The 57,395-nt window shown below is 54.1% G+C and carries 53 protein-coding genes (2 of these 53 only partly in view); 23 read left to right on the top strand and 30 right to left on the bottom strand.

What is annotated here, in order from left to right; translation table 11 throughout:
- Positions 1-156: the 3' end of a hypothetical protein gene (locus tag H8B13_RS13660; RefSeq protein ID WP_187311357.1), read on the top strand. 480 nt of this gene lie to the left of the window's left edge; only the last 156 of its 636 coding nucleotides appear in the window; its start codon lies off the left edge, out of view; the stop codon is at positions 154-156.
- Positions 157-293: 137 nt separating this feature from the next.
- The gene (locus H8B13_RS13655; RefSeq protein ID WP_187311356.1) at positions 294-1,160 is read left to right on the top strand and encodes a bifunctional transcriptional activator/DNA repair enzyme AdaA; all 867 of its coding nucleotides are present in this window, start codon (positions 294-296) and stop codon (positions 1,158-1,160) included.
- Between the two features lie 197 nt (positions 1,161-1,357).
- Here H8B13_RS13655 and H8B13_RS13650 read toward each other — a convergent pair whose 3' ends face one another.
- Together H8B13_RS13650 and H8B13_RS13645 are read right to left on the bottom strand one after the other, a co-directional pair.
- Positions 1,358-2,335, bottom strand: a complete 978-nt coding sequence (locus H8B13_RS13650; RefSeq protein ID WP_187311355.1) for an acyl-ACP desaturase — start codon at positions 2,333-2,335, stop codon at positions 1,358-1,360.
- A gap of 105 nt (positions 2,336-2,440) precedes the next feature.
- Positions 2,441-4,084, bottom strand: a complete 1,644-nt coding sequence (locus H8B13_RS13645; protein WP_187311354.1) for a hypothetical protein — start codon at positions 4,082-4,084, stop codon at positions 2,441-2,443.
- 41 nt (positions 4,085-4,125) lie between these two features.
- Between H8B13_RS13645 and H8B13_RS13640 the strand changes: the two genes are divergently transcribed.
- Positions 4,126-5,850 carry an ArnT family glycosyltransferase gene (locus tag H8B13_RS13640; protein ID WP_187311353.1) on the top strand — a complete coding sequence of 575 codons (1,725 nt, stop codon included), beginning with the start codon at positions 4,126-4,128 and terminating at the stop codon, positions 5,848-5,850.
- Positions 5,851-6,259: 409 nt separating this feature from the next.
- Here the strand turns inward: H8B13_RS13640 and H8B13_RS13635 are convergent, their stop codons facing one another.
- Positions 6,260-7,069, bottom strand: coding sequence for a phytanoyl-CoA dioxygenase family protein (locus H8B13_RS13635; protein WP_187311352.1), 810 nt, complete (start codon positions 7,067-7,069; stop codon positions 6,260-6,262).
- A 170-nt stretch (positions 7,070-7,239) separates the two neighbouring features.
- Between H8B13_RS13635 and H8B13_RS13630 the strand changes: the two genes are divergently transcribed.
- Positions 7,240-8,886: an ArnT family glycosyltransferase gene (locus tag H8B13_RS13630; protein ID WP_187311351.1), complete on the top strand. Its 1,647-nt coding sequence runs from the start codon at positions 7,240-7,242 to the stop codon at positions 8,884-8,886.
- Between the two features lie 54 nt (positions 8,887-8,940).
- On the opposite strand, the gene H8B13_RS13625 is transcribed toward H8B13_RS13630, so the two are convergent.
- The 3 genes from H8B13_RS13625 to H8B13_RS13615 all read right to left on the bottom strand — a co-directional run bounded on the left by H8B13_RS13625 (position 8,941) and on the right by H8B13_RS13615 (position 12,354).
- Positions 8,941-9,894, bottom strand: coding sequence for a glycosyltransferase family 2 protein (locus H8B13_RS13625; protein WP_187311350.1), 954 nt, complete (start codon positions 9,892-9,894; stop codon positions 8,941-8,943).
- Positions 9,887-11,197: a hypothetical protein gene (locus H8B13_RS13620; RefSeq protein WP_187311349.1), complete on the bottom strand. Its 1,311-nt coding sequence runs from the start codon at positions 11,195-11,197 to the stop codon at positions 9,887-9,889. Before H8B13_RS13620 ends, H8B13_RS13625 begins: the two co-directional genes overlap by 8 nt.
- 137 nt (positions 11,198-11,334) lie before the next feature.
- Positions 11,335-12,354: a hypothetical protein gene (locus H8B13_RS13615; protein WP_187311348.1), complete on the bottom strand. Its 1,020-nt coding sequence runs from the start codon at positions 12,352-12,354 to the stop codon at positions 11,335-11,337.
- Positions 12,355-12,514: 160 nt separating this feature from the next.
- On the opposite strand from H8B13_RS13615, the gene corA reads away from it, so the two are divergent.
- Positions 12,515-13,708 (top strand): magnesium/cobalt transporter CorA, encoded by a 1,194-nt coding sequence (corA, locus tag H8B13_RS13610; protein ID WP_187311347.1) that lies wholly within the window; start codon positions 12,515-12,517, stop codon positions 13,706-13,708.
- 78 nt (positions 13,709-13,786) lie between these two features.
- Here the strand turns inward: corA and H8B13_RS13605 are convergent, their stop codons facing one another.
- From H8B13_RS13605 to H8B13_RS13595, 3 genes are all read right to left on the bottom strand, one after another.
- Positions 13,787-15,007, bottom strand: coding sequence for a tol-pal system protein YbgF (locus tag H8B13_RS13605; RefSeq protein ID WP_187311346.1), 1,221 nt, complete (start codon positions 15,005-15,007; stop codon positions 13,787-13,789).
- Positions 15,008-15,282: 275 nt separating this feature from the next.
- Positions 15,283-18,024 carry a hypothetical protein gene (locus tag H8B13_RS13600; RefSeq protein WP_187311345.1) on the bottom strand — a complete coding sequence of 914 codons (2,742 nt, stop codon included), beginning with the start codon at positions 18,022-18,024 and terminating at the stop codon, positions 15,283-15,285.
- A 99-nt stretch (positions 18,025-18,123) separates the two neighbouring features.
- Complete coding sequence (locus H8B13_RS13595) at positions 18,124-18,996, bottom strand: hypothetical protein (protein WP_187311344.1); 873 nt, start codon at positions 18,994-18,996, stop codon at positions 18,124-18,126.
- A gap of 191 nt (positions 18,997-19,187) precedes the next feature.
- Here H8B13_RS13595 and H8B13_RS13590 point away from each other — a divergent pair, with 191 nt between their 5' ends.
- A complete protein-coding gene (locus H8B13_RS13590) occupies positions 19,188-20,060 on the top strand; it encodes a hypothetical protein (protein ID WP_187311343.1) in 873 nt (290 codons plus the stop codon).
- Positions 20,061-20,173: 113 nt separating this feature from the next.
- Positions 20,174-21,646 (top strand): APC family permease, encoded by a 1,473-nt coding sequence (locus tag H8B13_RS13585; protein ID WP_187311342.1) that lies wholly within the window; start codon positions 20,174-20,176, stop codon positions 21,644-21,646.
- Positions 21,647-21,720: 74 nt separating this feature from the next.
- Here the strand turns inward: H8B13_RS13585 and H8B13_RS13580 are convergent, their stop codons facing one another.
- The 3 genes from H8B13_RS13580 to H8B13_RS13570 all read right to left on the bottom strand — a co-directional run bounded on the left by H8B13_RS13580 (position 21,721) and on the right by H8B13_RS13570 (position 23,867).
- On the bottom strand, positions 21,721-22,173 hold the full coding sequence (locus H8B13_RS13580) for a carboxypeptidase-like regulatory domain-containing protein (RefSeq protein ID WP_187311341.1): 453 nt from the start codon (positions 22,171-22,173) through the stop codon (positions 21,721-21,723).
- A 423-nt stretch (positions 22,174-22,596) separates the two neighbouring features.
- Positions 22,597-23,013 carry a hypothetical protein gene (locus tag H8B13_RS13575; protein WP_222841425.1) on the bottom strand — a complete coding sequence of 139 codons (417 nt, stop codon included), beginning with the start codon at positions 23,011-23,013 and terminating at the stop codon, positions 22,597-22,599.
- A gap of 95 nt (positions 23,014-23,108) precedes the next feature.
- Positions 23,109-23,867, bottom strand: a complete 759-nt coding sequence (locus tag H8B13_RS13570; RefSeq protein ID WP_187311340.1) for a DUF547 domain-containing protein — start codon at positions 23,865-23,867, stop codon at positions 23,109-23,111.
- Between the two features lie 313 nt (positions 23,868-24,180).
- Here H8B13_RS13570 and H8B13_RS13565 point away from each other — a divergent pair, with 313 nt between their 5' ends.
- The 3 genes from H8B13_RS13565 to H8B13_RS13555 all read left to right on the top strand — a co-directional run bounded on the left by H8B13_RS13565 (position 24,181) and on the right by H8B13_RS13555 (position 27,267).
- The gene (locus H8B13_RS13565) at positions 24,181-25,473 is read left to right on the top strand and encodes an NAD(P)/FAD-dependent oxidoreductase (RefSeq protein ID WP_187311339.1); all 1,293 of its coding nucleotides are present in this window, start codon (positions 24,181-24,183) and stop codon (positions 25,471-25,473) included.
- 86 nt (positions 25,474-25,559) lie between these two features.
- On the top strand, positions 25,560-25,793 hold the full coding sequence (locus tag H8B13_RS13560; protein WP_187311338.1) for a hypothetical protein: 234 nt from the start codon (positions 25,560-25,562) through the stop codon (positions 25,791-25,793).
- A gap of 121 nt (positions 25,794-25,914) precedes the next feature.
- On the top strand, positions 25,915-27,267 hold the full coding sequence (locus H8B13_RS13555; protein WP_187311337.1) for a 4Fe-4S binding protein: 1,353 nt from the start codon (positions 25,915-25,917) through the stop codon (positions 27,265-27,267).
- Between the two features lie 209 nt (positions 27,268-27,476).
- Here the strand turns inward: H8B13_RS13555 and H8B13_RS13550 are convergent, their stop codons facing one another.
- Positions 27,477-28,463 carry an alpha/beta fold hydrolase gene (locus H8B13_RS13550; RefSeq protein WP_187311336.1) on the bottom strand — a complete coding sequence of 329 codons (987 nt, stop codon included), beginning with the start codon at positions 28,461-28,463 and terminating at the stop codon, positions 27,477-27,479.
- A gap of 85 nt (positions 28,464-28,548) precedes the next feature.
- Complete coding sequence (locus H8B13_RS13545) at positions 28,549-29,007, bottom strand: peroxiredoxin (protein ID WP_187311335.1); 459 nt, start codon at positions 29,005-29,007, stop codon at positions 28,549-28,551.
- A 75-nt stretch (positions 29,008-29,082) separates the two neighbouring features.
- On the opposite strand from H8B13_RS13545, the gene H8B13_RS13540 reads away from it, so the two are divergent.
- From H8B13_RS13540 to H8B13_RS13525, 4 genes are all read left to right on the top strand, one after another.
- Positions 29,083-29,793 carry a glycosyltransferase family 2 protein gene (locus tag H8B13_RS13540; protein ID WP_187311334.1) on the top strand — a complete coding sequence of 237 codons (711 nt, stop codon included), beginning with the start codon at positions 29,083-29,085 and terminating at the stop codon, positions 29,791-29,793.
- A gap of 104 nt (positions 29,794-29,897) precedes the next feature.
- Positions 29,898-31,361 (top strand): cellulose synthase family protein, encoded by a 1,464-nt coding sequence (locus H8B13_RS13535; protein WP_187311333.1) that lies wholly within the window; start codon positions 29,898-29,900, stop codon positions 31,359-31,361.
- A gap of 24 nt (positions 31,362-31,385) precedes the next feature.
- Positions 31,386-32,741 (top strand): glycosyltransferase 87 family protein, encoded by a 1,356-nt coding sequence (locus H8B13_RS13530; protein WP_187311332.1) that lies wholly within the window; start codon positions 31,386-31,388, stop codon positions 32,739-32,741.
- Positions 32,742-32,967: 226 nt separating this feature from the next.
- The gene (locus H8B13_RS13525) at positions 32,968-33,399 is read left to right on the top strand and encodes a hypothetical protein (RefSeq protein WP_187311331.1); all 432 of its coding nucleotides are present in this window, start codon (positions 32,968-32,970) and stop codon (positions 33,397-33,399) included.
- An 18-nt stretch (positions 33,400-33,417) separates the two neighbouring features.
- Here H8B13_RS13525 and H8B13_RS13520 read toward each other — a convergent pair whose 3' ends face one another.
- From H8B13_RS13520 to H8B13_RS13490, 7 genes are all read right to left on the bottom strand, one after another.
- Entirely contained in the window at positions 33,418-34,323 is a 906-nt protein-coding gene (locus tag H8B13_RS13520; protein WP_187311330.1) for a hypothetical protein, read from the bottom strand.
- 57 nt (positions 34,324-34,380) lie between these two features.
- The gene (locus H8B13_RS13515; RefSeq protein ID WP_315985141.1) at positions 34,381-35,016 is read right to left on the bottom strand and encodes a TIGR04282 family arsenosugar biosynthesis glycosyltransferase; all 636 of its coding nucleotides are present in this window, start codon (positions 35,014-35,016) and stop codon (positions 34,381-34,383) included.
- A gap of 18 nt (positions 35,017-35,034) precedes the next feature.
- The gene (locus H8B13_RS13510) at positions 35,035-35,565 is read right to left on the bottom strand and encodes a rhodanese-like domain-containing protein (RefSeq protein ID WP_187311329.1); all 531 of its coding nucleotides are present in this window, start codon (positions 35,563-35,565) and stop codon (positions 35,035-35,037) included.
- 24 nt (positions 35,566-35,589) lie between these two features.
- Complete coding sequence (gene arsS, locus H8B13_RS13505; RefSeq protein ID WP_187311328.1) at positions 35,590-36,639, bottom strand: arsenosugar biosynthesis radical SAM (seleno)protein ArsS; 1,050 nt, start codon at positions 36,637-36,639, stop codon at positions 35,590-35,592.
- Between the two features lie 106 nt (positions 36,640-36,745).
- Positions 36,746-37,084, bottom strand: a complete 339-nt coding sequence (locus tag H8B13_RS13500) for an arsenosugar biosynthesis-associated peroxidase-like protein (RefSeq protein WP_187311327.1) — start codon at positions 37,082-37,084, stop codon at positions 36,746-36,748.
- Between the two features lie 216 nt (positions 37,085-37,300).
- Positions 37,301-38,179, bottom strand: a complete 879-nt coding sequence (locus H8B13_RS13495) for an anti-sigma factor domain-containing protein (protein WP_187311326.1) — start codon at positions 38,177-38,179, stop codon at positions 37,301-37,303.
- Between the two features lie 2 nt (positions 38,180-38,181).
- Positions 38,182-38,739 carry an RNA polymerase sigma factor gene (locus H8B13_RS13490; RefSeq protein ID WP_315985140.1) on the bottom strand — a complete coding sequence of 186 codons (558 nt, stop codon included), beginning with the start codon at positions 38,737-38,739 and terminating at the stop codon, positions 38,182-38,184.
- Between the two features lie 239 nt (positions 38,740-38,978).
- Here H8B13_RS13490 and H8B13_RS13485 point away from each other — a divergent pair, with 239 nt between their 5' ends.
- Entirely contained in the window at positions 38,979-40,379 is a 1,401-nt protein-coding gene (locus H8B13_RS13485) for an NAD-dependent succinate-semialdehyde dehydrogenase (protein ID WP_187311324.1), read from the top strand.
- 91 nt (positions 40,380-40,470) lie between these two features.
- Here the strand turns inward: H8B13_RS13485 and H8B13_RS13480 are convergent, their stop codons facing one another.
- The 3 genes from H8B13_RS13480 to H8B13_RS13470 all read right to left on the bottom strand — a co-directional run bounded on the left by H8B13_RS13480 (position 40,471) and on the right by H8B13_RS13470 (position 43,322).
- On the bottom strand, positions 40,471-40,827 hold the full coding sequence (locus H8B13_RS13480) for a thioredoxin family protein (RefSeq protein WP_187311323.1): 357 nt from the start codon (positions 40,825-40,827) through the stop codon (positions 40,471-40,473).
- Between the two features lie 122 nt (positions 40,828-40,949).
- Entirely contained in the window at positions 40,950-42,737 is a 1,788-nt protein-coding gene (locus tag H8B13_RS13475; protein WP_187311322.1) for a DUF885 domain-containing protein, read from the bottom strand.
- A gap of 138 nt (positions 42,738-42,875) precedes the next feature.
- Positions 42,876-43,322 carry a hypothetical protein gene (locus H8B13_RS13470; RefSeq protein ID WP_187311321.1) on the bottom strand — a complete coding sequence of 149 codons (447 nt, stop codon included), beginning with the start codon at positions 43,320-43,322 and terminating at the stop codon, positions 42,876-42,878.
- A gap of 227 nt (positions 43,323-43,549) precedes the next feature.
- Between H8B13_RS13470 and H8B13_RS13465 the strand changes: the two genes are divergently transcribed.
- Together H8B13_RS13465 and H8B13_RS13460 are read left to right on the top strand one after the other, a co-directional pair.
- Positions 43,550-44,968, top strand: coding sequence for a DNA/RNA non-specific endonuclease (locus tag H8B13_RS13465; RefSeq protein WP_187311320.1), 1,419 nt, complete (start codon positions 43,550-43,552; stop codon positions 44,966-44,968).
- A 383-nt stretch (positions 44,969-45,351) separates the two neighbouring features.
- Complete coding sequence (locus H8B13_RS13460; RefSeq protein WP_187311319.1) at positions 45,352-46,509, top strand: MFS transporter; 1,158 nt, start codon at positions 45,352-45,354, stop codon at positions 46,507-46,509.
- 22 nt (positions 46,510-46,531) lie between these two features.
- Here H8B13_RS13460 and H8B13_RS13455 read toward each other — a convergent pair whose 3' ends face one another.
- From H8B13_RS13455 to rsmA, 6 genes are all read right to left on the bottom strand, one after another.
- Positions 46,532-48,172, bottom strand: a complete 1,641-nt coding sequence (locus H8B13_RS13455) for a M28 family peptidase (protein ID WP_187311318.1) — start codon at positions 48,170-48,172, stop codon at positions 46,532-46,534.
- A gap of 35 nt (positions 48,173-48,207) precedes the next feature.
- Positions 48,208-49,110: a nuclease A inhibitor family protein gene (locus tag H8B13_RS21590; protein WP_187311317.1), complete on the bottom strand. Its 903-nt coding sequence runs from the start codon at positions 49,108-49,110 to the stop codon at positions 48,208-48,210.
- 111 nt (positions 49,111-49,221) lie between these two features.
- Entirely contained in the window at positions 49,222-49,773 is a 552-nt protein-coding gene (locus H8B13_RS13445; RefSeq protein ID WP_187311316.1) for a DUF6252 family protein, read from the bottom strand.
- 134 nt (positions 49,774-49,907) lie between these two features.
- The gene (greA, locus tag H8B13_RS13440; RefSeq protein ID WP_133273200.1) at positions 49,908-50,381 is read right to left on the bottom strand and encodes a transcription elongation factor GreA; all 474 of its coding nucleotides are present in this window, start codon (positions 50,379-50,381) and stop codon (positions 49,908-49,910) included.
- A 102-nt stretch (positions 50,382-50,483) separates the two neighbouring features.
- Complete coding sequence (locus H8B13_RS13435) at positions 50,484-51,440, bottom strand: NAD(P)-dependent oxidoreductase (RefSeq protein WP_187311315.1); 957 nt, start codon at positions 51,438-51,440, stop codon at positions 50,484-50,486.
- A gap of 99 nt (positions 51,441-51,539) precedes the next feature.
- A complete protein-coding gene (gene rsmA / locus H8B13_RS13430; protein ID WP_187311314.1) occupies positions 51,540-52,346 on the bottom strand; it encodes a 16S rRNA (adenine(1518)-N(6)/adenine(1519)-N(6))-dimethyltransferase RsmA in 807 nt (268 codons plus the stop codon).
- Positions 52,347-52,550: 204 nt separating this feature from the next.
- On the opposite strand from rsmA, the gene H8B13_RS13425 reads away from it, so the two are divergent.
- The 6 genes from H8B13_RS13425 to plsX form a co-directional block, all read left to right on the top strand.
- A complete protein-coding gene (locus tag H8B13_RS13425) occupies positions 52,551-54,005 on the top strand; it encodes a leucyl aminopeptidase family protein (RefSeq protein ID WP_187311313.1) in 1,455 nt (484 codons plus the stop codon).
- Between the two features lie 68 nt (positions 54,006-54,073).
- On the top strand, positions 54,074-55,096 hold the full coding sequence (gene pdxA, locus H8B13_RS13420) for a 4-hydroxythreonine-4-phosphate dehydrogenase PdxA (protein WP_187311312.1): 1,023 nt from the start codon (positions 54,074-54,076) through the stop codon (positions 55,094-55,096).
- A gap of 229 nt (positions 55,097-55,325) precedes the next feature.
- Positions 55,326-55,694, top strand: a complete 369-nt coding sequence (locus H8B13_RS13415) for a helix-turn-helix domain-containing protein (RefSeq protein ID WP_187311311.1) — start codon at positions 55,326-55,328, stop codon at positions 55,692-55,694.
- Between the two features lie 75 nt (positions 55,695-55,769).
- Entirely contained in the window at positions 55,770-56,297 is a 528-nt protein-coding gene (locus H8B13_RS13410) for a YceD family protein (protein WP_187311310.1), read from the top strand.
- A gap of 61 nt (positions 56,298-56,358) precedes the next feature.
- Positions 56,359-56,583, top strand: a complete 225-nt coding sequence (rpmF, locus tag H8B13_RS13405) for a 50S ribosomal protein L32 (protein ID WP_187311309.1) — start codon at positions 56,359-56,361, stop codon at positions 56,581-56,583.
- 73 nt (positions 56,584-56,656) lie between these two features.
- Positions 56,657-57,395, top strand: partial view of a phosphate acyltransferase PlsX gene (gene plsX / locus H8B13_RS13400; protein WP_187311308.1) — the 5' portion only. The gene runs 203 nt beyond the window's last position; only the first 739 of its 942 coding nucleotides appear in the window; its start codon is at positions 56,657-56,659; the stop codon falls past the right edge of the window.

Here is a 57,395-nt window from a genome sequence, read left to right as displayed (position 1 = left end):
GAAGGCAGACAGCTGTTACGCTCTTTCCCCGTGTATCGCCCCGACGACCCGAACAGTACGCCTTCCGGTGGCATTCGGACGGTTACTTACACCATGGAACCTGGCATGGCGCTATCGGTGATTGGTTTCAACGATGCGCCCGCGCAGGCTCAATAAGTTTTGAACTTCAAGAAAAGCCTCCCACAAGCTGTAAGCTGGTTTGTGGGAGGCTTTTTGTTGGAAAGACCGCAAGTTTCGGGTGGCAGCGACGCGGGTATGGCGGTACATTTGACTACCATCTCAGCTATTTTCCTATGACGGATTACGAACGCATCGCGGCGGCCATTGCCTACGCCCGCACCCACTTTCAGGCCCAGCCCGACCTGGAGGAAATGGCGCGGCAGGCGCACTGGAGCCCGTTTCACTTTCAGCGCAAGTTTCAGGAATGGGCCGGCGTATCGCCGAAAAAGTTTCTGCAATATCTCAGCCTCGACCACGCCAAAACCCTGTTGCGGCAGCAGCTTTCCGTGGCCGACGCAGCGTACGAAACCGGCCTGTCGGGTCCCGGCCGTCTCCACGACTTATTTGTGAACCTGGAAGCCATGACACCCGGCGAATACCGCCAGGGCGGCGCCGACCTGCATATTGACTACAGCTTCGGTGACAGTCCTTTTGGGCGCTATCTGGTAGCCACGACTTCCAAAGGCATCTGCAAGCTAGTATTCCCCGAAACCGATGAGGCGGCGGTAGTGGAGTTGCGTCAGGAGTGGCCCCAGGCAACTAGTACTGCTCAGGAAACAGTTGTTCACGGGCAGGTAGCCCAGTTTTTCAACGGTTACTTCTCTCCCACCGAACGCTTCACCATGCACCTCAAAGGCACGCCTTTTCAGTTGAAAGTATGGGCTGCCCTACTGCACATTCCCGAAGGCCAGCTGATTACTTACTCCCAGCTTGCCCGCGTAGCCGGCCACGAGCGGGCCGTGCGGGCCGTAGGCACAGCCGTAGGCGACAATCCCATCAGCTACCTCATCCCCTGCCACCGCGTGATTCGCCAGACCGGCGAATTGGGCCAATACCGTTGGGGCGCGACTCGCAAAGTGGCATTAGTTGGTTGGGAAGCAGCACGTGTTCACCCTAATGCGCTGGTACCCACCCCGGGAAAAAATCTAAGTAATACTTAACGACCAATGCCCGTCAGGCAGAGCGGAGCGGAGCATCTCGCTCGCGCCGTTAGATTACAAATCCTGCATCAGCACGCGAGATGCTTCGCTCCGCTCCGCCTGACGGGCTTGTGTTGAAGTCGGAGCGTAGATAAGTGTAGAAATAAAAAAGCCACCCAGAAACGTTTCTGGGGGGCTTTTTTAATGATGCTGGCGAATTATTCAATCCACTTAAACTTGTATTCGAGCTTCGGTACGGGCATGCGGTCGGCTACGCGGCGCAGGCGGTTGGGCAGCGCCATGATATACTCACGGGCCTTTTCTGCCTGACCATTGAGGCCAGTGATCTGGTCGATTTTCCAGGTGTTAATGAGGCCTTCCAGAATATCGGTGTAGTCCTGGCTGGTGTATACGCCGAGGCGCTGGGCGGCGTCGGTGAAATGGCCGAACGTTTTACCCATATCAACACCCATCTCACGCATGTAGTGGGCCGGCATCACAATCTTCTTGCGCATCATATCCTCGAAGGCCAGCATCATTTCAGATGGGTCAACTTCGAAAATCTTATCGACAAACGTCTGATACACACGGGCGTGGCGCGATTCGTCGCCGGCAATCATACCGCAGAGCTTGGAGAGCTGGTCATCACCGGCCTTGCGGGCCAGCGTACCTACCCGGCGGTGCGAGAGGTTAGTGGCAGCCTCCTGGTAACTGGTATAAATGAACGCGCGGTAAGGGTCGTGGGCCGTGCCGAGGTCAAAGCCATCGGCAATCAGATACTGCGTGCTTACCTCAAACTCGCGCATGTTTACGCGGCCCGAGAGGTATAGGTAACGGTTGAGCAGGTCGCCGTGGCGGTTTTCCTCCGCCGTCCAGCCCCGAATCCACTGGGCCCAGCCGTTGTTAGGGTCACGATTTAGGTCGTCGAGCTGGTGAAACCAAGCTTCGTAATTGGGGAGTGCTTCTTCAGTAATTGTATCGCCAATGAGCACAGCCAACAAATCGTAGCTGAGTTCTTTGGCGCGCTCACGCATGAGCTTTACTTCGTCAAAAAACGTATCGAGGCGGGAGTCGGGCAGGAAATCGGAGGGCTGCCAGCTATCTTCCACTTTTTTGAGGAAGGTGCCCATGTTTTCCCGTAAAAAGGATTCCAGATGCTGAAGCACCTCCCCGCGGGAGGTTACGGTTGCGAGCATGACGTAGGGGTAGTTAGTAGAAGGGAACGGAAGGCCAAATGTAGGCATTCCCATTTCTCAAATACGTTATATAGCTATTCTAGGGCTATTACAAAATTTTGGCTTTTAAGGCTTTTCTATAATTCTTGGCCGCACTTCGTAAAGCTGAGGCAGGGTAGAGTCCGCCGTTATCCTATTGAGGAGAGTGAATGTTAGGCCGAGCCTGTCTGATGAGCTGGAATACTGAGAATATCGTTGCAGAAATGGAACGACTTCAGGGGCTAAAACCCACTGTACTCCGGGCCGTTCGGCCAACCGATATAAGCTGGTGCCGAAGTCGCGTGTGCCAGTAAGCTCTTGCCGAAGCGTAGGCAGCGAAGGATGCAGCGTGGCCCAACCCGTGAGCGGCAACTGCGGCCCTGGAAGGTCATATATCTGAAAGGGCGACAAGGACTTATACGCGACTTCCAGGTTCGCCGTCACCAGAATTTGTCCCCCAGCCGTGGCGCGGTTTAGCTCGGTGAGGTAAGCTTCGTGGTGGAAGCGCTCGGCGGCTAGCAATTGCTTTCTATGCAGTGTTTTATAGCCGTAAACTCCTGTCACCAAAACCAATACGCCCACTGCCAAGCGTGGAAACGGCACTCGCGCTGTAATGGATGGTCGCAGCCAATATGCGACATTGCCTAGGGTAAACAGCGTGAAAAGCGGCAGCCCAAGACGCGGCGGCAGCTTTAGCCCTATTCCTATAATCAGGATTAGTGAGGCAAAGCCAAGCTGAGTCAGCCAGAACACAAGCCGGCCGCGAGTCGAAGAACTGCGCAATAGGCTCACAAAAATGAGCGCGTTAAGCAGCAGCAGTGGAAAGTAGTCGCGCACTACCAATCGCGCTAAAATGGCCAGCTTTGTGGGAGCCAATTCACACAGAAAGTAGTCAGCGTTTTTTGGGCTGGTTCGCTGGAAAAAATCTTCGTTGACTAACATTGAGTCACTTAAAATCCAGAGGTTAACGGCCTGCACACCAAGCGTATCGAGAGTGGTTTTGGGCTGCGGCTGGTACAGCTGAAAGTCATTGAGGTTGGACTTCAGCACATCCAGGACGCGAAAGCGCGTGGCTTCAGGCGAGCGAGTAAACGTGAGAAAAATCCCCCCCACTCCTGCCAGCAGCAACGCCGCAGCCAGCACGTAGGCGCCACGGCGCTGGCCCAGCCAAATGCCACCCGGCACCGCAACCAGCAGTCCCAGCACGGCCGCGCTGGGCCGAATCAGCCAGGCCAATCCGAAAGCTACTAACCCGACTACTATAGCCCAGCTTCGGTCGGTGCGCTGGGCAGCAAAAAGCCCCCCAGCTCCGGCCAGCAGTAAAGGCACGCGCATGTAGTTGAACCACAGGCTATTCTCGATGAATACTAAGCAAAAAAAGATGATCAGCACTAGATTTATTTGCTCCGATGTTAGGTAGTCAGCCAATAGGCGGTTAAGCACAGCGAAAAGCAAAACCAGAGCCGTGTAGAGCAGAGAATAAAGCGATAACCCATACCAAGGCACCGCTGGAAACTGTGCATATAAGGCAGCCAGCATGGGAGCAAATCCGTGAAAATAAAGGTGCAAATCCGTGACGGGAGCAGCGGCCGTAACACCCCGGAGCAGCTGCGTAATGATGAGGTCGTCGTTGGTTTCGTAGTAGGCACCCAGCCCACCGATGGACATCGCCAGCAAGAGCAGTGGCAGTAGTATTACCCGAAAAAAGTCCCCCAGAGTAGCGGTGTTCATGCCTGCAAGGTAGGGAGCGCCGCGAGTTAAGTTAGCAGGTCATGCGCGGCACTGCCTACCTTGCGGCCGTGAATACTCGTCCTTTCGTTCGTTTAGCTTTCCTCACGCTGCTGTTTGTGGGGCTGTTTACTGTTGCGTACTTCTTCCTGACACACGAGGGCTTATACGCTCTCGACGATTATTACTATTCTCGCTATGCCCAGCAACTAGCCACGGGCACCTTCCATCTAGCTCCCGACCCTCAGGGGTTGCTCGTTGATCCGTTGCGCGAAAGGCCCCTAATTTTTGGACCTGTTGCCCTCTTGTACAAGGCCTTCGGCATCAACATTATTACCACAACTGTGTGGCCGCTGCTGGCCACTCTGGGGTGCGCAGTAGTGCTTTGGCTTTTGTATGGGAAGCGCGAACCCATAGTGGCAGCGGGCGCGATAGTTCTGTTAGGCCTTCACTATTTCACCCTTAATCTCACTAATTATCTATACCCGGATAACATACTAATGTTCTGGTGTATATGCTGCGCATCTGCGCTAGTCGTTGGAAGGCGTGATGGGCAGGTTTCGGGAGGGTTGTGGGGGGCTTTTTTTGCTGTACTCAACTTCACGGCTTTACTCAGTAAGGAGACGATTGTGTACTATCTACCCTTTTATGTAGGCGTGCTTTTACTCGACGGATGGCGCCGGCGCAACCGACAGTTTTGGCTGGCAGCCTTCACAGTAGGTACTGTGCTACTGCTGAGTTATCTGGCCGTTTATCAGGTATATACTGATGACGCGCTGTACCGCATCCACTTAATTGAGCGCACCAATGAGTTCTTGAAAGAAGGCAATTACATCCTTGGCAAACGGGGGGCGTTGTTCTATCGTCTTACCACTGCCCCGCTCGATTTTTTCATCGGCACTGGACTCGGTGGCGCCTTACTATTTGCCTGCGCAGCCTTGATAAATCAACGCCGCTGGCCCGATTCAGATGCTAAATACTGGCTGTCACTGGCCGGTTCCACGTTGGTCTTCTACTGGTTTGGCAGCACTTCGCTTACCCAGTACAACCCCATTACCCTTTTGCCGCGCATGACCACTCCCCTGTTGCCTCCACTATGTTTGGCAGCAGGTTTCGGGCTTCGTGATTTTAGTCGCTCCGGACGTGGCGCGGGCTGGATAGCGCTGGCTTTGCTGGCTTGTGCAGGTTGGGCGCGAAGCTCAGTTTCCGTGATTTACGGCGGACTGAGTTTGTATTTTGGATTAATGGCAATTCTGGCTAGTCCTTCTGCCCGCGTCAGTTGGCGGCGCCCCGGCACCTATGCCTTCGCCGCCTTGCTTCTGCTGGTGGTCGGCGGTACTACTGCGGTCAGGCCAGCCTACTTTATGACAAAGTCAAGCGTGTCATCACACTTTGAGCAGAATCAACTGATTGAAGGCTATTTACAACCCCCGGCGCAAGGCGTTGTGTTCGTAGACGACTACTTGGTAGGCAACTACGATTATTACTATGGCCATAAAAAGCCCCCCGGCATTCATTTTCGGCGCTATGCCGCCCGCGATTCCGTTCGCCTGATGCCCGGCCAGCAGGCATGGCTGCTCCTGAACCGCAGCACGCTTACCAACGATGAATTAACGAGAAAGCTTATCCGCTATTCGGAGGAGGAAGTACTGGCTTGTTATCCAAGTCGGCAACTGGTGGCCGAAGTGGGCAAGGTCAGTTTATATAAGCTTGATATGGGCGGAATGGCAACCGCTCTGCCAGTAACTACGCTGCGCAGAAGTGAATAATAACGCCTATCTGCGTTTGCGTTTAAACAGATTAATAACGTACTAATTTGTGAATAGCATCAGCAGACAGCTCACAGCTAGCAACAGAGTAACCATGTAAGTTTGGCGACGGTAGTAGATAGATGTTTTCATAAGCGCGTCACTAGCATTTAATTTATATCCAAATTTCCCGATAAAGCAGCTGCTTAACAAGGAAAAATAGAGGCCAATTGTGACATGTCTTACGACTGAATAATAGGCAATTACAAATAAAAAATACAAGTATTTAAAGGAATACAAGCCCTACACTGAACGCTTCTCACTAGGCGTTTCTAGAAGATTAAAATAAGAATATTTGATTAAGCCAGAGCTCTTGCAAGCAGTTTCTCAAGCCGGTAAGCAGTATAAAATCTTTATTGCTAAAAGTCTACTATACCGGCCAAAATCGCATTTCCAACGATAAGCGGGTGGCGTCTGCGTTCAGATTTACGGCCCCGCCGTGTAGCAGATAAGGCGAAAAGAGCAACACCTCCGAAGGGCCTGGGTTGGGACGAATAAGCTGCAAGGGCTCAACAGCATGTTTGACAGCTGGCACCGTGTAGGTAACGCCATTGTACACAGCCCCATTTTGGGTGCGTTCTACGCGGTTTTCAGGCCACCAATGACTGCCCGGAACCAAGCTCAGTGATGAGTCGGCGGTGCTGCCGGTCACCGGCACGTAGATATTAATGCAGTTATCATAATCAGGCAGCCACACATCCCGGTGAAGCGGATTATTATCAGACCGGCCGGGCCTTACCAGACGCAGATGAAACAGGCGCATTTGATCAAACGGATTGTAGGCTTGTACTGGGTGGCCGCACAGCTCCGAAACCCGCGCCTCGAGTAGTGACGCCGGCACAGGCAGCCGCTCAATTGTGGACTCCTTGGTCAGGTTTACCACTGCCAGATGCCGCTGTTGGTCATCACCAATCAATTTGTGGTAGTCAGCAATTGGAAAATCAGCCGCTACAGGCAAGCCTGCTGCCGCCAGCGCCTCGCGTACCAGTACTGCTAAACCCTCCTGTAATTGCTGTTGCTCGGGTGCTGGCAGAAACTCCGCCACTGTATAGCCAGCGCCGGCCCAGGGGGTACCACGGGTAAGGTCGATGCTGTCAGCCAGAAGGACTTTATCTTCCGCCTGGCCACTTTCACCCTCAATTTGGTAAGTCACCTCGCGTGCGTTGATGCTGGCTTTCATACAGTGGAAAAGGTTTGATTTTAGGTAAGGTAAGCGCTATAAATACGGCAATGGTTCAGCGTACCGAACCATAATGGTCTCGCAAATTAGGACAAAGCGGTAGTCAGCCGCAAAATTACATTCCTCCGTCCGCCTTCTCCTAACGCCCCAACATTGGGTAACTTGCCCCCGTGTCTGCGTCTCCCTTCCGTCTATTGCCCCACTTTACACTTGTATTTGTTGGGCTCTTCACTATTGCCTTTTTCCTTTTTGCTCATGAAGGCCTGTACGATTACGACGACTACAATTATGCCCGATACGCCCACCAGCTAGCCACCGGCACCTTCGACCTAGCCCCCAATCCGGGCCATCTTGACTATACCCCGCTCCACCAGCGCCTGATGGTTTTCGGGCCTGTTGCCCTATTCTATAAGTTGCTGGGCATCAGAATATTTACGACGACCATCTGGCCCCTGCTCTGCACGCTCGGCACAAGCCTCATATTCTATCTGCTTTACCGTCAGCGAGCTCCGGTAGTTGCCAGCGCGGCAATGTTACTGCTGGGTCTGCATTACTTCACGCTCAACCTCAGCATCTACCTCTACCCCGATAATGTGCTGATGTTCTTTGCTGCGGGCAGTGCAGCGGCGCTCTTACACGGCCGTCGGGCCACGCAAGGGCAGCCGGTTTGGTGGGGCGTGGGTTTTGCCTTGCTGAACTTTGTGGCCTTGCTGAGTAAGGAGACCATCGTCTATTACCTTCCTTTCTACTTAGGCGTTTTGCTGCTTGATGTATGGCATCGTCGTCACGGTAAGTTCTGGCTAGCCGCACTAAGCATTGGCGGGGTATTGCTAGTTAGCTACCTATTTGTTTATCAAGTAGCTGCGAACGATGTACTGTATCGCTTTCGTGTTATTGAATCTGTCAACGAGGTGCGGAAAATAGGCAATACATCCACAGGCGATATTGTGGCTCGCATTACCTATATGCCGCTTCAGCTACTTGTAGGTACAGGGCTTGGAGTTGTGTTGCTGCTGGTGATAGTAGCTGCCATTAAGAGCAACAAATTGAGCAGCGACGCGCGTTTTTGGCTAGCGTTAGCGGGCAGCTCGTTGGCCTTTTACTGGCTGGGTAGCACATCGCTCAGCTACTACAATCCGAATTCCTTGCTTCCGCGCATGCTTACTCCACTCCTGCCGCCCCTGTGTCTAGCAGCGGGGTTTGGGTTGGATTATTTTGCGCGCACAGGCCGAAGCGGTTGGTTACTAGCCCTGGGCTTGTTAGGCTGTGCGGCATGGCTACGAAGTAGTATTAGTATCGTGTATGGGCTGCTGGGGGGCTTTTTTGCATTAGCGGCCGTACTACGATTCGTAAGTGTTGGTCGCAAAAAGATTGAGCGATATGGGCCAGGCACTGTAATTTTTGCCAGCGCTACGCTAGTTGCCTTAGGCTTAATTATGGCCCTTCGTCCTGCTTACTTTATGACTAAGCCGAGCAACTCGGGCTACTTTGCTCAGCAACGTATAATACATCAAGAACTGCGCGGACCGGCTGGGGGAGTCGTGTTAATGGATAATTTCTCGCTGCATAAGTGCGAGATAATGTATGGATTTCAAGTTCCTAATGGCTTACGTTTTCACCCTTATACTGCCTATGACACGCTTCGCAAGGTGCCGGGCCGGCCAATCTGGCTGCTGATTAACCGTCCGGTCCTCAGCAACGATGAGCTGATTCCGCAGGTAATCAATGAATCAGCTGAACAAGTGCTGACCCGTTTTCCGCGCCGTAAACTTCATGCCCAAGACAATGGGGTGGAGTTGTATTTGTTGCAGGATTAAATTGAAGTAGATGTTCTTAAATGGGTTTGCGTTGACAGCGTCAATCAGCGCAGGTTAGCGTCGCAAGCGGCTCCAGCCGGCCAATAGCCAATCGAGGAGGTGCGCTTTATTCGTTTGACGCAACAACGCATAAAAGGCTAGTGCGTGCGTATGATTGCCCCAACGCACCGTTTGCCGCATTTCCCAGCGCAGGCGCACCGCTAAAGCCGCCACTTCCTTCGGTTTTTTACACAAATCCAGAGCCTTGTGGCAGGTCTGGATAGTGGAATCCAGATGGGGATCTGAGGGTAAATAAGCCGTGCGCGACATGGCCTGAGGATGCTTGCGCTTGCGGGTCGTTACCTCGTCCAGAAAGTAGAAATGCCAGTTGCGCGCCGCCCGAACCCAGAAATCGAAATCTTCATAATAAAGTGTCTCATCGTAGCCTCCTAGCTCGTCGAGGGTGGCACGGCGCATCATCATGGTGGGCGTGCTGATAAAGTAGCGCGCCAGCACATCGGCAAACACGTCGCCGGAGGCAGGGCGCGGCTGTATTCCCTTCGCGGTACGCCGGAAATGGTGGCGCATGAAGCGCGACTGCTCATCTATCAGCTCTGCATCGGAATACACCACACCATAGTTCGCGGGCAGACGCTGAAAAGCCGCAACTTGCTGCGCTACGCGCTGGGGCAGCAGCACGTCATCGGTGGCAAAATCAATCAAAAAAGCCCCCCGCGACTGTCGGAATGCTTGATTGAAGCCAGCGCACAAACCCAGATTTTGAGTATGCAGGATTAGCTTCCAGGCAGGATTGGCGGCCGCGTACTCGCGCAGAATCCGGGGGCTGGCATCGGTGCTGCCATTGTCTACCAAGAAAACCTCGAGCGCAGGGTATGTCTGGGCCAAAATGGAATCCAGCGCTTCCCGTAGGAAAGGCGCATGATTGTGACACAGCGCGACAATCGTTACCAGCGGTTCGGGTTTGCTTGAGGCCAGCTGGGGGGCATTTTTCTCCTTTTCATCAACCATTGCCGCGCCGTAGATAAGAGCGAAAGTACACCGCACTCAATAGCAACAACACCCCGAAGCGTCCCGCGTGCGCCAGTGGCACACCCAGCAGGCCGTAGGTTGGCAACAACCCTTGCAACAACGCTACATACAGCATTGCCGAACCCGCCTGCACCGCCACGTAGCGGCCCACTTGGGCCTTGGCCGTAAGCAGAAACAGCAATAGCCAAGTTAGAAATTTAAGCCAATCTCCCAGAAGCTGGGGGGCAAAAAGGGAACTAGCTGCCGCAAAACGCTCGTCGAAAAGCAAAGGCAGCAACCAGTCGCGCAGAAGATAAATTAGGCTCAGCCCTACAGCCAGCACCGGCGCCAACAGCAGCAGCACCGTTCGCACATAAGCCTGTTGCGCACTTGGCTGGGTGCTAAGTGCGGCCAGACGCGGGTAGTATACGCTGCTCATCAGGCCCGTAAATACCATGGTGTAGTTATCTGAAACTTTCGCCACGGCTTGCCAGAGGTCGGTTTGGGCCAATCCGAAGCGCGCAATTAACACTTCGCGAAGCGCAAAATTCACGGCCGTTCCAAACAAAAGCAAACTACCCGCCATCAGCAGAAAGCGGCCTAAACCCCGCAAGGCTGTCCGGCTTACCTTGCCCCGTATGCGCGGCAAAAGGCCTGCCCGCCAACATACTACCACCGTAGGTAGTAGCGTAAGGCCCTGCGCCAGCAGATACGTAAGGAGCACTTGCTCAATGCGCCATCCGAGCGCTAAGGCTGCTCCTATTCCACTCACGCTCAGGAAGCTAAGCGTTACCGTCAGCCAAACATAAGCCCGCAACTTCCCGGCTGCCAGCAACACCGAGCCAAGCAAGGCATGCGCCGAGAGCATACTGATACCCAAAACAAACCACAAGAACCAGCCGGCAGTCAGCCGGAATACGCCCACCAAGGGCCCCGGCGCCAATACCAGCGCCAGACCGCCCAGCACCAGGCCTACCATATTCAGGATAATACCGGCCCCAAACCAGGCCCGGTAGCGGCCCGAGCCGGCACGCAATGGCGCCAGATATTTTACCACGCCCACGTGCACGCCATCGTTGGGCAAGGTGGTGAACAGCGCCAGCAGATTCTGAAAATGCGCCAACAGCGTAAGCCCACCGGGGCCGCCGTACAGCGCCAGCATTTTATTCAGAAGCAAGGCGCCACCCGTCCGCGCTCCGATGCCCAGCGTTGAGCCCAAGGAGCCGCGCAAAAACCGCCCAAGCACTGTGGCTTCAGACTGGGAGGCAATTTGGGCAGTGCCGGGGGGCAATTTGGAACGCACGAATCAGGGTTTTACAGTTCCACCTGCTAACGTGAGCTGACCTGAAGGAGAATGGCCGTAGCGCTAGTGGTTATCGGGTGCAATATTACCCGCTGAGCCGTATTAATTTTCGGAAGAAAGCAGACTTGTCAACGCAGCTACTCAGCCTCCCACTCCAGAGTCAATTTTAAACTTAAAACCCCCCCCAGATGCCGCTTAAACTGCAAAAGCGATTGATTTAAGCCTGTAGGCAGCGTAGAAGTACCCAAATCGAGCAGAGACAAGTTGCTGGCGCGGCCAAAAGCGTGCAGCCCTTCATTGAGTAACACCACCGGGCTAAACGCGTTATAAGTCAGTGGGCTAGCTGGGTAAAAGTTGTACAGTACCCGCTCGTTTACCTGAATGGCTACCGTAAGCGCAGCCCACTCACCCATCGGGTCGCGCACCGAGAACAGGAAATGGTTGTTGGGGAACACCCGAAACAGTTCGGTCAACCTTTCCTCGCTAAGCGACAGATGCTGCCCTTTTTCCTCACGGCAGCGCCGTAAAAACTCGTAGGCTTTTGGCAGAAAAAACAGCGGTTCCTGCTCAAAGTGAAAGCCGTGGCGCCGACACTTAGCCAAGCGCCGCCGCTCCGATGGGTGCAGTCGCGCCTCAAAGTTTTGCTCCAGTGGCAAGTGGTTATTCAATTCGGCTAGCGTCACCTTATAGCTTAACTGGCTCAATACCTGCGTCATCAGCGCGCTTCCTGCAGGGTCGTAGGCAAAAGGATAGGCGCGTATGCGTAGCCGCCGCACTCCTACTTCCTCAAGCATTGCGTGCACCGCCAGCATAAAAGACTTTAGCGCCGCCGCCGGTACTCCAGCAGCCATCTGAATTCCCCCAAATGGGGCCTGATACGGGCTGTAAGCCAGCGCATTCGTATCGGCATCAATAAAAATATGCAGTTGGGCTGCGGTCTGGGCGCGAGTGTGGTCTTCCAGGTAAAACGCCAGATGCTGGCCCGCCGACCTTTGTAGGCCAAGATGAGCCGGCTGCAGGTACAGAAAAGACTCGAACGCCAGCGGCAGAGCAGGTTCGCTACCCTGTCCACACCGCACCACGTACTGGGCTTCAGATGTAGAGAAAGCAAGCAGTTGGGGAGCGCCTGTGGTGGAGTTCACTAAAGAAAACGTCAAATTCGGACTGCGAAATTACGAGTAAAACCGCGCGGTTCGCTTTACTTATCAAACAATGATGCCATTAAACCAAGCCGTTCCACTCGTAAGTTGAGGTCAATCTGATCCTAACCCTCCTTACCTTAGATACCGCAAACGCTTCATTTTTTCCTTTTGCAGCATGGAACCCACTTCGTCGCAACCCACCGCTAGCCCAGCGCCCGACAGCCCAGAGACGGAGCATCCTAATGGCGTAGCCGACCGCGACGCGACACGGCAGGCCAAGGAGCAATCCGTTGGCCAGCGGCCGGGCACGCTCACCATCCGCTCCGACGCCTTGATCCCGCGCTTGTTCATGATTTCGTACACCAACGATTTCTTTCTGGAAAAAGAGTACAGCAGCTATGCTGAGCTAATGCAGTACTTCCAGGCCAACCAGCACCTCAAGCACTGGATTGATGTTCGTGGCTACAATGATTTGGCGCTGCTACAGCACCTAATGGCCGATTTTGCTATTCACCCGCTTCTAATGGAAGATGTGCTCAGCGATTATCAGCGGGCCAAAGTAGATATTCTCGACGATGGGCGGCTGTTTTTGGTGTCGCGCATGACGGAGTTTACGCCGCTATTAGAAATTGACGACGACCAGCTTTCCATCTTCACGGGGCCCAACTATATTCTCAGCTTTCAGGATGACTACGAAGACTGTCTTGAAGCCGTGCGTAACCGGCTGCGTTCAGGCTTCAGCCAGATAAAAAGTCGTTCTTCCCTCTACCTCGCCTATGCCCTCACCGATGTAGTGCTCGATCACTACTATCCGACCATGGCCGCCATTGGCGACTATATCGAAACCCTAGAACACCGGATTCTGACCGGGCGGCGGGGCGACCGACGCCTGCTCAACCGTATTCTGCACGTCAAGAAAGATATCATTCGTTTCCGGCGCCTAGTGTATCCTGAGCGCGAGAAAATCGCGGAAATTCTACGGCAGCCCGAAGACGTGATACCTGATGATATCAAGCTATTCTTCCGCGATTGCTACGACCACGCTATCCAAAGTCTCGACCTGGCCGAGAGCTACCGCGAATCGGTGAGCAGCCTCGTGGAGCTGTTTATGTCAGATCAAAACAACCGGATGAATGAGGTAATGAAAGTATTAACCATCATCAGCAGCATCTTCATTCCCCTCAGCTTTGTAGTAGGCCTGTATGGTATGAACTTTCAGCGCGAAGCACCTGATGGCCGCATCAATCATCTGAATATGCCGGAACTCTACGAACCCTGGGGCTACCCCGTATTGCTGGGTGTTCTGGCTATTATTGTAATGGGTCAGCTTATCTACTTCTACCGAAAAGGCTGGCTTACTAGCCGCTGAGCAGTTAGTTATCCAGAATGCAAAAAAGCCCCCCAAACCCTGAATTAGGGCGTCTGGGGGGCTTTTTTGAGCGCAGGATTAGCGCCGGGTTTGCAGGGAAGCAGATGGGGCCCGTGATGCGGGCGAGCTACCAGAGTTGAGCTGGTTGTTTTTGTGCTTTTTATAATAAGCAGTAGCCTCCCGATATGATTCTGATTTACGGTCGGCCTTGTCGCGCACCACGCTGTAATACCGAAGCGCCGTTTTCACATCACGCTGAGCCGCAGCCATTTGGGCCAGGCTTTGGTTGGCATACACGTAGAATCCAACTGTTGTCTCGCCGGCTGATTCCGCAAATACGATGCACCGCTCGTAGTAATCTTTGGCCTTCGCTTGGTCTTTGTAGCGTAACTGCATCAGTGAGCCCAGCATATAGGTAGCATACTTACCGCTTACGCCCTCGTAGCCGGGCATTCCCCGGTTGAGCTTCGCCAAAATATCGCGGCTCACCCGCTCGCATTCCTGGTTTTGCTGCTCCCGAAAGCAAGTAAGCGCGTAGATGCGCTGAAAGTAGCCGTTATCGGGGTAAGTAGTGGCCAGATAGCGTGCTACAGGAAGGCATTGGGCAGGATTATCTTCCTCATTCAGCAGGATTTTCATCAGGAAGAATTTCGCTTCCATGCCGGTATAAAAGCCATTATCGGCCACAGTACGCAGCTGTTGCAGACCTAGCTTTTGGTTGCCCTTGGGGAAAAACAGCAACACTGGACGTAGCAAAGGATAATTCTCCGAAATCCAGACGGCATAATAATTCATGAGCGCCTCCCCTAGCAGGAAGTCAGGGCTCAAGCCATTAGCTTCCTTGCTCTTAGCTAAGTAGTCGAGGGCGCGCTTGCTGCTTACGGTCGCTTTGCGCCAGTTAGACCGTTCCGCGTTCAGGCGGGCATCGAAGCCATAGGCAGCAGACAGAAAAAAGCAGGCTTCGTAGTTCTTATTATCGGCTTCGTACAGCTTCTCGGCATGGGTAATGGCCGTATCCATATAAGCATATAGCAGCTTATCATACTTTTTCTCCTGCATGTTGGTAGGCAGAATCTTCCACCAAGTACTCAGGCCAAGCAGGAAATACGGCATCGGATGCTCGGGGTAGCGCCGCCTCAACGACCGAAACTGCTTCTCCGCTTTATCAAATTTGAAGTTGTACAGATTGTCTACCGCACCTTCCAGTTCTGTCTGGATATCCTGGTCGAGCAGCAGCCAGCCTTTCGTATCTACGGCGCCGGGAAGCACCTCTACATCAGCTACCTCTATACCGGGCATGACGGGCACTGGCGGCACGCCGTTAGAGCTTTGCGCTAGTGTTAAGAAAGGAAATAAGCCAAAAAATAAGAGTAAAAGTTTTCTATACATAGTACAACTTTAGAGCCTTCTTTCCTTTCATTACTTGAAGTTAGAAACTTGCAAGTTAAAACAACATTTTTGGCTATTTATCTTCGATTATTATAATAAAAAATAAACCCCGTTATCTTCGCAGGATAACGGGGTAATGCAAGCAATTAGTGTACCTAAGCCGAAGAATGGTTCTGGTAAAGGCTCTAATTCATTTTCAAATCAGTGCGTCGCAACTCTGCTTCTACTGTACGGAATAAGTAGTAGGTACCAGTCACAGCCTCGTAATGTAGACCAACTTCAGGGGCGGTGCTCACAAATGGCTGCCCTCCTACCAAGCGTCCCTGAGAGTCGTAAACGTAGGCCCGATGGGGAGCCGGCTCCGTGATTACAACTACGCGCCGACCGGCGCCAAAGTCAAAGTATTGGATAGGCTTGCGGCCCGAGGTCAGGAAGTTTTGCGTTAAAAGCTGGCGGCCCGATGGTTCAAAGATACTTACTCTGCCGCCCTCTTCGCGCGCTACCACGTAGCTGCGGCGGGCTTGGTCAGGCACGAGGCGAAAGACTGAGCTGCGGCTCCAGGTAGCTACCCGGCTGCGGCTGATTACGTCGCCACTTAGGTTAAAGGTAATTCTCTCCCCGTGCTGGTTTACTACCGTAAGGCGGGTGCGACCCAAGGTAGTACTTGCCTCCACGAAAGCGCCCGTATTGAGTCGGGAGCCCACACTAAGGGGAAAGCCGGGATACAGATTGCCTTGCTGATTATAGGCATACACATAGCCATTCTCCAGCAGCGCCACAATTACTGTACGTCCGCCAACAACCAGATAATGAGGTGGCGCGGCCAAGTTGAAATCCAGTCGCTTAGGTTGCCAGCCGGGAAAAATCCGACCATTGGTATCAAACAAAAACAGATTGCCACCGCCGCCGCCAACTAGCAGGCCGGGGGGCGTTTTTCCGATGGCTGGACCTGCGGTAAGCGAACTGGCGCGTACCGTATCGGGCAGGTTCAGGGGGAAGTTTGGCGCCAAACGCCCCTGTATGTCGAGCAGGTGCAACTGAGTGGGCGTAGCTAGCAAATAGCCCAAATTGCCCCCCACCGGTAATCGACTGACGGGTTCAATCAGCGGCCCCGGCAGCGTATCTGACCAGGCTACCACATTATCGGGAGTTACGTAGTGCAGCACTTGCGCCTTGTCCTGCACGAGCACGCCGGGTATCCTGGCTCCTTTAATGGTTACCAAGGTAGGTGAGCTGGATAAGGGAGTTTTGAAGGTGAGTAAGCCGCCCGTAGCATTGGCACCTTGCAGGCCGGCCACAGCCGGACCTACCGCCGGATGACGCAGCAACAGCTGGGTGTAGTATTGGGCATCTTCGTCGGCTTCATTGGTGGGAGGCACAAACTGCAATGCCAGCTGGGGAAATCGCTTAAACAAAGCCTCGTTGCGCAGCAGGCCCGCCCGGCGCTCCTCCACCAAAGCCCGCAGCAGCACGTTCCAGCTATTTCGGGTATCCATAATTAGGCTTACGCGCGCCAGCGGCTGCGTTTCTTGCAGGAAGGCAACCTGCGCGGGCGAGCTGCTCCAGGTGGCCTTACTAACCACATCATCCAGCCAGGTGCGCAGCGTAGCAGCATCTTTTCCAAAGGCCAGATAATCACCGACCTGCGCTATCACAGGAGCCTCATCGAAGCCTGTAAAAAAGCCCCCCAGAAGGCGGCTGGGTAATTCGGGCACACCGCCCTGATATATCCGGTAAGGACCTACCCGCTCAAAGGAAGGACTCGTGCCGGTGAGGCGGCGCAGCTGGCCCAGTAATGTAGCCGTGCGGAGTGGATCGGGGCAATAAACCAGCGCGAGCTTAGCCGGAATCTGGCGGGGCGACGAAGAGCCTAGATAGCACAAAGCGGCCTCCCGGCTGAAGGACGCCGTCAGGCTGTCGAGCAGAGAACTGGTGCGGTCCGCGAGCGTATCGATCGGGGCTGACCGCCGCGCCACCGGAAGCCTGGTCATGTCCTGCAAGCCGAGGTGTAACAGCAAGGCGGTGCGCAGCGGTAGCACGTCGGCCATGCGCAGGCGCTGGGCAGATTGGCCGCGCAGACGCTGGTGCAAAGCATCGCGGGTGGTTTCAGGATTAGTGAAGCCGTTGAATAAGATCTTATTGCCCACAAGCTTCATTCCCAGCAAGCCATTGCGCCCTAGGCCCGTTATACTTTCCAGGCTGGGCCGCAGTTCAGGGCGAAAGAAGACACCCAGAAAGCGCGGGAACTGCCGGTAATTAAGCAACAGCATCGCATCTACATCCTTATGCTGGAGATAGTCGGTATTTTTAAAATCGGCAGCAATTGAAGGTAGTTCGGGTTGCTCCAGGCGTCTTACTACCGTTTCCACCAGGCCCGCATTAGTACTCATAATGAGTTGGTTGCGGTAGTTCAGGAACGTAATTCCATGGCCCGTGCCCCGCAGCCGCAAGTCCGTAATCTGCTGGCCACGATATTCCCGCGTGGTTACGCGGTAGCGCGCATCCTGGCCCAAGCCGTTTATCAGCCCCCGTAGCTGACGGTATTCTCGTACGGTGCCAATAGGCACTTGAAACAAGAGGTCGAAAGTAGTAGGGCCCGTGACGTGTAGGGAGGTGAGAACCAGCTTAGTGCCCAAAAAGCCCATCACCACACTTGGGCTACCAGACACACTATCAATCAGGGCCGAATTCTCCTCGATCTGCTGAAAGTAGCGCACCCCGGTTAGGTTGTCCCAAATTTGGGTTTCCTTCAGATGGCGCACCAGCGTAGGATGGTCGCGGGTGGCGATAACCAACGCAGCATCGTCGGGCACCAGTGCCCAGGGATCCACGGGGGTGCTGGCCACCGAACGGCGGTAATACAGGTAAGAGCCGAGGGCCGAAACCAGCAGCAGTCCTACCAAAAACACCAGAAGCTTCTGCGACATTAGGTGGCCGGGGTGCGTGACAAGGGGGCAAAGGTAACTATTCGGCTATGCGCCCCGGAAGGTTGTACGCAGATAGGCTGCACATGACGAAGAACCTCGCTACTCAATAAAATTCACCTGCTGGGGCGGAAACAGCCGCTGCACCAAATTTTCTAACCGACGCTGCGTGTTCCGCACCTTCTTTTTAATTGGCAGCTTCTGATAATCGAAGGTACTCAGTGCAGCCAATTCAGCCTCTACCGTACGTGTTTTGAGGTGAGACTCAAGGAAAAAAGCGCTGATACTTGCATTCCAATCGTCTTTGGTGCTCCAGTAGTGCCCAATGTAGGTACGCGCCGCCCAAAGGGTATAGGTTTCGGCCAAAGCCACTGACAAGGCAAACTGCTCAATAAGGCGCGGCGTAACCTGCTGCTCGCATAGCTCGTCGCAAATGCGAAGCGCCAACTCGATGGCCTCCAGATTCTTGGAAGCAGGAATGCCAACCACGCCAGCATTCCACATGGGGCGCTGCTCGTGCATAGCGACGCCGCCAAAGCTCCGATCTTTTACCTGCTGCCACATTCGTCGTTCCGTTTTACTAGTCAGGTTGGCTAAGGAGCCTTCTGCTTCGTGCATGAAAGCTATTCCATCGGCTAACTCCTGGCTTATTTTAGCTAACGAGCCGTGTAGAAACGTGTCGGTATCGAGGTAGAGCAGCGGTACTTCTGGGTGCTGACGAACGGCGTACTCCAGGGCCTTAATCTTGGCCCGCCAAAAAAACCTGTACTCTCCCTGCCACTCCAGTAAAGTATGGGCGTCGAGCGTATGCACGATTATGTGCTGGGCCAGATGCAAATAGAAATCGGGGGCGTCGGTAACGACGGTAATCCCAGCCAACCCACTGTTCTTTTGCCGCAAAAAGGATAAGATGGAAAAGTGCGCCTGAAAGTGATTTTGCAGGTTGTTACCAAATACCAGATAAAGGAGTTGCATGGCGTAATGTATGATTTCTGGCCCAATTCAGTTCAGAGTCGGCTTTCCTTTGACTTAAGATCTTTTTGCCCTACTTTTTAACTATCGCAATGAAGTGAGGCTGACAACAAGATGCCTAAGCGGCGCTGATGCCATGACGCTGACAGGCGTAGCTCGGCAATAAGGTATTAACCTCAAATGGCTTACAGCGGATGAACTCCTTACTTTATTTAGCCTACGGCTACAATGACATTTGCAGTGAAGCCCTTTATAGCATTCTGTCTTACAACAAGGTAGCCCAAGCTTCGCCAGCCAATATTTGTGTTTATACGGATCGACCAGAAGAGTTTCAGAAGGTGCTAGGAGAGCGGTCAGATGTTAAATATCCAGCTATTTCACCCGAGCAATGGCAAGCCTGGTACGGCAGCCGTGTGTACCTGCTCAAAATCGCGGTATTGGAACACGCTGCGACACACTACCCTGGCAATCTGTTGTTTGCGGACACCGACACTATTTGGATACGCGATCCTGCGCCTGTTTTTCAAGCCATCGCAAGGGGGCAGCGGTTCATGCACATTTGTGAAGGCACCATGGCTGAGGGCAATGAACTCAGCCGCAAAATATACCGTCGCCTGAACAGACATCAATGGCATATTGGTAGCTATTCACTTCATATACATGCTACTACGCAGTTGTATAACTCGGGGGTAATTGGGCTTCCCAGCCCCGCAATAAAGGCGCTACCGGATGTGCGCGAGTTGGCTGAGGCTCTGTACTCCAGTTATAACAGGCACATTATGGAGCAGTTAGCTTTCAGTATGCGGTTTCAGGTAGATGGGTCCATTGCCGAGGCGGCACCGTATGTGCTACACTACTGGAATCTGAAGGACATAAGGCCAACTATGGCTCAGCTTTTTCAGAAGTACCAGCATTGCGGCCCCGATGAGCTGTACGAGCGCGCCACCCGCCTCGATATTCCGCGCCTGCATCATGAGGAGTTGGCTTACCGCAACTTGCCCCGCTGGCGGCGCACCATGCTCAAGCTAATGGGGCGCCACTGGCGGCTGCCGAAGCTGGAGGTTTAGCACTCCCATTTATACCTTTTCGGCTATAATTTGCCCCCCAGATCAACCCTATCGAACTGGAAAGGGCTTTTCTTTTCTATCTTCCGCCCCTGAATCTACTTCTACCCTCTCTCATGCCTGAAAAACAAGGTCAATTTCAACGCGCCATTACGCTCTTCGATGCCATCATGATTGTGACGGGCAGCATGATTGGTTCTGGTATTTTCATTGTTTCCGCTGACATCTCGCGGAAAGTAGGTTCACCCGGCTGGCTGCTGGTCGTGTGGCTGGTTACCGGCTTTATTACGCTGGCCGGGGCGGTAAGCTATGGCGAGCTGGCCTCCATGTTTCCGAAGGTGGGGGGGCAATACGTATATCTGCGTGAGGCCTACAATAAGCTCGTGGCCTTTCTGTATGGCTGGTCGCTGTTTCTGGTTATCCAAACCGGTGTAATAGCGGCGGTAGCGGTGGCCTTTGCACGGTTTGTAGGAGTGCTGGTGCCGTGGTTTAGCGAAGACCATATTCTGTTCTCCATCCTAGGCTTCAGGCTTAACACCGTTATGCTATTAGCGGTGCTTATGCTTGTGGGCCTGACTTGGGTGAATGCGCAAGGAGTGCGCGGCGGCAAGCTTATCTCGAACATATTCGGTACTACCAAGCTGGTAGCACTAGCCCTCCTGATTATGTTTGGTTTGGCGCTGGGCATCAATCAGGAAGCCCTCGCCGTCAACTTTAGTGATATGTGGCAGGCGGCTAGCTTCTCCCCTACGGGCGAGGCAGTGCCCCTGAGTGTCTGGGGGCTGGTTGGCGCCATTGGCTTGGCAATGACTGGCTCGTTGTTTAGCTCCGACGCCTGGAATAACATCGGCTTCTCCGGCGACGAAATCGTGCGGCCCGAGCGCACCATCGTGCTCAGCATGGCCATCGGTACGGCCATTGTTACGGGCTTGTATCTACTTATCAACCTAGTATATCTACTGGTGCTTCCTTTGAAAGGCAGCCCCGAGGCGACTGATATTCTGGGGCGTGGAATCATGTACACCAAGGGTGACTTGGTAGCTACGGCCGTGGCAGAGAGCATTTTGGGTCGGGCCGGCGCGTACGTAATGGCTGTGCTTATCATGATCAGCACATTTGGTGCTAACAACAGCATCATCCTAAGTGGGGCGCGCGCTTACTACGCTATGGCCAAAGACGGCTTGTTCTTTCCCGGTATGGCACGGCTCAACAAAGCTGGCGTGCCTGGTGTGGCGCTTTGGGCCCAATGCCTGTGGGCCTGCGGGTTGTGCCTGACGGGTTCTTATGGGCAACTGCTTAACTATGTGATGTTTTCGGTAATTCTGTTCTATGTAATCACCATCATTGGCATCTTCATTCTGCGCCGCACGCGCCCCGATGCGCCCCGCCCGTACAAAGCACTTGGCTATCCGGTTATTCCGCTGCTCTACGTCATTCTGGCCTCTGCCTTCTGCGTTATCCTGCTTGTATCGCCCGAGACGGCGCGCGACTCGGGCCTTGGGCTGCTGCTGGTAGCCGTGGGAGTGCCGGTGTACTTCTTCTTTGGCAAGCGGTTCGCTGCTCGTCCTGAGTCGAAAGTGAAGGTTTAAAGTCATAACCTATAAAAAAAGCCCCCCAGCTATGTAGCTGGGGGGCTTTTTTGTGGGCGGTGCCTAATATATTATTAGTCTTTGCGTTGCTCAGCCGTTTCAGTGCTGGGGTGCAGACTCATGGTGAGGGGGGCGCTGCTGCTCACTATCACGTCGCGGTCTTGGTAGCCACCGTAGCCATAGCGAAGGGTTTTCTTACCAGCAGCCGGCACTTCCAAGGAGAAGATACCTTGCTCATCGGTGGTAACGGCTATTGCGCTGCCCTGCAAATAAACGGTGGCACCAGCTAACGGCTTACCTTCTTCGTTGCGAATGCGGCCGGTGAGCACCACTGTAGCGGCGGTAGAGCTAACAGCAACCGGAGCAGCTTCAGTAACTACCGAAGTTGCCGGGGCAGCAACCTTTCCCTTCTTATCCTTCGCGGTAGGATCGTTTGCGTGAGCAAAATTGGAAAGTAAACAGCTGCCTGCTATCATCAGAGCCAGCATTGGCCGATGTAGGGCCTTAAGGGTAACGAGTGAGGTCATTGTAGCAGCAACAGGTAGTGAGAGGGGCGGGTGAAAGATTAGGTGGATTACTCCCGTTCCTAAGTTTCATGTTGTAAATATATATGAATCGTCACATATCAAACAATGCTTTTATAAATATTTAGTCATAATAAGTGACACAATCATGATTAAGGCTGTTTTAACACAGCTAAAGCACTTTTTCAAGAAATATTTTTTCGAAGCTCGACCATAAATATTTATCAATTGCTATACTAACGACCCATAGCTATATTTATAAATGGGCAAATCAGCCTAAAACATACGCTTTATAAAGCCCGGCTGACACTTTCAGTGGCGCATATAGCAGCTGTAGCAACGCAACAGCGAACCACAGCGAAATGCACGCAAAAAACCCCACGCCGGGAGCGTGGGGTTTTTTGCGTGCATTTCGCTGTGTGCTATTTATTGTGAGATAGTACCATCCTTAGGTGGCTCGCCGGAAGTGCTGGCTTTCTTCTCGCCAAACTCCTGTTCTCCCGAACGCACTTTGTGATCTAGCTCATAGGTACCTTCGGCTTCAAAACCAGGACCTTGAGCTTGCTCGCCGGCATTTTTATGGTCGTTGCCACCTTGGGGAGTAGTTTCGTCGCCCCCGATGTGCAGGTTTTCGAGTTGGTCTTTCTGGTCGCTGCGCTGGGTGTAGCCGTTGGCACCTGTATTGCGCTGAGCCGACGGGTCATTCGCTTCTTTGCCGTTGCTTTCGGTCTGCTGAACCTTCTTATGGGCCTCGAACTCCTCGTTTTTAGAAACGCCCTTGCCCTCGGTAATGTCGCCGTTCTCGTTATTATCGTTGTCGCCGAAAAGTTTATCTAAGATCATCGTCGTATGTTTTCTGGGTGGAATACCTGAGTTTCTTTTGCTTACGGCTGATGGCAACACACAGTTATGGCTATAGTTGCGGCACCACCCTGTCTTTACAAGGTGTTTAGCGACCAATCGTATGGATAATAATCAACAGTATAGGTAGCCGGAATGGGCTGCGCGGCCCGGTACTGATTGAGGTAAGGAATAAGAGCCTGCCCCGATGCTTTAAAGTCATCGGCGTACCACTTAAAGATTTCCGAAACCTGCACTTTTTTAGCCGCTGCATTCAGCCGAATAAACGTAGGATCAGTGAGCACGCGCTTGGTTTGAGCTGACAGCTGAGCATCAAGTGTGGGAGCGGCAAAGGATTCGCGGCTGAGCCGGGGGCAGCCTTTAGCAGCGCATACTAAGGCAAAATGAATACGCGAGTCGTTATAAGGCTTCCGTAGCTTATTAGTTTCCAACTCATTCAGCGTCATTTTTTCGCCGGCTACGGTGAAAGTCAGCTTATCAAAAAAGCCCGGCACCTTCATCACCGACGTTAATGGAAAGCGCTCCACTACTGCCCCAATCACAACTAGGTTGTAGGCGTTGAGATAGAACGCTTTGCGCTCGGCCGCCGGGATATTTTTGGTATCGAAACTCCGCACGGTTTGCAGCAGATTATTCAGCTCAGCAGGCTGCTTCTTGATGGCGGCGTAGTTTACGTTGCCATCAGCATTCACATACTTTTGCAGGAAAGCCGACGTGGCAGTAGTGAAAGATGGCGCACTTGGAGCTGCCAAAATGCCCCCCAGCGGTAGCCAGAGGGCTATTAGCAAAATCAACAGGCGCAAGGGTCGAAGGATCTGAAATCCGGAAGGACGCATAAATGAGTAAGTTTAGGGGAAATACGGCCAACTGATCCACCGTGGATTTGCAAACCTGACACCACTAACCAATGTTGTGCTCTGCAAGTTGCGAGCTACGCTCGGCTGGGGGGCTTTTTTGATATGTTATGCTTTTAAAGGTCGGTCATAATAGGTAGTCATGCAGAGCGGTAGCGAAGCATCTCGCGTGCTGACTCAAGATTACTAATCTCAGCAAACACGCGAGATGCTTCACGCCGCTCGGCATGACAGTCTACCTGCATAACTATCAATAAAGAGAAGACGCTTAATACTCAACATCTAAAACTCATCCATGCACCTGGTTATCATCGGTAACGGTATTACGGGCGTGACGGCGGCCCAAACCGTGCGGCGCCTCCAGCCGGCGGCGCGCATCACGCTCGTGTCGGATGAGAGTGAGCACCACTACTCGCGCACGGCTCTGATGTACGTGTACATGGGCCACCTGCGCTATCAGGATATAAAGCCCTATGAGGACTGGTTTTGGAAAGAAAATCGGCTTGAGCTGGTGCATGCGACGGCTACGGGCCTTGATGCTGACCAACATCAAGTTCAGCTCAATAATGGCCAAACTATTTCCTATGATAAGTTGCTGCTGGCCACCGGCTCCGTGTCGCGGCGCGCAGGTTGGCCCGGCCAAGAGCTGCTAGGAGTGCAGGGCCTTTATGGGCTGCCCGATTTAACCCAGATGGAACGGGATACGCAGGGTATCAGCCGGGGTGTAGTAGTTGGCGGCGGCCTGATTGGGGTGGAGCTGGCCGAAATGCTGCACACCCGCCGCATAGCTGCCACGGTGCTCGTGCGCGACCAACATTATTGGGGCTCCGTTTTGCCCCCCGAAGAAGCTGAACTCGTAGACCAGCAGTTTCGTCAGCACAAAGTGGACGTGCGCTATCGCACGGAGCTGCACGAGATACTGGGCGATGCCAACGGCCGCGTGCGCGCTATTGTGACCAGCCAAGGCGAGGAAATACCGTGTCAGTGGGTTGGGTTGGGTATCGGTGTCACGCCGAATTTAAGTTTGGCCCAAAGCTCGGCAGTAGAAACCGACCGGGGAATTCTGGTTGATGAGTTGCTGCAAACTAACCTACCCGACGTGTACGCCGCCGGCGACTGCGCCCAGCACCGGCAGCCCGGCGCGGGCGAGGTGCCCATCGAGCAGCTTTGGTATACCGGGCGTATGCAGGGCGAAACCGTGGCCCACACCATATGCGGCCGGCCTACCCCCTATCGGCGCGGCGTGTGGTTTAACTCGGCCAAGTTTTTTAACCTCGAGTATCAAACCTATGGTCAGGTGCCCGCGCGCACGCCTAGTGATGTGGAAAGCTTCTACTGGCAGCATCCTACCGGCAACTGCGCCCTACGCATCAATTTTGCCCCCCAAGCTAATGATGCGGTGGTTGGGTTTAACGCGATGGGTCTGCGCCTGCGCCAGGCAGTATGCGAAAACTGGATCAAGACCAAAACGCCCATCCAGACGGTTATCGGGCAGCTAAAAACCGCCAACTTTGACCCCGAGTTTTACCGCCGCCACGAGCCAGCTATTCAGCGGCAGTTTGCTGAAATGTTGGCCGTAAAACGGTAATAACTGAATTAAAAGAGCGTCTACTTGATTTATCGTTCTTAGCACCTTCACCTGACTGTCAGGTATTTCTCATTTAATTGCTCCCCGTGGATCTTTCCAAACTCTATCGTCCCAGCGCCCTCAACAGCTACCAGTTCATCGCCATCACCGGCCTGATCATGAGCATTGGCGCTCACCTGATACTTCACTTTTTTGCCCCCCAGCAGATGCCAGAAGGCTTTAACTGGCTGTATCTGTGCTGGACGGCCGTTTATATCATCGGCTCGCTCATAAACCTTTTTGGCAAGCCCGACGAAGGCCACCATCACCACCATCATTAAGCTAATTTGCTCACACTAGATGATCGTGTGGAGCAGAATGAAGCGTCAGCACGCGAGATGCTTCGCTCTGCTCTGCATGACGTTCAGTAAAGTTATTCTCATTACCCCTCGCTGCTCTTCTATGGAAGTTACTTCCGATCACTCCTTTGCCCTTGCACAGGCGCCTTTACCGGTAACTGATGCGAAGGAGAAAGCTACACTAGCAGCTGTGGCGCTGGGGTTGCTGGCATTGCTAGGTGCTGCCTTCGATGCTGATGTGGCCCGGGCTCGCCTGAGCGTGTATATTGCCCTGGCTCTTATCAGTGGCGGTACGCTGGCTTGGGCCTGGTATAAATTTGGGCGAGGGGAGGCGGGCGTAAAGCAGAACAACCTGTGGCTGCGCGCCAGTACCAGCCGCGGGGCCATTGCTTGGATTACGGGCTTGGTGCTCACGGGCTTCTATGTCCTGCTGTACTGGTTTCCGCAGTACCTCGAAAACCTAATCCGCACGCTTGACCCATTCAGCCAGGCGTTGCGCAACCGCGCCGCCGACCAGTGGTTTTTGTACGGTACCTTCTATACGCTGGCCGTGCTGCTCATGGGTGGCCGGGCCTTATGGAAATATCGCCACTCCCGCTACCAGCTCATTCGTACCGTATCGGTGATGTTTTTTCAGCTGGGCTTCGCGTTTTTGCTGCCGGGCGTGCTGTTATTTTTTCAACAACCCGAGTTCTACTTCTCATACTTCTGGCCGCTGAAGTATGATTACCTGTTTCCGGGCGGAGTGGCTGATCTGGTAAGGAATGGCGGTCTGGGCGTGTTTATGGTGTTCTGGGGGGCAATTATGTCGCTGGTAGCTACGCCTATACTCACCTACTTTTATGGTAAGCGCTGGTATTGCTCGTGGGTATGCGGCTGCGGTGGCCTGGCCGAAACTGCCGGCGACCCTTATCGTCACTTATCCGACAAAAGCCGGGCTGCCTGGCGCTGGGAAGTACGCCTCGTGTATCCCATTCTCGCCCTGATTGTATTGATAACGATACTGTTATGGGTGAACCAACTGTATGGCAGCTTTCTAGGGGAAATTGGCAATAGCCTCAACAGATTCTACGGTTTTGCTATTGGAGCCGTGTTTTCGGGCGTTGTGGGTGTGGGCTTCTACCCCATTATGGGCAACAGGGTGTGGTGCCGGTTTGGCTGCCCCATGGCGGCTTACCTGGGTTTGCTCCAAAAGCACTTTTCCCGCTTCCGCATTACCACCAACGGCGGCCAGTGCATCAGTTGCGGCAACTGCTCCAACGTCTGCGAAATGGGCATCGATGTAAAGCAGTACGCTCAGCGTGGCGAGCCCATCATCCGGGCCTCCTGCGTGGGCTGTGGCATGTGCTCCACCGCCTGCCCGCGCGGCGTACTCAACCTAGAAAACGCCCCCCGCGAAGGCCGCTACCAAGGCAGTCAACTTATTCACGCGGATTCATTGCGGATACTGAGCTAGGCTTTGTTGCCTGCTAATAAGACACAAGGCCACACGACTTATAAGTCGTGTGGCCTTGTGCGTTGAGATGCATTTGTCATTCTAGGCCGTCATGTCGAGCGGAGCGAAGCATCTTGCGTGTTTACCAGGTTTACTAATCTAGCATCAGCACGCGAAATGCTTCACTGCGTTCTGCATGACGTTTAAAAAGTTTAGCATCAATTCTTTACCTACTTCAGAAACGCCAGCAGCGCGGCTTGAAACTCCTTCGGCACCTCCAGATGCGGAATGTGGCCTACTTTCTCTAGGGCTACCAATTTTGCCCCCCGGATCTGCTCGGCGGTGCGCTTTCCTAACGCGGGGTATTGGCCCAATGTTGCCAGCACTTTCGCATCTTTCACTAAGCCCTTGCCTACTACCGTACGGTCTTGCTGACCAATGATAAGCAGCGTAGGCACGGCTACACGATTGAACTCGTAAGCCACTGGCTGCTGATAAATCATCTGATAGGTAAGCGCACTGGCCAGGGCAACTTTCGGGAAATCGGGGTGAGTTGTTTGGGCGGCCAGCGGGCGCACCCACTGGTCGTGGGCTGCGGGGTAGCCATTGGGGTAATAGGTTGCGTGGTACTTGCGGATGCTCGCTTCCGTGGTTTTCAGCTCCGTTGCCAGCGACTGATCCACCGATTGAAACGGCACCCCGACGCGGTAATCCTCCAGACCAATGGGGTTTTCCAGCACCAGCCTTTCCGTGGTTTCAGGATAAAGCAGGGCAAAGCGGGTGGCCAGCATTCCGCCCATGCTATGGCCCACAATTATGGCTTTGCGCACGCCCAGCGTGTCGAGCAGCTGCTTCGTATTGTGTGCCAGCTGATGAAACGAATAGTAGAGCGTCGGCTTATCTGACTTACCAAAACCCACCTGATCAGGCGCGACCACCCGAAAGCCAGCTTGGGTCAGCACCTTAATAGTCTCGCGCCAATAAGCGGCAAAGAAGTTCTTACCGTGCAAAAGCACCACGGTGTGGCCGTTGGCGCGGACGGTGGGCGCCACGTCCATGTAAGCCATGCGCACAGCCCGTCCCTCCAGTTTCAGCGCCAACGTTTTGACGGGGTACGGATACGCGTAGCCGTCGAGGGTAGCGTTGAGACTGGGGGGCGTTTGGGCTAAAAGCTGAAGCGGCAGCAGAAGCAGCAGGAACGGAATAAGCTTTTTCATAGGGTTGTGGGGTACGACTAACGTAGTACGCCCCGCTACACCAAGCGTTCTGATTCTGCTGGCTTCTTCACCTACAAGCTGCCGATTACTTGGCCAGCTCCGCCAGCACTTCTTTTGCCTTCGACACGTGGTCGGTAGCGCGCTGCATAGAGTTGAAGATGTATTGAATTACGCCCTCCTTGTCGATTACAAACGTGACGCGGCCGGGCAAAATGCCGAGTAGCGAGCGAGGCACTTCATAGAGTTTGCGCACTTTACCGCCTTCATCAGCCAACAATGGAAAAGGCAGCCGGTGCTTTTGAGTGAATTTCTGGTGGGAAGCTTCGCTGTCGGAACTAACGCCGATTACCTCTGCTCCCAGGTCCTGAAAATCTTCGTACTGGTCGCGGAAGGAGCAGGCTTCGGCCGTACAGCCGGGCGTATCGTCTTTAGGGTAGAAATAAAGTACAATGGCGCGCTTGCCACGCTGGTCGGCGAGGCGGAAGGTAGCGCCGGTGGTAGTGCGAAGGGTAAAGTCGGGGGCTTGGTCGCCAATCTGAAGCATGTGAGCCGCGTATAAGTGAGCAGGAAAGATAGCGCGAAAAAGAATCGGCATCTTTGTGCAACTCGCCTCCTGTGTATGTCCGATTTGCCCCCCGCCCCCATTATCGATGTTATTATTCCCGCCTACAACGAGGTGCATTCGATTTCGCACGTTGTACTAGAAATTCCGAAGAACCTGGTGCGGGAGATCATAGTGGTTGATAACAACTCTACTGATGATACGGGGCTGATAGCCAGAGCATCCGGCTCTACGGTGCTGGTGGAGAAGCGCGCCGGCTATGGCTATGCTTGCCTTCGGGGCATGGCCCACTGCTTTGCCCGCCCTCCCGAGGAGCAGCCCGATATCATCGTGTTTCTTGACGGCGACTACTCCGATTATCCCAAAGACATGCCCCAGGTGTTGGCGCCTATTCTGCGCGGCGAGGCCGATATGGTAATTGGCTCCCGAGCCCTGGGCAAACGGGAAAAAGGCTCCATGCTGCCCCAACAGATATTTGGCAATTGGCTGGCTACTACATTGCTGCACTCCTTCTACGGTGCCCGCTACACCGATCTGGGCCCTTTTCGGGCAATCCGGACCTCGGCCTTGAAGCGACTGAACATGCAGGACAAAACCTACGGCTGGACAGTTGAGATGCAACTTAAAGCGGCTAAGCTCAAACTGCGCACCACCGAAGTGCCTGTGCGTTACCGCCGCCGTATCGGCAAATCGAAGGTATCGGGCACGGTGGCGGGCACGGTGGGCGCGGGCTACAAGATCCTGTGGACGATTTTTAAGTATTTGTAAGCAAACCGCAACCAACAAGGCTTCATGGAACGGGTTGAAGGAGAAGGCATACTTTCCACGGCCGTTTTTGCAATGCTCCCTCTCATGCCCCTTTTACTGCATTCATGAAAGAGCTGGAAATTCTTCTTCTGGTTCTTTATGGGTTATGTCTCACCTTTATTCTGGGCTTTAGCCTGAGTCAGTTGCAGCTCACGCGGCTGGCCCGGCGCGCCTATCGTGGCCCGGTATTACCGGCCCCTACTTCTCCTGTTGAGTGGCCTTTAGTAACGGTGCAGCTGCCCGTATACAATGAGCTATATGTGGTAGAGCGGGTCATAGATGCGGCCGCCGCCCTCGCCTATCCGCTTGACAAATTACACATACAGGTACTCGACGATTCTACTGACGAAACCGTTGCGCTGGCCGCCACCCGGATAGCCTGGCACCGGGCGCAAGGTATTTATATCGATCATATTACACGCTCTGATCGTGAGGGATTTAAAGCCGGCGCTTTAAAGCATGCCTTAAATTGTACAGATGCTGAGTTGGTGGCTATTTTTGATGCCGATTTCGTACCCGAACCCGACTTCCTGCTGCGTACCGTACCCTACTTTTCCGATGCGACAGTAGGTGTAGTACAAACGCGCTGGGCCCATCTCAACGAGGAGTATTCGTTGCTTACAGAGTTGCAAGCTTTTGCCCTGAACGCACACTTTTACGTGGAGCAGGTGGGGCGGCTGGCTGGGGGGCATTTTATCAACTTCAACGGTACGGGCGGCGTGTGGCGGCGGCGCTGCATCGAAGAATCGGGGGGCTGGCACAGCGACACGCTCACTGAAGACCTGGACCTGAGCTACCGGGCACAGCTGCGCAACTGGCAATTCGTGTATCTGCCCCAAGTGGTGGCACCCGCCGAGCTACCGGCCACTATGGATGCGCTGAAGTCGCAGCAGTTTCGCTGGACCAAGGGCGGCGCCGAAACTGCCCGCAAGCACTTAGGCAGTGTGTTAAGGTCGGGGCTTCCCCTCTCCACCAAGTTGCACGCCACCTTTCACTTGCTCAACAGCACCGTTTTTCTGGCCATCCTGATTTTGTCTGTGCTGAGCGTACCGCTGGTATTTGTGCGGCAGCAATTACCAGAGCTCGAACCCGTATTCCAGCTGGCCAGTGTGTTTTTGCTTACCCTGCTGCCGTTGGTATACTATTATTACACGGCATGGCGCTACGATAATCCGGCGGCGGGCTGGGGGACTTTTTTACGTAAATTCCTGTTGTTCCTGGCCGTATCTATGGGCTTGGCTCTGCACAACTCAAGAGCAGTACTGCTGGGACTGATGGGTCGCCGCTCAGCTTTTATCCGCACTCCCAAAATGGGCTTGGTCCGGCGGCAAGGCACCTGGCAGGGCCGCCGCTACCGCACCGGCCGCTTCGACGGCCTCACGGTGCTGGAAGGACTGCTTATGCTGTACTTTCTGTTCGGCATTGGAGCCGGCTTGTACATCGGCGACTATGGTCTGCTGCCATTCCACCTGCTTTTGGTGGTCGGCTATGGCTTGGTTTTTTATTACTCAGTCCGTCACTCCAAATAGGCTAAACTGCTCAAGGCTAACGCAATGCCCCGCCTTTCTACTCGTCAGCTCATTGCTCTCTTGCTCAGTGCGGCGGCATATGCGGGGGTAGCCTATGCCACGCCACGGGCAAATTTTGGGCAGCTACTCGGACTGATGGCTGTGGCATTTGCCGCCTATATCTGGCTGGTGCGCAGCCAACTGCCGTTGCGGGTAGCCTTAGTTGCCGGGCTGCTGTTTCGGCTGCTGTGGCTGCCCGCTACCCCCGCCCTCTCCGACGACTATCACCGCTTCCGCTGGGATGGCCTGCTGGTGGCTGGGGGGCAAAATCCTTATCTGCACCGCCCCACCGACCTGCTGGCGCCCCCTGCTCCGATTGGCAACGCGCAGCTGCAGCAACAACTCACCGATCTGTATCCTAAGCTCAACTCCCCTCATTATTTCTCAGTTTACCCACCGGTTTGCCAGGCCGTGTTTGGAGTGGCCGCCTGGCTTTTTCCTCACAGTGAACGGGGCTTTATATTTCTACTTCGGGCCGTATTAATAGGCGCGGAATGCAGTACAGCTCTGCTGTTAATGAGCTTACTACGCGCCTTCGGTGAGCCAAAGCACCGAGCTTTATGGTATGTGCTCAATCCGCTGGTTATTGTAGAGCTGACGGGCAACCTTCATTTTGAAGCCTTGCTTATCTGCGGGCTGCTGGCGGCTTGGTGGGCCTTAGCACGGGGTCGTTGGGTGTGGTCGGCGGGGGCGCTGGGGCTGGCGGTGGCCACTAAGCTGTTGCCGCTGCTGGTGCTTCCATTTCTGATCCGGCGCCTGGGTTGGGGGGCTTTTTTACGCTATGCGGCTGTGCTGAGCTTGGTTGTGGGGGGCTTTTTTGCGCCTTTCATGTCCCTTGACTTGTTCAGCAACTTCGGCCGCAGCCTCGATCTGTATTTTCACACCTTCGAGTTCAACGCCAGCTTCTACTACCTACTCCGAGCGGCAGGCTACTGGCTGGTAGGCTACAACCTGATAGCCACCATCGGTACCGGCCTGGCCCTGACCGCCGGGCTGCTCCTGTTGTTGTTAGCTTGGCGTGAGCAACAGCCTACAGTAGCCTCTCTGGGCCAAACGCTGTTGCTGGCACTTACGCTTTACTATCTGCTAGCTACAATAGTACATCCTTGGTATCTGACACCGCTGATTACGCTAGCCTGCTTCACGCCCTATCGTTATAGCATTGTCTGGTCAGGGATGGTCCTGCTTTCTTACGCCGCTTACCAAACTCCTGTTTACTCCGAAAACCTTTTACTAGTAAGCATGGAGTACGGGCTGGTGATAGGAATACTTGTATGGGAAGTAGGCTTATTAAAACGGAGAGGTTTGTTTACGGATGCCCAGCAGATCAAAATCAACTAACATCTTCACACCAGTATGTATATCAAATATTTATCTAATTAATATATAAGTATATAAATATTATAGTCAACCAGTTTTACGTATTAATTTTAGATTAATTTAATATGATTGGTTTTTATTGCTACGTCAAACACTTAGGTTTAACCCATTAAAATCAGCTGTTTGCTAGTATTAATACGCACTCCATGTACCTCACCAGGGAAAGCATTCCCAGAAATATCTGTTAATGCCTGGCTTAGAAATACTGCTTGATTTACCCTCTATCTGCATTGCCCACGACCATTGTAACCAGTGGCTCTATGTAGACTGGAAAGGCGAGCAAAATGAGTCATCTATTTGGGTAGGTCGTCAACAACTGGTAGAATGGTTACGGCGCACCAAATGTCAGAAAATGCTGAACGACAACTCTAACTTGGAGGGGCCCTGGCAGGAGGCCTTCCAGTGGTTGGACGAAGCGTTTTTTCAGACCCTCGCGGATGCTAGCCTGCATTATCTGGCTTGGGTGTACTCCCCCAATTACCTCAGCCGGAGTGTCATTGATGACGCACTTTCTTGTATAAGCAAGCCGATGGTCGTCAGCTTTGAGGATGTTGCCTCAGCCTATACCTGGCTCAGCGAAAGCGTGAGACCTTATCAGGTTAACAATCTAATTCAATAGCAATTACCTCATTGTTTCTCAAGTTTTCCAGTAAGCATATCGCCGCACCAATTTGAGGCGTAGATTGCGTCCATCCCAAGTAGTTTGACGCAGCAGAACGTTGGGATATTTCTTGGCAAACCAATACACATTCTGCTTCTTATCGGCCAGCGAGACCGTCACCCGCCACGCGGTCTCGGGAGTGTCAGCAGCCAAACCATCTTCTACCTTCACCTGCGCATTATAATAGCTAGGCCGGGTGGCTTTGCTGTTTTGCTGCAACTCCGTAACGACCACCTGAAAGGTGGGTTTGCGGGTAAAACGGAGGCTACGCAGGGTGTAAGGCAGTGCATCCTCAAAAAGCGCGTCGCGCCGAAGCTGCCGCTCCCCGCTACCCTGGCCATCCCAGTAAGAATTATAGGTCTGGAGATAGTGGAGGCCTTCGTCCGTAATGGCCTTAAACGTGTTGCCACACCACTCCTGGGAAGAGGTTGTCATCTTGTGCAGGGCCAAGGGGTCATCGCGCCGAAAAAACAGGGAGGTTAGGTAATGGTAAGGATACTGGTCGGTTTCGATGCGGCAGAACTGATTCACCTTCATCACCGGAAATAAGTCGGGCCGCTGGAGGGTGTCGGCTTTCACATTGAAATGCGGCGTAAACTCCTCTTTTACAGTGATAAGCGTATACTCGAAGCGACGTACTTTGTCGTAAATGACTCGTTCGGCCTCGTAGGTTGCCACTTCGGCCAGTCCGTCTTCCCACCATTTGGCCATCGCCCACTGCTGATTGAAGTGAGGTGCCAATTTGAGCAAAGCAGCATTATCATCCGGCACTGGCCTGCTCTTCCTCCCCGATACTACTTCCTCTTCGGAGGAGCAGGCGGCAAGACCATTGCCTAAGGCCACGAATCCCAAACCGATTATAAAACGACAGACAGCGTGCATACGAACTAGCTTAATCAAGTAGAATGATGCTAGTACGGCGAAACGGAACGGTAGTACTTACTTAGTTTGATTTTCTGCCGCGCGCCACACGGCCAGATCGTCGGCCGTGTCCACATCGTGCAAAGTAGGCAGGCGGGCGACTTGCAGGCCCAATCGAGCCACATCCGCTAGGGTATCGGTCAGTACGGAGGCGGTGCTCCAGGCTTTGTTTTGAAATAAATCCTGGTGTAAAGCATTCATACCTAGCAGATAGTAACCACCATCAGCGGCGGGCCCAACCACCACATCGTGCGTAGCCAGTAGTTCGAAAGCCTGGCTTAAAAGCGTAGTGCTAAGGCCAGGGCAATCCGTTCCGATGATTACCACAGAGGCAGCACACGCTGTAAATGCCTGGGTGAATGCAAGCTGCATTTTGCCGCCTAGGTCGCCGGGTGGCTGCGGTTGCCAATTGTATTCGGGCCATTGAGCAGCTACAGCCTCTGGCGTTAAGGGCAAACTGGTGGACTGTGTTAGCCACACCGTTTTTTGCCCCCCAAAGCCATCGGCGGCGGCACGGGTGCGGGCTAGCAGCTCACGGTACACAGCTAAAGCTGCATCGTCGCCGATGCTGCGCGCCAGCCGGGTTTTTACCTGGCCCAACTCCGGCAACCGGGCAAAAATGAGCAGATGCTGTTGGTGATTATTAATGGCCACGCCGTGCGGTTTACGCTATTAATAGACCTGCTGGCCTTGCCGCAGCCACACGCTCCATAGCGCCGAATACGGGTGAATCTGACGCGTAGGCCCGGCAGCGTTGTATACCGGCCGCCCTTCATTCACCCACTGAAAAATACCTCCATACAGGTTGCGTACATCACGGAAACCCAGCGCTTTGAGTCGCTCTCCTACCCGCTCGCTACGGTAGCCCACTGAGCAATACACAACTACCGTTTGATCTCGGGGTAAGCCCTTGAATTCGTTCTTTTCAAAAGAATCAAAATCGACAAACCGGGCACCTGTCAGGTGGCTTACTTTGTATTCAGCGTGAGTGCGGGTGTCGAGCACCAAAACCTTTTTGGGCTTGTCTCGCAGCATATCGGCCAGTGCGGCGGCCTGAATAGTAGGCACCGTTTCGCGGTACAATGTCCTGAGCATTTGCCGGTACGCCGGACTCACCATCTCCGGCACAGACGTATCTTGCCCGCAGGCTGGGAGCGTCAGCAGCCCTAGGAACACCACCAATGCACGCCAGCAGTTCGTCATTTTCAACGTCAAATGGATAAGCTGCTAGGCCGTGGCGCCGCCACAGCTGGAACCAGCGCCAGCGGTACAGCCGTAGCAGTGCTGATTAATTACAATGGCCCGGTCTTGCAAAGCGGTGGCATCGAAGAAACGGATGTGCTGGGGGGCATTTTTTGCCACGTTCAGAGCGAGTTGTTGATTGAAGTCGCAGTCATAAAGCTGCCCGTCCCAACCAATGGAAAGCGTGCTGCGGCACATCACATTAGCCGCCGCCACAGGGTTGTACGCGGCCACCAGCTTTTGCATGTAGCTTTCGTAGTTTCCGCTTTCCAGCAGGTATTCCATAAACCGGCTGATTGGCAGATTGGTGATAGCCAACAAGCTATTGAACACCACCTCATGCTCGCGCAGCAAGCGCTGCTTGAACTCACGCTCTAGTCCGACCTGACGGCCCGGCAAAAAGGCCCCCGATGGATTATACACCAAGTCAAGCAGCAAGCCGGAGCCTTCTACGCCGTAACCCACCGCATTCAGCATGCGCAGGGCTCGGATAGAGCGCCCAAAAACACCCTCGCCCCGTTGGGCATCCGTGCGGGCGGCCGAAAAATGGGGCAGCGACGATACCACCCGCACGCCATGCTGAGCGAAGAACTCAGGCAAGTCATGATACTTCGGGTTGGCTACAATAATCGTCAGGTTGCAGCGCACGATTGTCTGCCGCCCCAAGGCCGAAATCTGCTCCACGAACCAGCGAAAATCGGGGTTCATTTCTGGCGCTCCACCAGTCAAATCAACTACTGGAATAGTAGTTTGAGCCAGCGCATCGAGGCAGAGCTGCATGGTAGCGCGCGTCATTATCTCGGTGCGGTCGGGGCCGGCATCTACGTGGCAGTGGCGGCAGGTCTGATTGCACATCTTGCCCACGTTCACCTGCATCACAGCCAGCTCGGTAGGGCGCAGCGGCAGCAGGCCCGATTCGTGCAATTTGTGGGCAAACGCCGGCAGCCGGGCACCGGCCGCTTCTGCCTCACTCAGCACCGTAAGCTGGTAGCTGGTATCGGCAAGGGCGTGGTGTTGGGCGTGCAGTGATTTCATGGACTCAATGGTTGGAGAAGTAACTAGCTGAATGGCTGATTGATGGGTCAAAATGGTGCTTCATTCAGCGTCCACTTAAGCACCATTCAGTCATTCAACCATTTATCTACATCGACAGTTCTTTGGCTTTGTTCATCATCTGTACGCTGTGCACCAAGGCCGCGCCGCCTTTGATGGCCACCGCTACATGAACGGCTTCCATCATTTGCGCTTCGTCGGCACCTTTCTGGAGCGAGTCTACAGTGTAAGCGTCGATACAGTAAGGGCATTGCACGGCATGAGCCACGGCCAAAGCTATGAGAGCCTTTTCACGCTCAGATAAAGCGCCATCTTTAAAAACTTCACCGTAATAATCGAAGAACTTACGGCCCATTTCGGGCTGCCAGTCTGCAACATTACCAAATTTGGCCAGGTCGGCAGGATTGTAATACGTTGATTTTTCCATGGTTGTGAGGGGACCCAAGTTAAATTGCTCTAATAACTGTTTCAGAGCAGGTTGGTGTTTGACTGGTTTACAGTTTGTAATCTCTTCATTTCAATTATTCCAACCAAAAAGCCCCCCAAGCAGCTACAATAAGCAGGACCTACTTATCGAGGCAGTACTGCTGCGTTCGGTAAATAGGTCCTGCCAACCGCCCACTGGCAGCAAAATGAGGTAAGCTTAAATATTGCCAACTACTGTCAGAGTCGATAACGTAGGATTGACGCTACCACCCACGGGCTCTACCGTCATGGCAAACGCCTGAGCACTGGCAATATCTTTCATCTGCTGTAGGCTGTCGCCAGCTGTAGTAGCGGCGGCCAATACGCCCGCATCAACCGGCTTGCCGTTGTCCAAAGCCCACAGTTGATATTGTTTGCCCGAAGGAGGCGCAGGCAATTTGCGCACATCAAGGTATACGGCCTTGGTTTTAGGGTTATATAGAACCCGGGCGCTGGCTGATGGAGCCGCAGCCGTACCAGCCAATGCCACCGTCCGAAAATCGTCGCTGCGTAGCACTTCCAACTCCTGCTGACGCACCGCCAACGTTCGCTCCGAAGCCTGCATTATAGAAGCTGTACGGCTTTGCTCGGTGCGGGCAATAGCCAGATCAGCGGCCGCATCGCGCCAGCGGGTGTACAGCACGAAGTTAGCGAAGCCACTGGCCAGCAACAGTGCCACCGAGGCAGCCAGCATCCAGCGGAAAGCAGGCCCGGAAGCATTGTTAGCTGTTTCGGGCTCCAAAGGAGTCATCTGGCGAACCACTGGTTCGGCAGGTGCAGCAGGCGCCGCTGTATCATTGGTCTGGGGGGCTTTTTGAGCTTCCGCTCGGATAGCAGCCTGCCAGCCGGACAACACCCGCTCACGCATAGCAGCGGGGGGCGTTTCGGCATGAGCTCGGGCATAAATGCCGAGGGCATGCTCCACCTGATCCAACTCCTGTGCAATTTCGGGATGCGCTGCGGCCTGTGCTTCGACAGCCGCACGCTCTGCCTCGTTCAGCTCGCCAAGGGCGTACTGTTCGAGGATGCCTGATTCGATATATTCCTGAATGTCCACGATTACCGAACCAATTTTGCGAGTACTTTGATAGCCGCCCGGGCACGGGTTTTTACCGTACCGAGGGGCAGGTTTAATTCGTCTGCCACTTCACTTTGTGTAAATCCGCCAAAGTACAGCAGGTCAATAACTTGTTTCTGCTCAGGGTTGAGCTTCTTTGTTATTTCCTGCAGGCCGATATGGTCGGGCTGAAAACCTGTAGGGGCCGCCTGACGCACCGCGGCGCTGTCCTCCAGCGGCTGTGTACGACTACCTACGCGGTACTGTCGAGACCGGATTTTGTCGATAGCTAAATTCCGACACACGTTCACCACCCACGTAAATAAACGCCCCTTAGAAGCATCGTAGGAGGGAAAAGAGTGCCATATCTTAACTAAACTTTCCTGCAGGACATCTTCGGCTATTTCTTCTTTTTTGACAATTCGGAGAATCACCCCATACAGGGCCGCCGAATATTTATCGTAAAAGACAGTCATAGCCGCCTCGTCGCGGTCGCGCAACCGCTGCACCAGCAATTCCTCGGGGGCAGGTATTAACGATTCTGGGTGGTTAACTGACACTGGGATCGGACTGAAGGAAGGAGGCTTACATAAAACTGAGACAGCCGCCGAGCGAATGTAAAGCATAAAGCTCGTATTTCGCTAGCTCGGTAGGTTGCCGAAACCCCCCACGCAATTGATTGCATTGCTGAGTTTCCGTGAATATACCCTGAAACTACATTTTTGTTCACGCATCTACCAACTCTCCTCGGGTTGCGTACCCATATTAAATTTCCTCGTTCTTCATCCTTGCTTCCGTTATGGCTATCGAATCCTTTAATCCTTACACCGGACGCGTTGTGCGTCGTTTTCGGGCATTCTCCTGGACTAAAACGGAACGCATTCTGGCGCAGGCGGCCCGCGAAGCACTTACCTGGCGCACTACAACCTTTGCGCACCGTGCTGAGCGCATGCATCGCGCCGCCACCCTCCTCCGCGAACGCCAGGATGAGCTGGCCCGCCTGATGGCCATAGAAATGGGTAAGCCTGTAGCCGATGGTCGGGCAGAGGTAGAAAAATGCGCCCTAACCTGCGATTACTATGCCGACCACGCCGAGGAATTTATGCGCGATGAACTAATTGAAACGCAAGCCCAGCGCAGCTTTATTTCCCATGAGCCTCTGGGCGTCGTGCTGGCCGTAATGCCCTGGAACTTCCCTTTTTGGCAGGTAGTTCGCTTCGCTGCGCCGGCCCTAATGGCTGGTAATGTGGGTTTGCTCAAACATGCCTCCAATGTGCCCCAGTGTGCTCTGGCACTGGAGGCCATTTTTCACGATGCTGGCTTCCCTCCTGCCACCTTCCGGACCCTGCTGATTGGAAGCGATTTGGTAGAAAAGCTCATTACTGATGATCGGCTAAAAGCGGTGACCCTGACGGGCAGCGAGTTGGCCGGCTCAAAAGTGGCCGCTACTGCTGGCGCCCACATCAAAAAGACCGTGCTTGAGTTGGGCGGCTCCGACGCCTTTATCGTGCTGGCCGACGCGGACTTGGAGCTGGCCGCCAAAACAGCCGCCCAGGCCCGCATGATCAACGCGGGCCAGAGCTGCATTGCGGCCAAGCGGTTTATCGTGGAAAAGCCAGTAGTTAAGGAGTTTATCAACCAGCTAAAAACCCATCTGCTGGCTTTCCGCACCGGCGACCCCTTGGATGAAGCAACGCAATACGGCCCTTTGGCTCGCCCCGATCTAGCCGACGAGCTAACTGAGCAAGTGGAAGACTCCGTGCGCCAGGGGGCAAAAGTGGAGCTGTATGGGGGGCAATCTGAGTCGGGGAATGCCTTGTTTCGGCCGATGATTCTTTCCCGCGTGAAGCCCGGCCAGCGAGCTTACCATGAGGAGTTATTCGGCCCCGTAGCGCTTATCCTGGAAGCCCGCGACGCCGACGATGCCATTCGCCTAGCTAATGACTCTCCTTTCGGCCTGGGTGGTGCCATCTGGACGTGTGATGTGAAGCGGGGCGAAGCACTTGCGCGCCGCGTGGAGGCGGGGGCCGTTTTTGTGAACTCTATGGTAAAATCTTCGCCCGAAATGCCCTTTGGCGGCGTCAAGAAATCGGGCTACGGGCGCGAGTTGTCGCACCTTGGTATTCGGGAGTTCGTCAACCAGAAAAGTATCTGGATAGGCGGGGGTACCCCGCTGAAAGATGGCACGAAAACAGAGTAGCCAGCCCCAATACCTATCATTTACCCTGTGCCTAATGATTGTTAATCAACGGTGTAGGTCGGGGTGGCAGCACTTGCCAAGCTTAAGCGTTCTAGGCTTTCTGAGGCATGAAATGCCGTAGCCGGGTGAGCATATTTCGTACTTCTTCTTCAACATACAGCGTGTCGCACTCCAGCAAATGGCCCTGGCAATACGATACAAAGAAAGGCGCCACCTTTTCCTTCATCATCTTTTGAGCCACCGGATTTTCATCGGAGTTCAGACGCAGGAAACGGATGGACGCAAACATCTCCTGATCAGCAAATTGGGCAAGGTGCGGCGCAAGCTGCTCACAGATCTCACAGTTGGGTGAGGTAAACTTAACAAACACTTTCAGATGCTCATGAATGAGGCGGCGCAGGCCTTCATCATCGGTATCTAAAATGCCCACGGGGGTAGAATCTTTCATAGTAGCAGCCAATACAAACAAAGACAACCCCAAACCCAACAGCACGGCCCGCAGACAAGAAAGCCGCCCAAAAGATTCCCAATTGGCGCGGCCCCCTTAGTACATAGCTATACTTCAGTTACTTAAACTGCTTTCAGCATCATGGCTCGAATGTATTTGACGGGTGCGCTGCCGTAGCTAAGAAACTGCTCGTTGAATGATTTCAGGTCAAATTTGTCCCCCAGCTCTTTCTTCAGCTCTTCGCGCAAGTCGTAGATGGCAGTGTAGCCGCTGAAGTAGCTGCTGAGCTGCACCTGCGAGAGCGTGGCCCGACGCCACTTATTAGTCGTCTCACTTTCTTCCTGAAAGCCATCACGCTGGAGCATCTTCAGGGCCGCTTCGCGGGAAATATTCCCCACGTGTACCTCATGGTCTAGGATGGTGTTGAGGGTCACGCGCATATTCCATTTGTCCCACATCAGCCAGATTTCGTCGCTATTCTGGCCGTAGCCGTTTTCCAGCATCATACGCTCAGCATACACGGCCCAGCCTTCTACCATCGCGCCGTTGGCGAAAATGGCCTTTACCAGCGAGGGCGAGCGATTAGCATACACCAGTTGGGTATAATGGCCCGGAATAGCCTCGTGGATATTCAGAATCTGAAGGGTATAGTCGTTATACTCACGCAGATAGCTCTCGGCCTGAGCAGGCGTGAGGTTATCCAGCGGCTCCACGTTGTAATAGGTGTTGGCAGCCTTATCATAAGGGCCGGGGGCCGAAATGCTGGCACCTGCACCGCTACCGCGCATATAGAGCGGCGTCTCGCGCACGACAAGCGGCTTGCTTGGGTCCTGAGTGAGCAGCTTTTTATCGTTGACGAACTTCACCAGCACCGGAATCTGAGCTTTCACGGCCTCCACAAAACCCGCTTGCGTCGCGTGCTTCTCGGATAAGCGACTGATTACCCGCTGGATCATGGCTACCGAATCGGTGGGCATGGGCTGACCAGCAAAGTACTTGGGCCACAAACGGGCAGCGCGGCGGCCCATATCACGCAAGAGATAAGCACGGTTATCCTGGGCTTTCTGATACACCTGATCGGCGGAGTAAGCCGACTGAATATCCAAAGTAAACTTGCGGTCGAACAGCTCTTTGCCCAGGCGGAAGCTGCGAAATTTGCCCCCCGCCAGCACTTCGCCGCGCAAAAACTTCAGATAGTTCTCAATTACCAGGCGCGTGGTGGCAATGCGGTCTTGCAGTTCTTTCTTCTCACGCGCATCCAGCCCGGAGCGCTTGATAGAGTCCTGCAACGCTGGCCCGAATACCTGCAAGCCGCCCTCATTCTGTAAGATGGCTAGCTCGGTGTGCTCGCGGGTAGGCTGCTTGATGTTGGTTTGGGCCGCCTCGTAGTAATCAGGGGCGTGGTCGATTTTAATAGAAATTGCCCGTAAACGACGGTCCAACGGATAGTAGCGGCCGTTGAGGATTTCGGCTACTGAGGCGCCTAGGTTATAGCTCGAAGGGTCCCAAGACCAGCTACGGAGAGTATCGGTGTAAAAGCGCGACTTATCCAGGTAGTTAAGCAGCAACTGATAATCCGTCTGGTTATTTGCTGCTAAATCATTGACCGCAAAGCCCGTCAGGCGCTTACGCATGCGGGCTTGGGCTGCGGTCTCTACTTCCCGCCGTGCCGCCGTCGGGATAACCAGCAGGGAATCATAACGATGATTACCCTTTGCCGAGGCCAGTCGTGGATTGTAGTACCAGAGCGAGTCGATAAACTGGCTCTTGAAGCGCTCAAAGCTCTCATTAACTTCAGCGGCGGGGTCGGCGGTAGCAGTAGTATCGGAGCTGCCGCAGCTACCGAGAAGTGAGGCAGCCGCTAACGTACTGACGGCCAGCAATGATTTTAGGGTAGTAGTTGAGCGCATAGAAAGGGCAGTTTGGGTAGCAAGGTAATGGTCAGGGGCGGGTAATGCTAGGGTTTTGGCAGAGCCTAACACTCTAGCCCACTTTCTCTTGCTTAGCCAGCGCCGGGGGGCTTTTTGGCACGAGGGGGGGCTGCCTTTCTAGTCAGGTACGGATGTCGTGTAGCTTACGGGTCCGCCAAATGCCTGTCCTATGGCTACTAGCTCCACCCATCTGTCACCCTGCTTGCGGCGGGTAAGCACGGGCTGACCACCGCCGGTTTCCGAAGCACTACCCCAGTACAGACGTACCTGTAGCGTCTCATTTACGACGGTACCCGCTACGCTTACTACCCCGACACCACGCTTGAACAGCCCATTCGTAGTGAGCGTAAACAGAGAATTATCGCTGTGCGCGATGCTGTAGCCCCGCTGCACGAGCACCTGCGCCAGCCGCCGCCAACTCTCCGCATATGTACCACTCAGAGCCAGCACCATCGTGTCATCGTCTTTGCTGGCAATCTGAGCTCCCGATAGAGCAGTAGCGGTTTGAGCCTGCACTACTTGGATTGATAAAAATAGTAAACTGACGTAGAGTAGTTTCTTCATACCTCAAAGTATCAATTTATCCGAATATTTAGGCACATTCATCTTGTACTGTGGTGTCACGTCTGATCGTTGCAGTCGTTGTGCAGGTGACGCTGTGAAGGTCATTCGCTGCGCTGACTGACCTGTGGTTCAACGATTAGACGCGAATACGCGTCTCTACCCTGTTCTAATAAGTTAGCTTATTGGGGCTTCTTTGTATTGTTGTAACTCCAAAAAGCTCCCCAGCCATGCGTCTGCCCGCCTCCCTACTGTTTACTGGTTTGCTCCTAGCCCTGGCACCATTGGCCTGCTCCCAGCAAACACCTGAAACTCCTGCGTCCACGCGACCAAGCGGCCCGCCTGCCATAACAGTACAGTCGGCTAGGCCGGCCCTGCTCGAAACCTTTGAAACGGGCAGCAAAGGCGCTTATGCTGAGGCTAATGAGGTTCTGCCCTCTGGTTCCTGGCACTTCACTGATGCTATGATTGGCTCCGCGCCCACCGATAACAAAAACGGCAACCGCGCCGTGCGTCTGCGAGGCCGTGGCCGCCTACGCATGAACTTCGACGCGCCCGCAGGCATCCAGTCAGTGCGCATCAGCAGCGCTTCTTATGGCGACGACGCGCCCAGCACCTGGGAGCTGTGGGTAAGTCAGGATGGTGGTCGCCAGTACCAGCGGGCCGGCGCGGCGGTGCGTACCAGTGGTCCGCGTCTCACCCTGAGCACCTTCGGGGTAAGTCCGGGGGGCAAATTGCGGCTGGAAATCCGCAAAACAGATGGCGGCAACACCCGCCTCAACCTTGATGATATTGCCTTGCTCACGGCGGCCAGCGCTGCTACGCCGGCTGAGGCACCTGCTTCCGTACCCGCGCCCAACTCGCCAGCCCGCACTGCCGTTGTGGTCAGCCGCGACGATAATATGGCCCTCGGCAACCCTAGCGGCGCTACTAGCAGTCTGAATTCACCCAACAATTACCTACTCAGCAAGCCTCAATACGCTATGAGCTACAACGCCGGCCGGGGCATTCCGAACTGGGTAAGCTGGCACCTCAACCGCGCCTGGATGGGCAGCGCCCCCCGCCAGGACGACTTCCGCCCCGACCCTGCCCTACCCCGCGGCTTCTACCAGGTTTCCACCGGCAGCTACCTCGGCTCGGGCTTCGACAGGGGCCACAACTGCCCTTCTGCCGACCGCACCACTGACCTCGACGACAACTCGGCTACCTTCCTCATGACCAATATGATACCACAGGCCGCTAATAATAATCAGCGCACTTGGTCGGGGCTGGAAGAGTACGGGCGGCGGCTGGTAGATGCCGGCAACGAGGTCTACATTATCATGGGCAACTACGGCAAGGGCGGCACCGGGCTCAACGGCCGCGCCACCACCATCGATCAGGGCCGTATTACAGTGCCCGCCCGTATCTGGAAAGTGTTAGTTATCCTACCCGAAGGCACCAACGACCTCCACCGAATTGCTGCTGGCCAGGCCCGTGTGCTGGCCGTAGACACGCCCAACGATCAGAGCGTTAGCCCCGACTGGAGCCGCTACCGCGTATCAATCGATGCTATTGAAGAGGCTACTGGGCTGGATTTGCTAAGCAATATTCCTTTGGAAGCGCAAGACCGCCTGGAGGCACGAGTGGATACGGGGCCTACACGGTAGTTAGGCAATAAACAATTACAAAGGTGGTCATGCAGAGCGGCGCGAAGCATCTCGCGTGCTGATGTGAGGTTACTAATCCTAACTACCGCTGGCGAGATGCTTCGCGCCGCTCTGCATGACGTACTAGGTGATTATTTAATGGCAAACTCCTAATTCCTATTTGCGTACGCCACCCCGTGACAGCCATATTGCACCCCAGCGACTATTCTGCTTGGCAACTTGTAAAGAACTTCGCCGTATTTTTGCCCCGAGCTATCTTCTAAGCTAGTTCGTTCCGCTCCCCTTCCTCCTCACATACTATCCTGCCCATCATGCGTCCGTCGGCGCGTCATGGGCTTTTTTTGTCTCAATGCTCGTTCGCCCGAGCTATGCTAATACTGCTTATGCTTACTCAAACTTCTGTTCAAGCTACTTCGCCGCGCGTGCATCGGGTGGCCGTCAGTGCGATTTTCTTTTTGCAGGGCTTATGCTTTGCCAGCTGGGCATCGCGCATACCTACAATTCAACAACAGATGGGCTTCTCTGACACCCAACTCGGGCTAGTGCTGCTGGCGCTACCCGTGGGCCTGATGTTGTCCTTACCGCTGTCGGGGTGGTTAGTGGCCCGGCACGGCAGCCGCTGGGTAGCGCTGGCGGGGGCATTTCTGTACGCTATTACCTTGCTTACGCTAGGATTTGCTGCCAATCCATTGCAATTGGTGAGCTGCCTCGTGTTCTTCGGGCTGGCAGCCAACATGCTCAACATTGCCATTAACACGCAAGCAGTAGGCGTGGAAGCGCTCTATAGCCGTTCGATTATGGCATCGTTTCATGGTGTCTGGAGCTTGGCTGGCTTTGTGGGCGCGGCCGTTGGCACTATTATGATAGGGTATGGCATCAATCCACTGGCCCATTTTGCCTTGATCACGGGCCTGATCATAGCGGGCGTGCTGGTGGCTGGACGCTACATATTGCCCGCCGACGCCAATAGTGCGGCCACCGACCAACCAATCTTTGTCTTACCCGATAAATCCTTACTTATCCTAGGTGTCATTGCCTTTTGCTGTATGATCTGCGAAGGCGCTATGTTCGATTGGAGCGGTGTTTATTTTCGGAAAGTTGTGCAGGCCGAGAAAGCCTGGGTGGGTGCCGGCTACACCGCATTTATGAGCACCATGGCCGCGGGGCGCTTCGTGGCCGACCGCTTCACGAGTCACTTTGGCCGCGCCCGAACCCTACAGTTGAGCGGCCTGCTGACAGCCTCAGGACTACTACTGGCGGTGCTATTGCCTCAGCTCTGGCCAGCAATTATAGGCTTTCTGCTTGTCGGGTTTGGGGTTTCGTCGGTGGTGCCGCTGGTGTACGGAGCAGCCGGGCGCTCCACCGTCATGTCGCCGGGCGTGGCGCTGGCGGCGGTATCTACAGTCGGCTTTCTTGGTTTTTTGATTGGCCCGCCACTTATCGGGCTGGTTGCGGGCGCTACCAGTCTGCGCATCTCCTTTTCAATTATTGCGGTGATGGGACTGTGCATTGCCCTTCTGGCAGCACGGGCGAAGCTGTAGCTTCGGGTTCTGGCTGGGGGTCCTATTTCGCCTGGCCAAAGTAGTTGCCGGGGTTCCAGGTGGGGCGCTGGGCCTCGTTAGCAATCTGGTAGCCGATAAGGAAATTTAGCTGAGCGTACTTCTTGCCCGCTTCGAAATCAAATACCCCATTTATATCATCCTGGGGCTTATGATAGTACTTGGCCCGCCATGCCTGTACCTGCTCGCTTAAGTTGTTTTTACCGTCGGCGGTCTTATTCCCATACTTGACATGAAGTGCCGGAATCCCCTGAGCCACAAAGCTATATTGATCGGAGCGAATAAAGCGATTTTGAGTGGGCTCGGGGTCGTCTTCAACCGTCAGGTCCATCATCTGGCTGGCTGTGGCTACGGGCCCGGCTAAGGAGGAATTCTCCGCTCCCAGCGCTACCACCGATAGCAAAGGAGCAATGATGGTGGGCATATCGGTGTTAATGTTGGCCACCAATTGCGCTTTGGGCACCGTCGGGTTTTGGGCAAAATACGCTGAACCTAGCAGCCCCATTTCCTCTCCAGTAACGGCTACAATGAGGATGGAGCGCCGCGGTTTTTGCTTGAGGTTTTTGTAGGCGCTGGCAATTTCCAACAGACTAGCCACGCCCGTAGCATTGTCGTGGGCGCCGTTGTAGAGCGAGTCGCCCTGCACGGGAGCACCAATACCCATGTGGTCGAGGTGGGCGCTATGCACCACATATTCGGCCCGGAGCTGCGGATCGGAGCCGGGTATTTTGCCTACTACATTATAGCTGGTTATATCCTGGTAGCGCGAGGACTGGGCGGCACTCAGGCGCGGCAACAAGACGATTGAGGCCGCCCGACCAGCACGCAACGTGGCGAAAGCACTAGCCGTATCGGTAGCCGCGCCGGCAAACAGTTGGTGTAGAGTAGCCGCATTCACGGCGCCCAACACCTGAATTTGCCCCCCAGCGTAGCTACGCGACACCCGCACTTTGCCATCGGGCCCGAGCACGCTTACAACGCCTCTACCGAAGTTTGGCAGCTTGGTAGAGGGTTTGGGAAAAGCCAATAGTACCCCTACTGCTCCATGCCGCGCGGCCGTTTGCAGGATAGTCAGTACATCGATGTTGTAGAGGCGTACGGCGGCCGGAAACTGCTTCGGCGCCTCCCTCGTCACGACGACCACTTTGCCCTTTACATCGAGGCCGGCGTAGTCGTCGTAGCCCAGACTTGGGGCGCTGATGCCATACCCAGCAAAGACCATTGGAGCGGCCGTTACGCTCGTGCGGGGCACTTCCGGATTCGGATACAAAACAAACTCTTCGCCCGCCTTTAATACAGTAGTCTGGCCTGCTGCGCTTTGCAATTGCATGGTGGCAGCAGATTCCGTGAAAGCGCGTCGTAGCCGGACCTCTTGCGTAAACGTGCCCTTGTCGCCGGCCGGCTCTACTCCCGACTTTTTTAGCTGCCCTGCCACGTACTCAACGGCCATTTGATAGCCCGGCGTACCTGGCAATCGGCCTTGCAGCTTATCATCGGCCAGGTACTGTACGTGAGCCTTGTAGTTGTCAGCGCTTACTTTGCTCAGCGCTTTCTGAATTGGTTTTGGAGGCGCAGCAACCGATTGAGCCAGGGCACTTTCACTGAGTAGTAGGCAAGCGCTAAGCAGAGAAACACAGTATTTCATTCGTCTGGAAGTAAGCTATGGCAAGAGTTGATTTTCTAGGTTTCCGTCAGCACTGTTTTAAACCCGACTAGCTTGCCTTCCTCCGTTTTCCCCAGTGCAAACGCCTGAATCTGGGGGCCTTTGCCGATGCGGTAAACTTTAGCTTCTTGTAGCTCCTGCTTCATAAACATCTGCAAGGCCTTATAACGGTTGGCTAGTTCTACATTGCCAAGCACACCATTATCAGCCGTATGGTTGCGCAAAAACACAGTTAACTCCTTGGTTTCTACCGGTGAGCCATCGGGCTGACCGAGCAGTTTCAGCAGCGCAGCGTCGGTTAGCTCGCCATTGGGGGCGGCGTAGCTCACTGCTTCCAGCGGCGCGTCCGACTCGCTCATGTAGAACAGCCCTTTGGTCATAGTTTGCAGTTGGTCCATGACAGTATCGGAGGTTGGAGCTGTAGTATCGGCGCTGGGGGGCATTTTGGCCTTGCTGGTTTCGCGAACTGCCTTCGAATCAGGCGCTGGCTCCGTGGCTTGGCCTGTTGGGCCTGCTTCTCCTTCGGGGAGCAATTTGGCGCTAATAGCGTCGGCCAATTCCTTCATGCGCGCTTCGGCTACTTTGATTTTCGGATTCGCAAAATTCATATCCGACACTCGGTTCATCGGAATCAGATGGATATGCGCGTGCGGCACTTCCAGCCCAATTACGGCCACGCCAATGCGCTTGCACGGCACGGCATCGCGTACGGCCTGGGCCACGCGCTGAGCAAACTGATGCAGGCCCGCCAGCTCGGCGGGGGGCAAATCGAATATATAGTCTACCTCCCGCTTTGGAATGACCAGCGTGTGACCTTCTACCAACGGGGTAATATCCAGAAAGGCCAGATGATCAGCGTCTTCAGCGACTTTAAAGGCTGGTAGCTCGCCCGAAATGATACGGGAAAAGATAGAAGGCATGGCGAATGGTTTATGGTGGTCAGAATATCCTACGTGCTCTGGAATATACACCACGGACTACGAAGGTATGTGTCTGTGCCTCCTATACGGACAAGCCTACACTGAAGGTAATTACGGTTGATACTGTAAGTCAAAGCGGCCATTGGTGAGGCGCACGGTTTCCGGCCCTTCCCCACTCGTTTTTTGAGCCGTGAACTCGAAGGTACCCGAGATGATCTTCGCCACCGAGTCGAGGCGCGTGACCGTAAGTTGGCCCGTGGCCGTAGGGCCGGTCAGGTACTCGGCACTAGGCTCGGGATTAGAAGTGCTGTAGTTCGCGTAGGCCGGCGTCGTGTTGGGAAAGGAGGGCCGCGCTACCTCATTAAAAAGGTAGCGGCCTGGCGCTCGCACCTTTCGGACGTTAAGGATAATGTAGCGGTTGTGCTTCGCTTGATTGTGGACGAAAAGAAAGTCCATAGTGCCATCGGAGAAGCGCGAGACAATGACCGCCCGGCTGTTGAAGGCATCCGTGGTGGGTTGATAGGCCCTCCCATCCTGGAGCCAGCCGACGGTACCCGCCCCAGTCTGGGTGGCTTCCGGTAGCGTATCGAGTGGGTTTTTCTCTTTTTGGCAACCAAACATGCCTAATAGGATCATGCTACTCACTCCAAGGAAGGTTTTCATAAAGTACCGTGAGCAGTGGATATATCAGGGAAAATAGAAAAATGTCCTAGCAAGGTAGAAATAAGCTGGAACGCAAAGAGGCGAGACCGTTCCAGTCTCGCCTCTTTGCTCCTATTGTCAGTACGCTACAGTGCTTAGCGCGAAATCTCCAGAATCTGAAATTGCAGCTTACCAGCCGGCACCGTGATTTCGGCCACGTCGCCCACAGATAAGCCCAGCAGACCCTTGCCAATCGGTGACTTCACGGAAATCTTACCGGCGGCGAGGTTGGCTTCTTCTTCGGCTACCAGAATGTAGTCGAGCACCATGTTGTTCTTCATGTTTTTAAGCTTGACTTTACTCATTATCAAAGCCTTACTCGCATCGATGTTCGATTCATCAATGACGCGGGCATTGCCAATAACTTCTTCAAGCTTGGAGATCTTCAGTTCAAGGTGACCTTGCGCGTCTTTGGCGGCGTCGTACTCCGCATTCTCGCTCAGGTCACCTTTGTCGCGGGCGTCGCGCAGTTGCTCGGCAGCCTCGGCCCGGCCGCGGATTTTAAGGTCCTGGAGCTCGTCCTTGAGCTTTTGTAGGCCTTCAGGTGTGTAGTAATTAACAGTGGCCATGACGGTGGGGTGGTAAGCTAAAAAACAAGAAGAACGGTCGGCAAAGCCAACCGTTCTCCCCAACAGGTTTAGGACAAATATACGCAACCTGCCCAACTTACGCTAGCTGAGCCGCGCCGATGCCCGCAGAAATGCACCAATTTTTTGGGCCAGTACCTCATTAATGCGCTGGTAAGACTGATGCGTCCAGCCGCCGATATGCGGCGAAAGAATAACCTGGGGGGCTTTTTTCAGAAAATCGAACGTCGTCTGCTGGGCTGGCGTGAGCGTATTGAGCTTCTCATTTTCGAGAACATCAAGGGCGGCGCCTCGCACCTGCCCACTTTGCAAGCCCCGCACCACAGCTGCCTGATCCAGCACTTCGCCCCGAGCGGTATTGAGCAGCCAAATGGGATTGCGAAAACCCAGCAACATGGCCTCATTCACAAAATGGTGATTCGGCACTGAATACGGAATGTGCAGACTCAGCACCTCCGCTCGCTGCTGCAATTCACTTAAGGTCACGAGCGTGGCTTGGTGGTCGGGCGCGCAGGTGGGGTCGTTGTCATAAGCCAGCACGGTGCAGCCAAAACTGGTGAGCCGCTGAGCGAAGGCCCGCCCCATATTTCCGTAGCCAATTATCCCGACAACTTTGCCCCCCAACTCCTCCCCTCGGTTGGCCTCACGCTGCCAGATATTCTGGCGCACTTCCTGATCGGCCCGGGGAATATTGCGCAGCAATGCTAGTAGCAGGCCCAAAGCGAATTCACCCACCGCGTCCCGGTTACCTTCGGGCGCGTTCAGGAGCGTCACGCCCGCCGCCTGCATGGCTGCTTCATCTATATTATCTACCCCGGCCCCGGCCCGGGCCACGTAGCGCAGCCCTGGGCAATGAGCTAATAACTTAGCCGTCACGCGCACCTTGCTTCGCACCACCAATCCCTCATACGCATGTGCTGCCAACGCCGCAGGCACTTCCGCCGCCGTCAGATCGGGCCGGTAGTGGGTGGTGAGATTGATTTCCTGAAAAAGGCTTTGCCAGGATGGATGCAAATCGTCGACGACGAGACAAAGGGACATGATTGGATAGTTTTTACTGTTTTCAGGATGCCCTACTGTCTGGCGACTACTGACACACCTTATTAATAGGTGATAAGCAAGTATCGAAGCCCGCTAAGCTTACTCCGCAGCCTGAGCTTCATTCTGCTGATGCTGCTCGACTAGTTTGGTTAGGCCCACAAACTCGGCCACACCTAGCTGCTCAGCGCGCTTATCGAAGATAGGATCAGATGTAACTTCGGGGGGCAAACCGAACGGCTTCAGCGCATTGCGCAAGGTTTTGCGGCGGGTTTGGAAAGCCTGCTTCACCACCCGAAAAAACAGCTTCTCATCGCAATCCAGCCGCTCGGTGCTGTTGCGGGTAAGCCGAATAACAGCTGACTGCACCTTGGGCGGCGGAACAAACACATGGGGCGGCACCGCAAACAGCATTTCCACGGTATAGTATGCCTGCACCAGCACACTCAGGATGCCGTACGCTTTAGAGCCCGGCGGTTCAGCAATGCGTTCAGCTACTTCCTTTTGCAGCATGCCCACCACCTCACGCACCTGCTGACGGTGGGCCAGCACCTGAAAGTAAATCTGGGTGGAAATGTTGTAAGGAAAATTACCAATGATGCTCAGCGGCTTACCGGGAAACAGCTGGCTCAGATCCTGCCGCAGGAAGTCGGCGGAGATAATTCGCCCCCCAAGCGAGGAAAAATTACGCTCCAGATAAGCCACCGACTCGCGGTCAATTTCCACCACGCTCGTCTCATAAGCCGGATTCTGCAGCAGATTACCCGTGAGAACGCCCATACCTGGGCCAATTTCGAGCACGTGGGCCACCCCATCGGGCAAACGCAAAGCGTCCACGATATTTCGGGCAATATTGGGGTCGGCCAGAAAATGTTGACCGAGGTGTTTTTTGGGGCTAACGTGGTCCAAATGACAAAGTCTAAAAGTGAAAAGCCACAGGCTGAGAGCCGGGAGAAAGCCAGAAAAAGCCGCTGCTACCTTGAGCTTCCAGATGCGAACCTCTGAGTCTCAGCTTTTGATTTTTCTGCTCCCTGCGAAAACGCCTACCTTGCGGCGCCCAAAGATACGCCTGTCGGTGGGCTTATGCCTTTCACTTCCGTCCTTCTGCTGTTTATGGCCCTTCAACTCACGTACGCTTCCACGGTGCCCACAGGCGCCGATACTGTTTTCGTGCTACCCGCCGGTACTCGTGAATTGCCCCCCAGTGCCCTCACCGACCTGCCTGAGGCGGCTCGAAACTATGTGCACGAGCAGCTCACTGCCGATAATAAGTTTATCACCGTCAATCACTTCTCCCATCGTCATTACTTTATAGTAGCCGCTGCCAAAGCCACTCCTGAGCTGGTAGCGGAGGACTTGCGCAAGGCTGGCCACAAGCTGCACGCATCGCTTAAAGCGGATAAAGTAACCGAGCTTTTTATTCAGGACCTGACCACAGCTAGCACCGGCGCCCTACCGCTTGCAGAAGGCATCTACCTGACTGCGTATCAGTTTGGAGGCTATAAAACGGACGAGAAATCACGTCAAAATGCCCCCCTCACAAAAGTAAATCTGGTGGGTGCGAACCTCCAGGCCGAGACAGTTCAGGAGTTGGAAGGCATACTGCAAGGCGTGTCTCTGGCACGTGACCTCGTTAATGAGCCGCTCAACCGCCTCAACGCCATCCAATTTGCGGAGCGAATGGCGGCGGCGGGCGAAGACGCTGGTTTTCACACCGATATTCTGGACCTCGCCCGTATCGAAGCGCTGCGTATGGGCGGGCTTATCGCCGTAAACCTGGGCAGCCCCGAGCCGCCGACCTTCACTATAATGGAGTACAAACCGGAGGGGGCCAAAAACGAGAAGCCCTACGTGCTCGTGGGCAAGGGCGTAGTCTTCGATACGGGTGGCCTGAGCCTAAAGCCTACGCCCAACTCCATGGACATGATGAAGTGTGACATGGCGGGCGGCGCAGCCGTAACGGGCGTGCTGTATGCACTCGCTAAAAATAAAATACCGCTGCATGTAATCGGTTTGGTACCTGCCACCGACAACCGGCCTGGTGGCTTGGCCTTCGTGCCCGGCGACGTGCTCGAAATGCACAGTGGCCTTACGGTTGAAGTCCTCAATACCGATGCAGAAGGTCGTCTGATTTTGGCTGATGCGCTCAGCTTCGCTCGCAAATACGAGCCAGAGCTGGTTTTCGACATTGCTACCCTTACCGGCTCCGCTGCTCGCGCTGTAGGTAAAGAGGGCTTGGTAGCAATGGGCACCGCTGGCGATGAGCGCATGCTTCAGCTTAAGCAAGCAGGCAACCGCACCCACGAGCGCATTGTGGAGCTACCGCTTTGGGAAGAATACGCCGAGCATATCAAGTCTGATATTGCTGACATCAACAATCTGGGCAAAGCTGAAGCTGGTGCCATCTCGGCAGGCAAATTTCTGGAGCGCTTCATCGAAGGCACGCCTTGGATTCACTTAGATATTGCCGGCCCAGCCTTCCTCACGGCCCCCGACAGCTACCGTGGCAAAGGCGGCACAGGCACCAGTGTGCGGCTGTTGTATGACTTTTTGAAAAGCACGTACTAACGCATCTCGCTCTCCCTTTTCTTATTAAGACGAGGAATTCAATCCTCCCAATTCCCTAGCTCCACCCCATGTCCCAATTGCCACGCCTCGGCATTTCTGTCGGCGACCTCGCCGGTATCGGACCCGAAATCATTTACAAAACCCTGCGCGATGTGCGCTTGCTTAAGTACTGCACGCCGGTAGTTTATGGCACTGCCACGGTGCTCTTCGACGATTTCCCGACGGAAGAGCGCACCGAGCCGCTAACGTTCCGCCAAGTGCGCGCCGCCGCCGATATTGCTACTGGCAAACCCAACGCCGTTACGTGTTGGGACGAAGACTTTGTGCTTACGCCGGGTCAGCCCAGTGCAGCTAGTGGTACTGCCGCCCGGCAATCATTGTTGGCTGCCTGCCGCGATTTAAAGGAAGGCTTGTTGGATGGCATTGTAACGGCACCCATTAGTAAAGAGAATACCCAGGCCGACGACTTCCGCTACCCCGGCCACACGGAATTTTTGACCAGTTTTTTCGGAGCCCCTGAGAGCCTGATGTTCTTGGTAAGCGAAGATCTGCGCGTGGCCACTGTGACGGGTCACATTCCATTGAAAGACGTTTCAAGCAGAGTAACGAAGGAGCTTTTAATAAAGAAGCTGCGGATTTTGCTAACCTCCCTGCGGCAGGATTTTGGGATTCAAAAGCCTCGTGTAGCTGTATTGGGTTTGAACCCGCATGCTGGGGAGAAAGGCTTGCTAGGCACTGAAGAAGCTGATACCGTGACGCCCGTCATTCATCAATTCTTGGAAGAAGGCCACTTGGTTTATGGCCCCTTCCCTGCCGACGGCTACTTTGGTACTCGCCAATACCACCAGTTCGATGCAACACTGGCTTTATATCATGACCAGGGTTTGATTCCATTCAAAACGCTGGCTTTTGAGAGAGGGGTGAACTTTACAGCCGGCTTACCCATCGTGCGCACTTCTCCTGACCACGGCACAGCCTACGGCCTGGCAGGCACATTCAAAGCAGATGAAACCTCATTTCGGGAAGCCCTTTATCTAGCTTGTGACTTAGTTCGCCAACGGCAAGGGCTAGTAGTAGAGAAACGACGTTAGCCACTAAGATAAAAAGCCTCCCAAGGCAAGGCTGGGGGCTTTTTTTTGCGCCCAGCAGCTCTTTCCTAACAGAAATGACCCATTTCTTATTAAGCCAACCTATACAGCACTAAACCGAAACTTTCTTTCTATAAACGAAATATAATTTGTTCTTTTAAAATTCAGCTGTAGTTTTGCGACAGAAATAAGCGGAGCCACTTCGGTTCCGTTTTGCTTTTATCTCGTTTTCATGGTGCTTCAAACCCCTACTGACTATCGCATTGCCCTGCGTCGCCTCGACGCGCTGGCAACTGCTGGAGTTGAGGGCAACGCCGCGCTGGAGGCCGAGTTTCGGGAGTTGATCATAAGCATCGACACCTATGAAGGCAAATTAGGGCTGCTTCCCATTCCAAATCTGCCAACCTCACTTGCTGAGATGATTGAGCTAAAACGACAGCAAATGCGCCTCAAGCAGAAAGATTTGGCGCAACTGCTGGAAGTGCCCGCCGGACGACTTTCACAGATTCTGAGTGGCAAGCGCCGAGTTACGCTCGATCTGGCCAAACGCCTGTATGAGCGTCTCGGCATCCCTTCCGATTTCATTCTGAAAAACGCATAGCTGCTCAATACCGCTTCTCTGCTTTAAAAAACGGCAAAATCTTCCTACTTTTGCCCCCTGCTATAAATCTCAACCGTGAAGAAGGACTCGCAATACGACATAGCTATTGCTAAACTGGCCCATAAAACGCACCATTTTGCGTTCGAGCTGGGTAGAGCTTTTTTCGAGCAGTTTGATCAACAGTTGATTCAGGATGGCCAACTTCATGCTGATGTGGAGTTGACCAAAACGGATTTACTGCTGACGCTCGACTTTCACATCAAGGGCACCGTGCGTCTTATTTGCGACCGGAGCCTGGAAGATTTTGACCAACCCATTGATGTGCGCCATCAATTGCGCGTACGCTTTGGCGACCAATACTTAGAGTTGGACGACGACGTGCTGCAAATCACGCCTGATACCCAAACCCTCCCTATTGCTCAGCACTTGTTCGATTACATTGGGTTAGCCATTCCGATGAAGAAGCTACATCCGCGTTTCCAGAACGAGCCCGATGATAATCCTGACGCTGACGCCAAGCTCATTTTCACGACTCGGCAGGCTGACGATGAGGACGAAGACAATTCTGACCCACGTTGGGACGCGCTACGGAATCTCAATTAAGCCTATCCTGTCAATTCGACTTTCTCCCTTTTAAATTCACATTCAACTTTCATAATTTCCCATGGCACATCCTAAGCGCCGCCAGTCCTCGACCCGCCGCGACAAGCGTCGCACTCACGACAAGCTAACTCCAAAGGCTATTTCTATCTGCCAAACCACTGGCGAGACTCACTTGCGCCACAAAGCGTACGTAGTAGATGGCGACTTGTATTTACACGGCAAAGTAGCAGTAAAGGACTTCGCTCCAATCGCCGCTGCAGCCGCCCCAACCGAGGACGAAGAATAAGCCCTCGCTTTGCTGGTAGCGTCTGCATGCCAGCCCGCCTTTTCGACTCCGTACTCCCCTTGATTTCCTGTACATGAAGATAGCCCTGGACGCAATGGGGGGCGATTTTGCCCCCCAGGCTGCCGTCGATGGTGCCGTAATGGCTGCCCAGCAGCTAAACGGTGCGGCTCAGATTGTGCTCATCGGCCAGGAAGAGGCCGTGCGCCCTTTGCTCCAACAGCACGGCGCCGCCGCTGCCGACCTCCTATTTATCCCGGCCACGCAAGTAATTGCGATGGGTGAGCATCCCGCCAAAGCTTACCAGCAGAAGCAGGATTCCAGCATTGCCGTAGGTTATCGAATGTTGCACGCTGGCGAGTTAGATGCATTCTGCTCAGCCGGTAGCACAGGCGCTATGCTGGTGGGCGCTATGTTCAGCGTGAAAGCTGTACCCGGCGTATTGCGGCCAGCCATTGCGAACTTCGTTCCGAAGCTATCAGGTGGGCAAGGCATTTTGCTAGATGTAGGAGCCAATGCTGAGTGCAAACCAGAAATGCTCGAGCAATTTGGCGAACTGGGCTCGCTCTATGCGCATTATGTGTTAGGTATTGAAACCCCTAAAGTGGGTTTGATGAACCTGGGTGAGGAAGAGGGCAAAGGCACAACCTTAACGCAGGCTGCTTATCAATTATTGAAGGTAAATCCGCACGTGCAGTTTATCGGCAATATCGAAGGGCGTGACCTTTTCAACTCCAAAGCCGACGTAATCATTTGCGACGGCTACACAGGCAACGTATTATTGAAGATGGCAGAATCCATTTATGAGATTTTGA

The organism is Hymenobacter sp. BT188, from assembly GCF_014333585.1.
In the GTDB taxonomy this organism is placed as follows: Bacteria; Bacteroidota; Bacteroidia; order Cytophagales; family Hymenobacteraceae; genus Hymenobacter.
Note: the sequence above shows the minus strand (reverse complement) of the source record. Positions and strands in the feature narration are given on the sequence as shown.

What these genes read in the sequence shown, in the direction of transcription:
- H8B13_RS13655 (WP_187311356.1), top strand. Translation starts at nt 294, where the DNA reads ATGACGGATTACGAACGCATCGCGGCGGCCATTGCCTACGCCCGCACC.
- H8B13_RS13650 (WP_187311355.1), bottom strand. Translation starts at nt 2,335, where the DNA reads ATGCTCGCAACCGTAACCTCCCGCGGGGAGGTGCTTCAGCATCTGGAA.
- H8B13_RS13645 (WP_187311354.1), bottom strand. Translation starts at nt 4,084, where the DNA reads ATGAACACCGCTACTCTGGGGGACTTTTTTCGGGTAATACTACTGCCA.
- H8B13_RS13640 (WP_187311353.1), top strand. Translation starts at nt 4,126, where the DNA reads ATGCGCGGCACTGCCTACCTTGCGGCCGTGAATACTCGTCCTTTCGTT.
- H8B13_RS13635 (WP_187311352.1), bottom strand. Translation starts at nt 7,069, where the DNA reads ATGAAAGCCAGCATCAACGCACGCGAGGTGACTTACCAAATTGAGGGT.
- H8B13_RS13625 (WP_187311350.1), bottom strand. Translation starts at nt 9,894, where the DNA reads ATGGTTGATGAAAAGGAGAAAAATGCCCCCCAGCTGGCCTCAAGCAAA.
- corA (WP_187311347.1), top strand. Translation starts at nt 12,515, where the DNA reads ATGGAACCCACTTCGTCGCAACCCACCGCTAGCCCAGCGCCCGACAGC.
- H8B13_RS13605 (WP_187311346.1), bottom strand. Translation starts at nt 15,007, where the DNA reads ATGCCCGGTATAGAGGTAGCTGATGTAGAGGTGCTTCCCGGCGCCGTA.
- H8B13_RS13600 (WP_187311345.1), bottom strand. Translation starts at nt 18,024, where the DNA reads ATGTCGCAGAAGCTTCTGGTGTTTTTGGTAGGACTGCTGCTGGTTTCG.
- H8B13_RS13595 (WP_187311344.1), bottom strand. Translation starts at nt 18,996, where the DNA reads ATGCAACTCCTTTATCTGGTATTTGGTAACAACCTGCAAAATCACTTT.
- H8B13_RS13590 (WP_187311343.1), top strand. Translation starts at nt 19,188, where the DNA reads ATGAACTCCTTACTTTATTTAGCCTACGGCTACAATGACATTTGCAGT.
- H8B13_RS13585 (WP_187311342.1), top strand. Translation starts at nt 20,174, where the DNA reads ATGCCTGAAAAACAAGGTCAATTTCAACGCGCCATTACGCTCTTCGAT.
- H8B13_RS13580 (WP_187311341.1), bottom strand. Translation starts at nt 22,173, where the DNA reads ATGACCTCACTCGTTACCCTTAAGGCCCTACATCGGCCAATGCTGGCT.
- H8B13_RS13575 (WP_222841425.1), bottom strand. Translation starts at nt 23,013, where the DNA reads ATGATCTTAGATAAACTTTTCGGCGACAACGATAATAACGAGAACGGC.
- H8B13_RS13570 (WP_187311340.1), bottom strand. Translation starts at nt 23,867, where the DNA reads ATGCGTCCTTCCGGATTTCAGATCCTTCGACCCTTGCGCCTGTTGATT.
- H8B13_RS13565 (WP_187311339.1), top strand. Translation starts at nt 24,181, where the DNA reads ATGCACCTGGTTATCATCGGTAACGGTATTACGGGCGTGACGGCGGCC.
- H8B13_RS13555 (WP_187311337.1), top strand. Translation starts at nt 25,915, where the DNA reads ATGGAAGTTACTTCCGATCACTCCTTTGCCCTTGCACAGGCGCCTTTA.
- H8B13_RS13550 (WP_187311336.1), bottom strand. Translation starts at nt 28,463, where the DNA reads ATGAAAAAGCTTATTCCGTTCCTGCTGCTTCTGCTGCCGCTTCAGCTT.
- H8B13_RS13545 (WP_187311335.1), bottom strand. Translation starts at nt 29,007, where the DNA reads ATGCTTCAGATTGGCGACCAAGCCCCCGACTTTACCCTTCGCACTACC.
- H8B13_RS13540 (WP_187311334.1), top strand. Translation starts at nt 29,083, where the DNA reads ATGTCCGATTTGCCCCCCGCCCCCATTATCGATGTTATTATTCCCGCC.
- H8B13_RS13535 (WP_187311333.1), top strand. Translation starts at nt 29,898, where the DNA reads ATGAAAGAGCTGGAAATTCTTCTTCTGGTTCTTTATGGGTTATGTCTC.
- H8B13_RS13530 (WP_187311332.1), top strand. Translation starts at nt 31,386, where the DNA reads ATGCCCCGCCTTTCTACTCGTCAGCTCATTGCTCTCTTGCTCAGTGCG.
- H8B13_RS13525 (WP_187311331.1), top strand. Translation starts at nt 32,968, where the DNA reads ATGCCTGGCTTAGAAATACTGCTTGATTTACCCTCTATCTGCATTGCC.
- H8B13_RS13520 (WP_187311330.1), bottom strand. Translation starts at nt 34,323, where the DNA reads ATGCACGCTGTCTGTCGTTTTATAATCGGTTTGGGATTCGTGGCCTTA.
- H8B13_RS13510 (WP_187311329.1), bottom strand. Translation starts at nt 35,565, where the DNA reads ATGACGAACTGCTGGCGTGCATTGGTGGTGTTCCTAGGGCTGCTGACG.
- arsS (WP_187311328.1), bottom strand. Translation starts at nt 36,639, where the DNA reads ATGAAATCACTGCACGCCCAACACCACGCCCTTGCCGATACCAGCTAC.
- H8B13_RS13500 (WP_187311327.1), bottom strand. Translation starts at nt 37,084, where the DNA reads ATGGAAAAATCAACGTATTACAATCCTGCCGACCTGGCCAAATTTGGT.
- H8B13_RS13485 (WP_187311324.1), top strand. Translation starts at nt 38,979, where the DNA reads ATGGCTATCGAATCCTTTAATCCTTACACCGGACGCGTTGTGCGTCGT.
- H8B13_RS13480 (WP_187311323.1), bottom strand. Translation starts at nt 40,827, where the DNA reads ATGAAAGATTCTACCCCCGTGGGCATTTTAGATACCGATGATGAAGGC.
- H8B13_RS13475 (WP_187311322.1), bottom strand. Translation starts at nt 42,737, where the DNA reads ATGCGCTCAACTACTACCCTAAAATCATTGCTGGCCGTCAGTACGTTA.
- H8B13_RS13470 (WP_187311321.1), bottom strand. Translation starts at nt 43,322, where the DNA reads ATGAAGAAACTACTCTACGTCAGTTTACTATTTTTATCAATCCAAGTA.
- H8B13_RS13465 (WP_187311320.1), top strand. Translation starts at nt 43,550, where the DNA reads ATGCGTCTGCCCGCCTCCCTACTGTTTACTGGTTTGCTCCTAGCCCTG.
- H8B13_RS13460 (WP_187311319.1), top strand. Translation starts at nt 45,352, where the DNA reads ATGCTTACTCAAACTTCTGTTCAAGCTACTTCGCCGCGCGTGCATCGG.
- H8B13_RS13455 (WP_187311318.1), bottom strand. Translation starts at nt 48,172, where the DNA reads ATGAAATACTGTGTTTCTCTGCTTAGCGCTTGCCTACTACTCAGTGAA.
- H8B13_RS21590 (WP_187311317.1), bottom strand. Translation starts at nt 49,110, where the DNA reads ATGCCTTCTATCTTTTCCCGTATCATTTCGGGCGAGCTACCAGCCTTT.
- H8B13_RS13445 (WP_187311316.1), bottom strand. Translation starts at nt 49,773, where the DNA reads ATGAAAACCTTCCTTGGAGTGAGTAGCATGATCCTATTAGGCATGTTT.
- greA (WP_133273200.1), bottom strand. Translation starts at nt 50,381, where the DNA reads ATGGCCACTGTTAATTACTACACACCTGAAGGCCTACAAAAGCTCAAG.
- H8B13_RS13435 (WP_187311315.1), bottom strand. Translation starts at nt 51,440, where the DNA reads ATGTCCCTTTGTCTCGTCGTCGACGATTTGCATCCATCCTGGCAAAGC.
- H8B13_RS13425 (WP_187311313.1), top strand. Translation starts at nt 52,551, where the DNA reads ATGGCCCTTCAACTCACGTACGCTTCCACGGTGCCCACAGGCGCCGAT.
- pdxA (WP_187311312.1), top strand. Translation starts at nt 54,074, where the DNA reads ATGTCCCAATTGCCACGCCTCGGCATTTCTGTCGGCGACCTCGCCGGT.
- H8B13_RS13415 (WP_187311311.1), top strand. Translation starts at nt 55,326, where the DNA reads ATGGTGCTTCAAACCCCTACTGACTATCGCATTGCCCTGCGTCGCCTC.
- rpmF (WP_187311309.1), top strand. Translation starts at nt 56,359, where the DNA reads ATGGCACATCCTAAGCGCCGCCAGTCCTCGACCCGCCGCGACAAGCGT.